49 protein-coding genes, 1 pseudogene and 1 riboswitch (2 of these 51 running past the window's edge) are annotated in these 55,741 nt (G+C 72.8%); of the genes and pseudogenes, 27 read left to right on the top strand and 23 right to left on the bottom strand.

Annotated features, from left to right (window positions below):
* On the top strand, positions 1-539 hold the 3' portion of the coding sequence (locus QMO56_RS12885) for a class I SAM-dependent methyltransferase (RefSeq protein WP_349362354.1). It extends 124 nt beyond the left edge of the window; only the last 539 of its 663 coding nucleotides appear in the window; the start codon falls outside the window, past its left edge; it ends in the stop codon at positions 537-539.
* Between the two features lie 109 nt (positions 540-648).
* Here QMO56_RS12885 and QMO56_RS12880 read toward each other — a convergent pair whose 3' ends face one another.
* Complete coding sequence (locus QMO56_RS12880) at positions 649-846, bottom strand: hypothetical protein (RefSeq protein ID WP_283526274.1); 198 nt, start codon at positions 844-846, stop codon at positions 649-651.
* Positions 847-878: 32 nt separating this feature from the next.
* Between QMO56_RS12880 and QMO56_RS12875 the strand changes: the two genes are divergently transcribed.
* The 5 genes from QMO56_RS12875 to QMO56_RS12855 all read left to right on the top strand — a co-directional run bounded on the left by QMO56_RS12875 (position 879) and on the right by QMO56_RS12855 (position 7,259).
* Entirely contained in the window at positions 879-2,399 is a 1,521-nt protein-coding gene (locus QMO56_RS12875) for an ABC transporter substrate-binding protein (protein ID WP_283526272.1), read from the top strand.
* Complete coding sequence (locus QMO56_RS12870) at positions 2,399-3,349, top strand: ABC transporter permease (RefSeq protein ID WP_283526271.1); 951 nt, start codon at positions 2,399-2,401, stop codon at positions 3,347-3,349. The genes QMO56_RS12875 and QMO56_RS12870 overlap by 1 nt, the downstream gene beginning before the upstream one ends.
* A gap of 103 nt (positions 3,350-3,452) precedes the next feature.
* Positions 3,453-5,303, top strand: a complete 1,851-nt coding sequence (locus QMO56_RS12865; protein ID WP_283526269.1) for a dipeptide/oligopeptide/nickel ABC transporter permease/ATP-binding protein — start codon at positions 3,453-3,455, stop codon at positions 5,301-5,303.
* Positions 5,300-6,274 (top strand): ABC transporter ATP-binding protein, encoded by a 975-nt coding sequence (locus QMO56_RS12860; protein WP_283526267.1) that lies wholly within the window; start codon positions 5,300-5,302, stop codon positions 6,272-6,274. The genes QMO56_RS12865 and QMO56_RS12860 overlap by 4 nt, the downstream gene beginning before the upstream one ends.
* A 160-nt stretch (positions 6,275-6,434) precedes the next feature.
* Entirely contained in the window at positions 6,435-7,259 is an 825-nt protein-coding gene (locus QMO56_RS12855) for a creatininase family protein (protein ID WP_283526265.1), read from the top strand.
* A 42-nt stretch (positions 7,260-7,301) separates the two neighbouring features.
* Here the strand turns inward: QMO56_RS12855 and QMO56_RS12850 are convergent, their stop codons facing one another.
* From QMO56_RS12850 to QMO56_RS12840, 3 genes are all read right to left on the bottom strand, one after another.
* Positions 7,302-8,318, bottom strand: coding sequence for an SDR family oxidoreductase (locus tag QMO56_RS12850; protein ID WP_283526263.1), 1,017 nt, complete (start codon positions 8,316-8,318; stop codon positions 7,302-7,304).
* 104 nt (positions 8,319-8,422) lie between these two features.
* Entirely contained in the window at positions 8,423-8,878 is a 456-nt protein-coding gene (locus QMO56_RS12845) for a pseudoazurin (RefSeq protein ID WP_283526261.1), read from the bottom strand.
* Positions 8,879-8,998: 120 nt separating this feature from the next.
* Positions 8,999-13,120, bottom strand: a complete 4,122-nt coding sequence (locus QMO56_RS12840; protein WP_283526259.1) for a hypothetical protein — start codon at positions 13,118-13,120, stop codon at positions 8,999-9,001.
* Positions 13,121-13,311: 191 nt separating this feature from the next.
* Here QMO56_RS12840 and QMO56_RS12835 point away from each other — a divergent pair, with 191 nt between their 5' ends.
* The 3 genes from QMO56_RS12835 to QMO56_RS12825 all read left to right on the top strand — a co-directional run bounded on the left by QMO56_RS12835 (position 13,312) and on the right by QMO56_RS12825 (position 18,201).
* Positions 13,312-14,535 (top strand): serine hydrolase, encoded by a 1,224-nt coding sequence (locus tag QMO56_RS12835; RefSeq protein ID WP_283526257.1) that lies wholly within the window; start codon positions 13,312-13,314, stop codon positions 14,533-14,535.
* Positions 14,536-14,620: 85 nt separating this feature from the next.
* Positions 14,621-15,361, top strand: coding sequence for an SDR family NAD(P)-dependent oxidoreductase (locus QMO56_RS12830; RefSeq protein WP_283526255.1), 741 nt, complete (start codon positions 14,621-14,623; stop codon positions 15,359-15,361).
* Positions 15,362-15,828: 467 nt separating this feature from the next.
* A complete protein-coding gene (locus QMO56_RS12825) occupies positions 15,829-18,201 on the top strand; it encodes a helicase-related protein (protein WP_283526253.1) in 2,373 nt (790 codons plus the stop codon).
* 188 nt (positions 18,202-18,389) lie between these two features.
* On the opposite strand, the gene QMO56_RS12820 is transcribed toward QMO56_RS12825, so the two are convergent.
* From QMO56_RS12820 to cobD, 3 genes are all read right to left on the bottom strand, one after another.
* Positions 18,390-19,739 (bottom strand): carbohydrate porin, encoded by a 1,350-nt coding sequence (locus QMO56_RS12820; protein ID WP_283526251.1) that lies wholly within the window; start codon positions 19,737-19,739, stop codon positions 18,390-18,392.
* A gap of 206 nt (positions 19,740-19,945) precedes the next feature.
* On the bottom strand, positions 19,946-20,149 hold the full coding sequence (locus QMO56_RS12815) for a hypothetical protein (RefSeq protein ID WP_283526250.1): 204 nt from the start codon (positions 20,147-20,149) through the stop codon (positions 19,946-19,948).
* A gap of 109 nt (positions 20,150-20,258) precedes the next feature.
* Positions 20,259-21,269 carry a threonine-phosphate decarboxylase CobD gene (cobD, locus tag QMO56_RS12810; RefSeq protein WP_283526248.1) on the bottom strand — a complete coding sequence of 337 codons (1,011 nt, stop codon included), beginning with the start codon at positions 21,267-21,269 and terminating at the stop codon, positions 20,259-20,261.
* Between the two features lie 194 nt (positions 21,270-21,463).
* On the opposite strand from cobD, the gene cbiB reads away from it, so the two are divergent.
* Positions 21,464-22,447, top strand: a complete 984-nt coding sequence (gene cbiB / locus QMO56_RS12805; RefSeq protein WP_408906528.1) for an adenosylcobinamide-phosphate synthase CbiB — start codon at positions 21,464-21,466, stop codon at positions 22,445-22,447.
* Between the two features lie 96 nt (positions 22,448-22,543).
* Here cbiB and QMO56_RS12800 read toward each other — a convergent pair whose 3' ends face one another.
* From QMO56_RS12800 to proV, 10 genes are all read right to left on the bottom strand, one after another.
* Positions 22,544-22,723, bottom strand: a complete 180-nt coding sequence (locus QMO56_RS12800) for a hypothetical protein (protein ID WP_283526247.1) — start codon at positions 22,721-22,723, stop codon at positions 22,544-22,546.
* Positions 22,724-22,803: 80 nt separating this feature from the next.
* Complete coding sequence (locus QMO56_RS12795; protein WP_283526246.1) at positions 22,804-24,282, bottom strand: cobyric acid synthase; 1,479 nt, start codon at positions 24,280-24,282, stop codon at positions 22,804-22,806.
* 160 nt (positions 24,283-24,442) lie between these two features.
* On the bottom strand, positions 24,443-25,051 hold the full coding sequence (gene cobO / locus QMO56_RS12790) for a cob(I)yrinic acid a,c-diamide adenosyltransferase (RefSeq protein WP_283526244.1): 609 nt from the start codon (positions 25,049-25,051) through the stop codon (positions 24,443-24,445).
* Complete coding sequence (cobU, locus tag QMO56_RS12785; RefSeq protein ID WP_283526242.1) at positions 25,048-25,557, bottom strand: bifunctional adenosylcobinamide kinase/adenosylcobinamide-phosphate guanylyltransferase; 510 nt, start codon at positions 25,555-25,557, stop codon at positions 25,048-25,050. Before cobU ends, cobO begins: the two co-directional genes overlap by 4 nt.
* A gap of 69 nt (positions 25,558-25,626) precedes the next feature.
* Positions 25,627-26,934, bottom strand: a complete 1,308-nt coding sequence (locus QMO56_RS12780; protein WP_283526240.1) for a methyl-accepting chemotaxis protein — start codon at positions 26,932-26,934, stop codon at positions 25,627-25,629.
* Positions 26,909-27,433: a PAS domain-containing protein gene (locus QMO56_RS12775; protein ID WP_283526239.1), complete on the bottom strand. Its 525-nt coding sequence runs from the start codon at positions 27,431-27,433 to the stop codon at positions 26,909-26,911. The genes QMO56_RS12780 and QMO56_RS12775 overlap by 26 nt, the downstream gene beginning before the upstream one ends.
* A 189-nt stretch (positions 27,434-27,622) precedes the next feature.
* Positions 27,623-28,498: a glycine betaine ABC transporter substrate-binding protein gene (locus QMO56_RS12770; RefSeq protein WP_283526238.1), complete on the bottom strand. Its 876-nt coding sequence runs from the start codon at positions 28,496-28,498 to the stop codon at positions 27,623-27,625.
* A gap of 268 nt (positions 28,499-28,766) precedes the next feature.
* Positions 28,767-29,642 (bottom strand): glycine betaine ABC transporter substrate-binding protein, encoded by an 876-nt coding sequence (locus QMO56_RS12765; RefSeq protein ID WP_283526237.1) that lies wholly within the window; start codon positions 29,640-29,642, stop codon positions 28,767-28,769.
* 195 nt (positions 29,643-29,837) lie between these two features.
* Positions 29,838-30,734 (bottom strand): proline/glycine betaine ABC transporter permease, encoded by an 897-nt coding sequence (locus QMO56_RS12760; RefSeq protein WP_283526236.1) that lies wholly within the window; start codon positions 30,732-30,734, stop codon positions 29,838-29,840.
* Positions 30,735-30,762: 28 nt separating this feature from the next.
* A complete protein-coding gene (gene proV / locus QMO56_RS12755) occupies positions 30,763-31,998 on the bottom strand; it encodes a glycine betaine/L-proline ABC transporter ATP-binding protein ProV (protein ID WP_283526235.1) in 1,236 nt (411 codons plus the stop codon).
* Positions 31,999-32,461: 463 nt separating this feature from the next.
* Positions 32,462-32,697, top strand: a riboswitch (cobalamin riboswitch).
* A 130-nt stretch (positions 32,698-32,827) separates the two neighbouring features.
* Here proV and QMO56_RS12750 point away from each other — a divergent pair.
* The 7 genes from QMO56_RS12750 (at position 32,828) to cobJ (ending at position 41,342) form a co-directional block, all read left to right on the top strand.
* On the top strand, positions 32,828-33,244 hold the full coding sequence (locus tag QMO56_RS12750; protein WP_283526234.1) for a DUF1636 domain-containing protein: 417 nt from the start codon (positions 32,828-32,830) through the stop codon (positions 33,242-33,244).
* Positions 33,241-34,272 (top strand): cobalamin biosynthesis protein CobW, encoded by a 1,032-nt coding sequence (gene cobW / locus QMO56_RS12745; RefSeq protein WP_283526232.1) that lies wholly within the window; start codon positions 33,241-33,243, stop codon positions 34,270-34,272. Before QMO56_RS12750 ends, cobW begins: the two co-directional genes overlap by 4 nt.
* Positions 34,273-34,424: 152 nt before the next feature.
* Positions 34,425-37,760 carry a cobaltochelatase subunit CobN gene (gene cobN, locus QMO56_RS12740; RefSeq protein WP_283526230.1) on the top strand — a complete coding sequence of 1,112 codons (3,336 nt, stop codon included), beginning with the start codon at positions 34,425-34,427 and terminating at the stop codon, positions 37,758-37,760.
* 133 nt (positions 37,761-37,893) lie between these two features.
* Positions 37,894-39,087: a precorrin-3B synthase gene (cobG, locus tag QMO56_RS12735; RefSeq protein ID WP_283526228.1), complete on the top strand. Its 1,194-nt coding sequence runs from the start codon at positions 37,894-37,896 to the stop codon at positions 39,085-39,087.
* Positions 39,084-39,716, top strand: a complete 633-nt coding sequence (locus QMO56_RS12730) for a precorrin-8X methylmutase (RefSeq protein ID WP_283526226.1) — start codon at positions 39,084-39,086, stop codon at positions 39,714-39,716. The genes cobG and QMO56_RS12730 overlap by 4 nt, the downstream gene beginning before the upstream one ends.
* A gap of 145 nt (positions 39,717-39,861) precedes the next feature.
* Positions 39,862-40,587, top strand: a complete 726-nt coding sequence (locus tag QMO56_RS12725; protein ID WP_283526224.1) for a precorrin-2 C(20)-methyltransferase — start codon at positions 39,862-39,864, stop codon at positions 40,585-40,587.
* A complete protein-coding gene (gene cobJ / locus QMO56_RS12720) occupies positions 40,584-41,342 on the top strand; it encodes a precorrin-3B C(17)-methyltransferase (protein WP_283526222.1) in 759 nt (252 codons plus the stop codon). Before QMO56_RS12725 ends, cobJ begins: the two co-directional genes overlap by 4 nt.
* Here cobJ and QMO56_RS12715 read toward each other — a convergent pair.
* Positions 41,312-42,067, bottom strand: a complete 756-nt coding sequence (locus QMO56_RS12715; protein WP_283526220.1) for a cobalt-precorrin-6A reductase — start codon at positions 42,065-42,067, stop codon at positions 41,312-41,314. The two genes, cobJ and QMO56_RS12715, sit on opposite strands and share 31 nt — an antisense overlap.
* A gap of 11 nt (positions 42,068-42,078) precedes the next feature.
* On the opposite strand from QMO56_RS12715, the pseudogene cbiE reads away from it, so the two are divergent.
* The 3 genes and pseudogenes from cbiE to cobM form a co-directional block, all read left to right on the top strand.
* A pseudogene (gene cbiE / locus QMO56_RS12710) lies at positions 42,079-43,290 on the top strand (precorrin-6y C5,15-methyltransferase (decarboxylating) subunit CbiE); the annotation flags it as partial.
* On the top strand, positions 43,273-43,710 hold the full coding sequence (locus tag QMO56_RS12705; protein WP_408906527.1) for a cobalamin biosynthesis protein: 438 nt from the start codon (positions 43,273-43,275) through the stop codon (positions 43,708-43,710). The pseudogene cbiE and the gene QMO56_RS12705, both read left to right, overlap by 18 nt.
* The gene (cobM, locus tag QMO56_RS12700; RefSeq protein ID WP_283526219.1) at positions 43,707-44,459 is read left to right on the top strand and encodes a precorrin-4 C(11)-methyltransferase; all 753 of its coding nucleotides are present in this window, start codon (positions 43,707-43,709) and stop codon (positions 44,457-44,459) included. The genes QMO56_RS12705 and cobM overlap by 4 nt, the downstream gene beginning before the upstream one ends.
* Before the next feature lie 80 nt (positions 44,460-44,539).
* Here the strand turns inward: cobM and QMO56_RS12695 are convergent, their stop codons facing one another.
* Complete coding sequence (locus QMO56_RS12695) at positions 44,540-45,613, bottom strand: cobalt-precorrin-5B (C(1))-methyltransferase (protein WP_408906526.1); 1,074 nt, start codon at positions 45,611-45,613, stop codon at positions 44,540-44,542.
* Positions 45,614-45,660: 47 nt separating this feature from the next.
* Here QMO56_RS12695 and cobA point away from each other — a divergent pair, with 47 nt between their 5' ends.
* Positions 45,661-46,452 carry a uroporphyrinogen-III C-methyltransferase gene (cobA, locus tag QMO56_RS12690; RefSeq protein WP_283526216.1) on the top strand — a complete coding sequence of 264 codons (792 nt, stop codon included), beginning with the start codon at positions 45,661-45,663 and terminating at the stop codon, positions 46,450-46,452.
* Between the two features lie 42 nt (positions 46,453-46,494).
* Here cobA and QMO56_RS12685 read toward each other — a convergent pair whose 3' ends face one another.
* Both QMO56_RS12685 and QMO56_RS12680 read right to left on the bottom strand, forming a co-directional pair.
* Entirely contained in the window at positions 46,495-47,040 is a 546-nt protein-coding gene (locus tag QMO56_RS12685) for an Ig-like domain-containing protein (protein ID WP_283526214.1), read from the bottom strand.
* Positions 47,040-47,624, bottom strand: a complete 585-nt coding sequence (locus QMO56_RS12680; protein WP_283526212.1) for a hypothetical protein — start codon at positions 47,622-47,624, stop codon at positions 47,040-47,042. Before QMO56_RS12680 ends, QMO56_RS12685 begins: the two co-directional genes overlap by 1 nt.
* A gap of 378 nt (positions 47,625-48,002) precedes the next feature.
* Between QMO56_RS12680 and QMO56_RS12675 the strand changes: the two genes are divergently transcribed.
* The 3 genes from QMO56_RS12675 to QMO56_RS12665 are packed head-to-tail and all read left to right on the top strand — an operon-like array spanning position 48,003 to position 51,090.
* Positions 48,003-49,325 carry a cobyrinate a,c-diamide synthase gene (locus tag QMO56_RS12675; protein WP_283526210.1) on the top strand — a complete coding sequence of 441 codons (1,323 nt, stop codon included), beginning with the start codon at positions 48,003-48,005 and terminating at the stop codon, positions 49,323-49,325.
* Positions 49,325-50,341 carry a nicotinate-nucleotide--dimethylbenzimidazole phosphoribosyltransferase gene (gene cobT / locus QMO56_RS12670; protein ID WP_283526208.1) on the top strand — a complete coding sequence of 339 codons (1,017 nt, stop codon included), beginning with the start codon at positions 49,325-49,327 and terminating at the stop codon, positions 50,339-50,341. The genes QMO56_RS12675 and cobT overlap by 1 nt, the downstream gene beginning before the upstream one ends.
* Entirely contained in the window at positions 50,341-51,090 is a 750-nt protein-coding gene (locus QMO56_RS12665) for an adenosylcobinamide-GDP ribazoletransferase (RefSeq protein ID WP_349362353.1), read from the top strand. Before cobT ends, QMO56_RS12665 begins: the two co-directional genes overlap by 1 nt.
* 53 nt (positions 51,091-51,143) lie before the next feature.
* Here QMO56_RS12665 and QMO56_RS12660 read toward each other — a convergent pair whose 3' ends face one another.
* Positions 51,144-51,632, bottom strand: a complete 489-nt coding sequence (locus QMO56_RS12660) for a histidine phosphatase family protein (RefSeq protein ID WP_283526207.1) — start codon at positions 51,630-51,632, stop codon at positions 51,144-51,146.
* A gap of 185 nt (positions 51,633-51,817) precedes the next feature.
* Here QMO56_RS12660 and QMO56_RS12655 point away from each other — a divergent pair, with 185 nt between their 5' ends.
* Positions 51,818-51,991: a hypothetical protein gene (locus QMO56_RS12655; protein WP_283526205.1), complete on the top strand. Its 174-nt coding sequence runs from the start codon at positions 51,818-51,820 to the stop codon at positions 51,989-51,991.
* A gap of 12 nt (positions 51,992-52,003) precedes the next feature.
* Here QMO56_RS12655 and QMO56_RS12650 read toward each other — a convergent pair whose 3' ends face one another.
* Positions 52,004-52,822 carry an IclR family transcriptional regulator gene (locus QMO56_RS12650; protein WP_283526204.1) on the bottom strand — a complete coding sequence of 273 codons (819 nt, stop codon included), beginning with the start codon at positions 52,820-52,822 and terminating at the stop codon, positions 52,004-52,006.
* A gap of 117 nt (positions 52,823-52,939) precedes the next feature.
* Here QMO56_RS12650 and QMO56_RS12645 point away from each other — a divergent pair, with 117 nt between their 5' ends.
* Both QMO56_RS12645 and QMO56_RS12640 read left to right on the top strand, forming a co-directional pair.
* A complete protein-coding gene (locus QMO56_RS12645; protein ID WP_283526203.1) occupies positions 52,940-55,042 on the top strand; it encodes a 3-hydroxyacyl-CoA dehydrogenase NAD-binding domain-containing protein in 2,103 nt (700 codons plus the stop codon).
* 5 nt (positions 55,043-55,047) lie between these two features.
* Positions 55,048-55,741, top strand: the 5' portion of a protein-coding gene (locus tag QMO56_RS12640; RefSeq protein WP_283526202.1) for an AMP-binding protein. It continues 968 nt past the right edge of the window; the window shows 694 of its 1,662 coding nt (coding positions 1-694); its start codon is at positions 55,048-55,050; its stop codon lies off the right edge, out of view.

Genomic DNA, 55,741 nt, shown 5'->3' with positions numbered 1-55,741 from the left:
GCGCATCCCATGTGCTTGGACTGGACCTGTCGGAAAACATGCTGGCCCGGGCGAAGGCGGGCGCCGTCGATCCTGCCGTGGAATATGCCAGGGCCGATCTCGAGACCCTGGAGTTGCCGGCGGGAGAGTTCGACCTCGCCTACAGTTCCCTGACTTTCCACTACATTGAGGATTTCGGCAGGCTTATCCGCATGGTGTTCCGTGCCCTCACCCCTGGGGCGCACCTCGTGTTCACCATCGAGCACCCGATCTACATGGCCTCCACGCGCCCGGGCTGGCTGGTGCGCGAGGACGGTCAGAAGACCTGGGCCGTGGACAACTACGCGGTCGAGGGCGCCCGCACGACGGATTGGCTGGCCAGGGGCGTGGTCAAGCAGCACCGGACCCTCGGGACGACGCTGAACACCCTGATCGCCTCCGGCTTTGCGGTCCGCGAGGTCCAGGAATGGCACCCCACGCAGGAGCAGGTTGCAGAACGCCCCGCGCTGGCGGAGGAGATGGAACGGCCGATGATGGTCCTCATCTCCGCCCAACGTTGAGCAGGGAAAAGGACCCCGGGTGCTGCCCGAATCTCCATCTTCGTCTGTCCGTGCAAAGCCGCAGGAAAATCCATAAATCCACGATCTTGAAAAGACTATTTCTTCCCAATCACTCCAGCAGAATCAGCAATTTTTCCGCCATCTCTCGCATGCGCAAAATCCAGGCGCTTCGTGGCAGCGGATAGGCGCCCGTGCTTCGCTTCGCGCCATTTTCCAGTCCGGCCAGGGCTTTTTTCCGGCCGGTTTCCGCGCACCCTTCCTTGACGCATGCCCGCTTCTCGCCGGACCCTCTGGCCTGCGCGTTCACGCGTGACGCTTCGCCAGGCTGGAGGCTTGCCCATGACCACCCTGCCCCGACGCTCGCTGCTCATGGCCGGCGCGACGCTTCCCTTTCTGCGTCGCAACGCACATGCGCAGGCCGCCGGGGGCGTGCTGCGCTTCGGCCTCTCCGCCTGGCCGCCCAACCTGCAGCCTTGGGCCAGCACCGGCGCCTCGGCCGGCACCGTCAAGCTGCTGATCCACCGCAGCCTCGTCTCCTACGACAGCAAGGGCGAGTTGCGCGGCGAACTCGCCGAATCCTGGTCGCGCGACGACGACGGCGCCTGGGTGTTCCGCCTGCGTCCCGATGCCGTCTTCCACAATGGCGAGCCCGTCACCGCCGATGACGTGAAGTGGACGCTGGAGCAGATCGCCGGTGAACGCTCCACCGCCTATATGCGCGCGCAGTTCCAGCGCGTGGAGCGCATCGAGACGCCGGACGCACGCACGGTGCGGCTGGTGACGAAGGAGCCGGCGGCGACGCTGCCGCACTGGTTCGGCGGCTACAACATGGCCATGGTCTGGCGGAAATCGGAGCCCAGCGACCCCGTCGGCGCAGGGCCATACCGCCTCACCGGCCAGGAACGCGGCAGCTCGCTGGAACTGACCGCCTTCGACCATTTCTACAAGCCGGGTCTGCCAAAGCTGAAACGCATCCGGTTCGTGGTCTATGCCGACGAGAACCTGCGCGCGGCCGCGCTGCAGTCGGGCGACGTGGACATGATCGAATACGTCCCCTGGCAGTCCATGGCCGCGGTGGAGAGTGACCCGGCGCTGAAGCTCGACGCGGTGGATGGCCCCTTCATGGACGTGCTGTTCAACGGCACGCGCGGCCCCTTCGCCGATGCGCGGGTGCGCCGCGCCGTCGCGCATGCCATCCGGCGCGAAGATATCGTCAAGACCGCCTTCTTCGGCCGCGGCAGCCCGATCGAGGGCGTGCCCATCCCGCCCGGCACGCCCTGGTACGACGAGCAGCTCGCGCGGGGCTGGAACTACGACCCGGCCCGCGCCAAGGCCCTGCTGGCCGAGGCCGGCCACCCCGACGGCTTCCAGACCACCCTGCTCGCCACCGCGCAATTCGGCATGCACAAGGATACCGCCGAGGTCGTGCAGCAGCACCTCGCCGCCATCGGCATCCGCTGCGAGCTGCGCCTGCCGGACTGGTCCACCCGCGTCAGCCTCGGCACACGTGGCCAGTACGAGATCGCCATCCACGGCACCACGGCCGAGAACAACGATCCGGACGGGCTGAGCTCGGTGCTCGACACCACGCTCTCGCCCTCGCACGGCCGCTCCTTCGGCGTACAGGCGCCGCGCACCGCCGCGCTGCTGGCGCAGGGCCGCGCCGAGTTCGACCCGCAGAAGCGCATCGCCCTCTACAAGGACATGCAGCGGGCCGCGCTGGAGGAGGTGCCGATGGTCGGCCTCGCCTGGCGCAGCCAGGGCTACGGCATGAAGCGCAACATCCAGGGCTTCACCAACCTGCCCGGCGCGCTGACCACGCTTTCCGGCACGCATCTCGAGACCACGGAGTTCGCCTGATGGCCTGGATCCTGCGCCGCATCGGCGTCTCCCTCATCCTCGCCTGGCTGGTGGCGACCATCGTCTTCATGACGCTGCACCTTGTCCCCGGCGATCCGGCCGAGCTGCTGCTCTCCACCGGCGGCATCATGCCGGACCCCGGCGCCGTGGCCGAACTGCGCGACCGGCTCGGTCTGAACGATCCGCTGCTCGTCCAGTACGGCGAGTTCCTGCGCGGCCTGACGCGCGGCGACCTCGGCAACTCCCTGATCGACGACTATCCCGTGCTCGCCGAGGTCGCACTGCGCCTGCCGCGGACGCTGGAGTTGATTTTCGCCGGCGCCATCCTCGCGGTCATCGTCGCGCTGCCGGCCGGCACCTATGCCGCGCTGCATCGTGGCGGCACCTTCGACCGCCTTGCCTCCGGCGTGGCGGCGCTGCTGCTGGCGGTTCCGGTCTTCGTGGTCGGCACGCTGCTGATCCTGATGCTGGCGCAGTGGCTGCGCGTGATGCCGGCCGGCGGCTATGTGCCCTTCGCCGACAATCCCGGCCGCCACCTCGCCCTGCTGGCCCTGCCGGCGCTGACCATCGCCAAGGGGCTGGCCGCCGTGCTGTTCCGGATGACGCGCGCCTCGGTGCTGGATGCCCTCTCACGCGACTATGTCCGCACCGCCCGCGCCAAGGGCCTGACGCCGCGCCGCGTGCTGGTGCGCCATGTCGTCCGCAATGCGCTCATCCCCGTGCTGACGGTGCTTGGCCTGCACATGGGCACGCTGCTCGGCGGCACGGTGCTGGTGGAGTATGTGTTCAACTGGCCCGGCCTCTCCACGCCGCTGCTGCGGGCGGTGGAGGCGCGCGACTACCCGATGGTGGTCGGCATCGTGCTGACCATCTCGGGCCTGTTCCTGCTGATCAACCTGATCATGGACCTGCTCTACGCGGCGCTGGACCCGAGGATCCGCGCGGCATGATGATGGCGCCCGCCCTGCCCCCAAGCACCAAACTGACAGAAAAAAGAAGGGGGTTCGGGGGAATTCATTCCCCCGGCCTTCCTGCCCAAGGAGGCTCAAGGCCATGAAGCGCCTGATCGTCCCTGGCACGCTGGTCGGCCTGATCCTGCTTGCCGCCCTGGCCGCGCCCCTGCTGCCCCTGCCGGACCCGATCCGCCAGGACATCGCCCACCGCCTGGCGGGGCCGCTCCCGGGCTCGCCGCTGGGCCGCGACGAATTCGGCCGCGACGTCTTCTCCCGCCTCATCTGGGGCGCGCGCACCAGCCTGAGCGTGGCCTTCGCCTCCGCGCTGATCGCCGGCGCCTTCGGCACGCTGCTCGGCCTGCTCGGCGGCTGGTTCCGCGGCCTGGGCGAGCTGCTGGCGGTGCGCAGCATGGACGTCATCCTCTGCTTCCCGCCCGTGCTGCTGGCGCTGCTGGTCGTCACGCTGATGGGGCCGGGCGCCGGCACGCTGATCCTGGTGCTCTCGGTGCTCTATCTGCCCGGCTTCGTCCGCGTCACCTATGCCGAGGTCCTCTCGGCCCGCAGCCATGACTATGTCGAGGCGGTGCGGGCGCTCGGCGCCCCGGCGCCGCGCATCCTGCTGCGCACCGTGCTGCCCAACGTGGCCGGGCCGGTGCTGGTGCAGCTCAGCCTGGCCGTGGCCTCGGCGGTGGTGCTGGAGAGCGGCCTCTCCTTCCTCGGCCTCGGCGTGGTGCCGCCCGCCCCCTCCTGGGGCCTGATGATCCGCGGGGCGCGGGCCACCATGGACCAGGCGCCGATGCTGCTGTTCTGGCCCTGCGCCGTGCTGACCCTGACCATCCTGGCGATGAACCTGCTGTGCGACGCGCTGCGCGACGCGGTGGACCCGCGCACCTCCGGCGCCCGGAGCCGCCTGCGCGCGGTCGATCGCCTGCTGCCCGGCCTGCTGCCCCGCCGGGAGCCCGCGCCCGAGACGGTGCTGGACGTGCAGGGCCTCACCGTCGAGATCGACACCCCGCGCGGCCCGATCCGCCCCGTGCAGGATGTTTCCTTCAGTGTCCGCGCCGGGGAGACGCTGGCGATCGTCGGCGAGAGCGGCTCCGGCAAGTCGGTCAGCACCACGGCGCTGATGGGGCTGCTGCCGCCGGTCGCGCGGGTGGTGAGCGGCGAGGCCTGGTTCGGCGAGACCGAGCTGTTCCGCCTCCCGGAGCCCGAGATGCGCAAGCTGCGCGGCGGCCGCATGGCGATGGTCTTCCAGGACCCGATGAGCAGCCTGAACCCGGTCTACCGCACCGGCGCCCAGGTGGCGGAAGCGATCCGCGCGCATCAGAAGATCTCGTCCGACGCCGCCTGGAAGCAGGCCGAGGCGCTGTTCCGCCGCGTCGGCATCGCTGATCCCGAGCGGCGGATGCGCGCCTACCCGCACGAGATGTCGGGCGGCATGCGGCAGCGCGTGATGATCGCCATGGCGCTGGCCAACCGCCCGCAGCTGCTGATCTGCGACGAGCCGACCACCGCGCTCGACGTCACGGTGCAGGCGCAGATCCTCGACCTGCTGGCCGAGTTGCAGCGCGAAACCGGCACCGCCATCGTCTTCATCACCCACAGCCTGGGCGTGGTGGCGGAGATCGCCCAGCGCGTCGCCGTCATGTATGCCGGGCAGGTGGTGGAGCAGGGCAGCGTGGCCGAGGTCTTCCGCGACCCGCTGCACCCCTATACCCGCGCCCTGCTGGCCGCCGTGCCGGAAGGCGACACCCAGCCCGCCGGCATTCCCGGCGTGGTGCCGCCGCCGCACGCCTTCCCCAAGGGCTGCCGCTTCGCACCGCGCTGCACCCATGCGGTGGCCGCCTGCTCGGCCGAGCCGCCCGTGCTTGATCTGGCCGCCCCCGGCCATACCGTGCGCTGCATCCGCTGGACCGAGCTGGCGCCCCGGAAGGAGGAGGTGCCGGCATGAGCGGCGCGCTGATCGAGGCCCGCGGCCTCTCCAAGACCTTCCCGGGCAAGGGCATGTTCCGCAAGGGCCGCCCTGTGCAGGCGGTGCGCGGCATCGACGCCGTGGTGGCGCGTGGCGAGGCGGTCGGCGTGGTCGGCGAGAGCGGCTCGGGCAAGAGCACGCTGGGCCGGCTGATGCTCGGCCTGATGCCGGCCAGCGGCGGCGAGGTGCTGGTGGAGGGCCGCCCCCTCGCCGGCGTCTCCGGCGCCGAGTGGCGGCGGCTGCGCCAGCGGCTGCAGATCGTCTTCCAGGACCCCTATGGCAGCCTGGACCCGCGCCGGAAGGTAGGCGCGCAGATCGCCGACGGCATCGTGCTGCACCACCGCGCCTCCCGCCGCGAGGTGGCCGACAAGGTCGCCGCCCTGCTCGTCCGCGTCGGCCTCGACCCCGCCCATGCGCAGCGCTTCCCGCACGAATTCTCCGGCGGCCAGCGGCAGCGCATCGGCATCGCCCGCGCCCTGGCGACCAACCCGGACTTCCTGGTGGCGGACGAGCCGGTCAGCGCGCTCGATGTCTCGATCCAGGCGCAGGTGGTGCAGCTGCTGGACGAGCTGCGGCGCGACCTCGGCCTTGCCCTGCTCTTCATCAGCCACGACCTGCCGGTCGTGGCGCATCTCTGCGACCGGGTGATCGTCATGTATCTCGGCCGCGTCATGGAGGAAGGCCCGGCCAGGGCCATCTTCACCGCGCCGGCGCATCCCTACACACGCGCCCTGCTCTCGGCGACGCCACGGCTCGACCCCGCCAGGCGCCTCACCCGCATCCTGCTGCCCGGCGATCCCCCCAGCCCGGCCAACCCGCCCTCCGGCTGCGTCTTCCGCACCCGCTGCGCCCATGCGGTGGAAGCCTGCGCCAGCACGGTACCGGAGCTGCTGCCCTTCGGCGAGGACGGGCACCGGGTGGCCTGCATCCGCGCGGCGGAAATCGCCTGAAAAGATCGGGGGAATGAATTCCCCCGAACCCCCATCTTCTTTCCATCAGTTTGGCGCTGCGCGGCGAACGGGCACGGGAACTAACAGGAAAAAGAGGGGGGGGGTCTGGGGGGAATTCATTCCCCCCAGACTTTCACCCCGGACAAGGAGACCGACAGTCGTGGCACATCTGACCGAGCCCAAGGTGCATATGGGCACCATCACCGGCGGCGAGGCGCGCGAGCTGCTGGCGCAGAAGCCGGTGATCCTGCTGCCGATGGGCAGCCATGAGGACCAGGGCCCGCATGCCCCGATGGGCGACTACCTGCTGGCCGAGAAGGTGGCCGAGCTGGCCGCGCTGCGTGCCACGGAGATGGGCACGCGCACCCTCGTCGCTCCGGTCCTCCCCTTCGGTGGCGCCGACCATTTCGGCCCGATGGTCGGCGGCATCGCCATCAGCCAGGCGACACTCACCCGCGTGCTGGAGGACATGCTCGGCTCGCTGTTCCGCAACGGCCTGACCCGCGTCATCGTCATCAACGGTCATGGCGGCAATGTCGGTCCGATCGCCGAGGTGACGCGCGAAATCTACCGGCGCGATGGCACGCTGATCCCGAGCCTCTATCTCTGGCGCATCGGCTACGGGCTGCTGCCCGGCATTCTGGGCGCCGAGAAGGCCAAGGCGGTCTCCGGACACGGCGCCGACCCGCTGACCAGCCTCGGCCTGCACCTCTTCCCCGAGATGATGCGCCCGGACATGATCCCCGCCGGCCAGCCGCTGAAGCGGAACGCGAAGCTCGATATTCCGCACATCACGCTCGGCGCCGGCAGCTTCGAGGGGGCCGAGGTGGGCCTGCCGATCGAGTATGACGAGGTCTATAACCAGGGCGTCGGCGGCGGTGACCCGAAGCTCTGCTCGGCCGAGACCGGCGCCGCGCTGGTGGAGAAGCTGACCGGTCTCTGCGCCCGCTTCATCCGCCATTACGACCAGCGCGTGCCGGCCTGAGAGAGCCGGCGGGGGCCGGTTCGCGGCCGGCCCCGCGCCGCCTCACCGCCCCTGCCGCCGCCCGATCAGCACGCCCAGGCCGCAGGCCAGCAGTGCCGTGGCCGCCGCCGCGCCATAGCGCGCCCAGGCACCATCGACCTGCACCTCGCTGTGCTTCGCTTCCCCCACGAAGGGGCCAAAGGCCCGCTCCACCCCGGTGACCGGCCGGAACAGATTGCCCTCGCGCGGCTTGTCGAGCGGCATGTCGCTCAGCTGCCCTTCCACCGCCGTGCGCGCGAGGTAGCGATCGCCGATGCCTGGCGCCATCAGCCCGCTCAGAATGGCGAGCGCGGTCGTGCTGCCCAGCCAGCTTTCCCGCGCCGGGCGCTCAAGCGCCGCCACGATGTCGCGCGCCACCACCTGAGGCGCCACCGGCGCCCCGACCGGACGCGGCGCGCGCGGCATGCGGGTGCGCGCCCAGGCGAATTGCGGCGTGTTCACCGAGGGCAGATGCACCATCGTCACCTTGATGTTGCTGTTGTCGTGCCGCAGCTCGGTGCGCAGGGAGTCGGTGAAGCCGACGATGGCATGCTTGGCGCCGCAATAGGCGCTCTGCAGGGGAATGCTGCGGTAGGCCAGCGCCGAGCCGACCTGCAGGATGGTGCCGCGGTCGCGCGGCCGCATGTAGCGCAGCGCCGCCATGGTGCCGTGCACGTAGCCGAGATAGGTGACCTCGGTGACGCGGCGGAACTCCTGCGGCGTGATGTCATGGACCGGGCCGAAGACGGTGGCCATGGCATTGTTGATCCAGGCATCGATCGGCCCGAGCTCCGTCTCCGCCCGCGCGGCCGCGGCGAAGACGGCATCGGCATCAGCGACGTCGCAGGGCAGCGGCAGCGCGGCGGCGGCGCCATTGGCGCGGAGCTGCCCGGCCAGTTCCTCCAGCGCAACGCCATCCCGCGCGATGAGGCCGATGCGCGCGCCGCGCCGGGCGAGCTCATGCGCCACCGCCCGGCCGACACCGGCCGAGGCGCCGGTCACCACCACGACACCGTTCCGCTGCTCCGCATGCCTGTGCACCAACGTCACCTCCCCGTGGGTTCGGACCCCAAGCCGGATGGGGCGCCACCGGGACTAAAGGCACAGGCGCGGGGAGGTTGCCGCAGCCCGAGGTGGTATTGCCGCTATTTCACGGCGGCGAGCTGGCCATCGAGCGTGCCGAAGAGCTGGCCGAAGACCTGCTTCGCCCGGCCCGGATGCGTCACGGCGCGGGCAGCGGCCTCGTTCTCCGGCGTGCCCACGGCCACCAGCGCCACCATCCCCATGCCGTAATGCGGCTTGCAGCGGATGCCATAGACGCCGGGCTTGTCGAAGGTGACGGTGACGGTCTCGTTCATCCGCCCCGTGAAGGGCTCAGCGCCCTGCGGCAGCATGCTGGGGACGGATTCGGCATTGTGCCCCTTGTCGGTGGCGACGAAGCGCACCGTGTCCCCGGGCTGGATGCGGACCAGAGCCGGCTCGAACACCATCATGGCACCGTTGCCGCCGCGGTTCAGGGCATGAACCTCCACTTCGGCCGCTGCCGCCGGCAGGGCGAGGATCAGCGGCAGGGCCAGGGCAGAGGCAATCAGGCGAGACATCGAAATGCTTCCCATGCGGGTGAACCAGAAGCCGCATTCTGCGCCCCGCGCCGCATCGCGTCCTTGATCCAGCGCAAGCGCGGCCTTCTTCCGCTGCTGGCGAGCGGCACCCTTCCCCGCCTACAGCCCGGCGAAATGCCAGGAGTAGAGATTGCTCACCCCGCTCAGTGCGATCTCGAAATCCGCCGCCAGATCGGCATTGATGTTGCCATATAGCACCCCGTTGACGAAGAGCAGCTGCCCCGCCCCAGTGAAGCTGGGGCCGCCGATCAGGACGAAGGCCTGGTCGCCGTCCACCGCCGTGTTGGCGTCGATGCCCGCGAGGTCGAGCAGGTCCGTATAGGCGGTGGCATTGAAGTCGGTGATCACGTCGCGCGCCGCGCCAGTGCCGACATCGCCATCGGCGAAGATGAAGCGGTCATTGCCCGCACCACCGGTCAGCGTGTCCGCGCCGGGGCCGCCGATCAGCGTATCATTGCCGTCGCCGCCCAGCAGAATGTCGTTCCCGATGCCGCCGTCGAGCCGGTCATCGCCGCCACCGCCCTGCAACGTGTCGTCACCGGCGAGACCGGAAAGGCTGTCCGCATTGCCCCGCCCGGTCAGCACGTCATTGCTGGCGCTGCCGACGAGCGTGAGCGGGGAGGACAGGGCCAGAACGCCGGAGTCCCGTTCGGCCTCCTCCAGCAGCCCGGTCAGGCCGGTGAGCTGAATCGAGCTGTCCGAGAAGCCGTCGCCATTGATGTCGAGATAGACGGCGGCGCCGACCTGGCGGATCTCGCTCATCCCGATGCCGGTGAAGGCGGCCGTGCCCAGGAAGCGGCCGAACAGCGCCGAGAGGTCCAGGCTGTCACCCGCAGCGAAATCGGTGACGGTGTCGTTGAAATAGGTGTTCAGCTCGTCGGGGCTCCAGACGAAGCGGTCATCCCCGGCGCCGCCGGTCAGCACGTCGTTGCCCAGGCCGCCATTCAGCACGTCATCGCCGGCGCCGCCGCTCAGCACGTCGTTGCCGGCGCCGCCGCTCAGCACGTCGTTGCCGTCGAGCCCCGTGAGCGTGTCATTGCCTTCCCGGCCGGACAGCGTGTCGCCCCCCGCGGTGCCGGTCAGCGTCAGGTCGGGCACGCAGCGGAACAGGCCGGAGCCCGCCGCGGTCTCCTCAAGCGCCACCAGCCCGCGCAGCGTGAGCAGCGTATCCATCAGCCCGTCGCCGTTGCTGTCCAGCGCGACGCCGGTGTTGGAGCCGGTGAAGACACGGATCTGCGCCGTGCCGTCAGCGATGAAGCTCGCGTTGCCGATGAAGCGGGCATGCAGCCCCGCCAGGTCGAGAGTGTCGCCGGCCGAGAAGTCGGCGATGACGTCGCCCGCCATCTCCGCCGCGCTGCTGATGCGGAAGGTGTCGTTGCCGGCGCCGCCGGTCATGTTGTCGGCGCCGAGGCCGCCGATCAGCAGGTCGTCCCCGTCATCGCCCATCAGGCGGTCGCTGCCATCCCCGCCCTCGAGGGCGTCGTTGCCTTCATGACCGTAGAGCCAGTCGTTGCCGGCGCCGCCCAGCAGGCGATCATCGCCCGCGCCGCCGCGCAGCCGGTCGTCTCCCCCCTTGCCATCCAGCACGTCGTTGCCGGCGCCGCCGCTGAGCACGTCATTCCCGGCGCCGCCGGCCACCGTGTCATTGCCGGCGCCGCCGTTCAGGACGCGATCGGGCGCGCGCACCAGCATGCGGGAGCCGTTGGCCGTCTCCTCCAGGGTGAAGTCGCCGTCCAGTTCCAGCACCGCCTCAGGCCTGCCGTCGCCGTCGGCGTCGAATACCAGGAAGGTCTTTCCAGTGCTGACGCCGCCGTAGCTGTCCCACACCGCGATCTGCCCGCCCGCCCCGGTCAGCCCCTCGGGCGAGAAGGTGAAGTCCTTCAAGGCGGCCAGGTCGATCCTGTCGCCGAAGTCGAAATCAGTGATGCGGTCGCCGCGCAGGCCGATCTCGTTCGGCGCGGCAAAGCGGAAGGTGTCGTTGCCGGCGCCGCCGGTCATGGCATCGTTGCCGAGGCCGCCGACCAGGATGTCGTCGCCGTCGCCGCCGAGCAGCGTGTCGTCGCCGTCCTGCCCGTTCAGCGTATCGTTGCCGGTGCCGCCGTCCAGCAGGTCGCCGCCGCCGCCGCCGTTCAGCGTGTCGTTGCCGGCGAGGCCACTCAGCCGGTCATCGCCCACACCACCGCTCAAGGTGTCGTTGCCCGCGGTGCCGGTGCGGTTGAGGGCGGCGGCAAGCTGCAGCAGCAGCGAGCCGGAGGCGCTTTCCTGCACCCCGACGGCGCCGCGCAGCAACACGGTCTGCTCGGCCACGCCATCCCCGTTGCCGTCGATCAGCAGCAGCGTGCCCTCCGCGACATGGCTCTGCCGCACCTCCGCACGCACGCCGCTGAAGGCATTGTCGCCGATCCAGGTCAACCCGTCCGGGCCGGTGAGCAGGACGCTGTCCTCGGCGCTGAAGTCGGTGATGACATCGGCCGCGGCGCTGCGCTGAGTGGCGTCGATGACGAAGATATCCGCGCCCGCGCCGCCGGTCATGATGTCGGAGCCGGTGCCGCCGTTCAGCACATCCTCGCCCGCGCCGCCATCGAGCAGGTCGTTGCCGGCGCCGCCAACCAGGATGTCGTTGCCGTCGCCACCGCCCATCGTGTCATTGCCGCTGCGGCCGTTCAGCGTGTCGTTGCCGGTGCCGCCCGCCAGGGCACGGTCCGTCGCCAGCACCAGCAGCATGTTCCCGGGCAGGCTCTCGTCCAGCATCCGGCCGCCGGTCTCCACCCGCATGCTGGCCTCGGCGATGCCGTCGCCATTCGCGTCGATCCAGAGCGTCGCGCCGTCGAAGCGGAACTCGCCGGCCCGGCCGGAGAAGGGCTGGTCGGCGATGTAGGTCAGGGTGCCGATGCTGCGCAGGCTGATGACGTCACTGGCGTCCATGTCGGTGATGACGTCGCCGTTCACCTCGTCGACGGTGAGATAGTTGAAGGTGTCGGTGCCCGGCCCGCCGGTGAGCGTGTCGCGGCCCGGCCCGCCGCGGATGAAGTCGTTGCCCGCACCACCCAGGATGACGTCGTCTCCGGAATCCCCGACGATCGTGTCGTTTCCGGTGCCGCCGTCGATGGTGTCGTTGCCGGTGCGGCCGGCCAGATAGTCGGCGCCCGCGCCGCCGAAGATGTGGTCGTCGCCGCCCTGGCCGAACATGATGTCGTCGCCGCCGCCGCCATCCAGCATGTCGTTCGCCGCACCGCCGGTCAGCCGGTCGGCGGCATCCGTGCCGGTCAGGACCATCGGCTGCGCCCGCATCAGGATGCCGGAGCCGCTGGCGGTCTCCTGCAGCATGCCGCCGCCTGGCAGGGAGAGCGCAATGTCGCCGATACGGTCGCCGTCCGTGTCGATCAGCAGCATTTCCCCACTCTGCCGCATCTCGCCAGGGGCGCCGCTGAAGTCGGCATCGGCGATGAAGCGCAAGGTCCGCAGCGTGGAGAAGTCAATGCGGTCGCCGGTCGAGAAGTCGTGGATGACGTCGCCGCTGAAGTCGAGGATGTCGAGATAGCGGAAGGTGTCGTTGCCGGCGCCGCCGGTCATGCGGTCGGCGCCCGTGCCACCGGTCAGCACATCATTGCCGTCGTCGCCGAACAGCACATCATTGCCGTCGCCGCCGGTCAGCGTGTCATTGCCCGCGTCACCCGAGAGGGTGTCGTCGGCCACGCCGCCGGTGAGTGCGTCGTTCCCGGTGCCGCCCGTGAGCACCTTCGCTGCCGCCAGGATGAGGATGCGCGAACCCGCATTGGTCTCTGTCAGGCGCAGCGTGCCGTTCAGCGTCAGCACCACATCGGCGGCTCCGTAGCCGCGCGTGTCGAACAGCAGCGTGGTGAGGCCGGCGCTGTAGCTGACGCGCACATCGCCCGCGGTTCCGGTGAAGGCCGCCTCGCCCAGGAAGCGCAGGCCGGCGATGGCCGAAAGATCGATCTGATCGCCCGCCTCGAAATCCACGATGCGGTCGAGGTGGATGTCTTCCAGGCTGGCATAGCGGAAGATATCGCTGCCGGCGCCGCCGATCAGCATATCTGCGCCACGGCCGCCGATCAGCACGTCATTGCCGTTGCCGCCCCAGAGGGTATCGGCGCCGGCACCGCCCTCCAGCGTGTCGTTGCCGTCCATGCCGTAGATCGTGTCGGCCAGGGTCGTCCCGGTGAGCCGCTCGCTCCCGGAGCCTCCAATAAGATTCGCCATCTTGACCTGCCGCCTGAAGGTTTTGTTCAGCGCGCGGCGAGCCTTCTGCCGGCCGTCAGGAATCCAAATAGCACGCGCCGCCGCCGCTGCCGTGACCGGGGTGCCTCAAATCGCTCCGGCCCTGCGCATCACCCCTCGACGCCGCCCGCCATGCAGCCCAGGATCACTCCTCTTGTGACGGAGCCTGACCCATGACCCTTCCCGCCCTGGTCCCGCCGGAGAGCGTCGGCCTCTGCTCCCGGCGCCTGAAGCGCATCGAGGACTGGTCGGCGCGGCTGGTGTCGGATGGCAAGCTGGCGGGCGTGACGACGCTGGTGGCGCGGCGCGGCGCGGTGGCGCAGCTGCACAGCACCGGCCTCGCCGACCTGGCGCGCGGCACGCCCATGGCGCCGGACACCATCGTCCGCATCTATTCGATGACCAAGCCGCTCACCAGCGTGGCCATCATGATGCTGTATGAGGAGGGCCGCTTCCAGCTCGATGACCCGATCACCCGCTTCCTGCCCTGTTTCCGCGACATGCGCGTGGCGACCGGCGGGGCGCGCGGCAAGATCGACACCGTCCCCGCCGAACGCGACATCACCTTCCGCGACCTGCTGACCCACACCTCGGGCCTCACCTACGGCTTCATGCAGGCCGGGCTGGTGGACGCGCAGTACCGCGAGACCGGTGTGGACTTCCAGACCGCCGAGACCTCGCTCGCCGAGGTGGTGGAGCGCGCCGCCGCCCTGCCGCTGATCGCCCAGCCCGGCCGCGCCTGGAACTACAGCATCGCCACCGACGTGCTCGGCCATCTCGTCGCGGTCATCTCCGGCCAGCCCTTCGAGGAGTTCCTGTGCCGGCGCGTCATCGTCCCGCTCGGCATGACGGATACCGACTTCTTCGTGCCGGCGGAGAAGCACCCCCGCCTCGCCGCCAACTACGCGCGCGGCGCGGATGGCGGGCTGGCGCTGATCGACGACCCCGCGACCAGCCGCTACCTGCGCCCGCGCAGCGTCTGCTCCGGCGGCGGCGGCCTGGTCTCCACGGCGGGCGACTACTGGCGCTTCTGCCGCTTCATGCTGAACAAGGGCGAGCTGGAAGGCACCCGCCTGCTCGGCCGCAAGACGGTGGAGCTGATGACCACCAACCACCTGAACGGCGACATGGCGGCCATGGGCCAACCGCGCTGGTCCGAATCCACCGCCGAGGGCATCGGCTTCGGCCTCGGCTTCTCCGTCACGCTCGACCCGGCGCGCGCGCAGATCCTCGGCACGCCAGGCGAGTATGCCTGGGGCGGTGCCGCCAGCACTGCCTTCTGGGTGGACCCGGCCGAGGAGATGGCGGTGGTCCTGCTCACCCAGCTCATGCCCTCCTCCACCTATCCGATCCGCCGCGAGCTGCGGGTGCTGAGCTACCAGGCCGTGCTGGACTGATCCCGCCGCCGGGGGTGCGCGGGACAGGCACCGCCCCGCGTGCTATCCTGGCCTCTCACGCAGCCCCCGACCGAGGTCGCCCCCCATGTCCGACGCGCCCCGCACCCTGCTCCTGACCGGAGCGAGCCGCGGCATCGGCCACGCCACGGTGAAGCTCTTTCAGGAACAGGGCTGGCGGGTGCTGACCGTCTCCCGCCAGGCCTTCTCCGAGGCCTGCCCCTGGGCCGGCGGCCGCATGGGCCATATCCAGGCCGACCTCGCCGACCTCGGCGCCATCCCCGCCCTCACCGCCGCGGTGCGGGAGCGGCTGATCGGCGGCAAGCTGCACGCCCTGGTCAACAATGCCGGCATCTCGCCGAAAGGCCCCGGCGGCCGGCGCCTCGGCGTGGTCGAGAGCGACGCCGACACCTGGACGCGCGTGCTGAACGTCAACCTCGTCTCCACCGCCCTGCTGGCGCGCGACCTGCTGCCGGAGCTGGAGGCGGCGAAGGGCGCCATCGTCAACGTCACCTCCATCGCCGGCTCGCGCGTGCATCCCTTCGCCGGCGTGGCCTATGCCGCCTCCAAGGCCGGCCTCGCGGCACTCACCCGCGAGTTCGCGCATGAGTTCGGCCCCCGCGGCGTGCGCGCCAACGCCATCGCGCCCGGCGAGATCCGCACCGCCATCCTCTCCCCCGGCACCGACGCGCTGGTGCAGGACATCGTGCCCCTGCGCCGCCTCGGCGACCCGCGCGAGGTGGCGGAAACCATCCACTTCCTCTGCACCAACCCCTCTTCGTACATCAACGGCGCCGAAATCCACATCAACGGCGGACAGCACGTCTGACGCCGCTCCGGGGAGGGCGCCGCCCTCCCCGAGCCCCTCCCGCTGGGGTGACAGTGTCACCCCAGACCCCGCCATTCGTTTCTCGCCTGCTGGCGTGAAGGCCTGGAACCCGGCCGCGCTCCGAAGGACGGTCAAGAGATCGAAGCGCCAGGCGCTGGAATACCTTTGAAATAAGGGAATTTATTCCGAGGCCTTAACCCCGCCAGTTTCCGAGGTGCGTCCGCTGTTGGGGAAGCCGCTTCTCCTCGCCAGATCCCGGCCATGACGCCGAGGGCCGGCGCGCCCGGCTGGCCCGTCCTCCCGTGCCAGGGCGAAAGGCCCACGGACGGCGGGGTCCGGGGTGGCACAGCCACCCCGGCGGGGGTTCCAAGGGGGCGGCGCCCCCTTGGCCGCGGCGCAACATTGGCGCCCGGGTGGAGTTTTCCGCTAAGCCATGCCCCACGTATCCCTGAAGGACGAGCCCGCGCATGAGTGATGACCCACACGCCCCCGCCCACCCGGCGGAGGCCGCCATCCTGGCGGCGGGCCTGCGGGTCGAGCCGCGTGAGATGCCGCAGCTGATCCGCCGTGTCGCCCGCCGCCTGCCCGCCGATGCCGAGGCGGTGCGGGAGGCGCTGGTCGAGGTGCGGCGGAAGTCCTGGTCCAAGGCGGCAATGGACCTGGCCAACCGCGCCGGCCAGCCCTGGGTGCGCCGCGCCGATGCCGAGGCCGCCGCCGAAAGCCTGAACGACCCCGAGGCCGACGAGCGCGCCCTGCGGGCGGCGCTGGACGAGGCCGTCGCCGCCCGCCTGCGCGGCACCGCCGCCACGCCCGAGGCCACGCTGGAGATCCTCGCCGGCGAGTTGCTGGAAAGCGGCAAGCCGCTCTCCGGCGAGCGCCATGCCGCGCTGGCCCAGGCCGTCGCCGCCGCGCATGGCCTGAACGCCGCCCAGACGTCCGACTTCGTCCTCGCCACCGGCCGCGTCGAGGAGCGCCGCCGGCAGGACCTGCGCACCGCCGAGAAGGCCGCCCGCGAGAAGCGGCGCGAGGAAGTCACCCGCCTGCGTGAATGGGAGCGCGGGCTGGTCGGCATCGAGGCCCTGCCCGCCCTGCTGCATGCCTCGGAGCGTGAGGTGCTGCGCTGGGTCGGCGCTGGGCTGGTCCCGGTGGCGCGCCGCCTGCGCGGCGCGAAAGGCGGGCGCGAGCGCTGGGAGTTCGACCCCGCCGAGGTGGCCGCGCTGCGGCGCGAGGTCTTCGCCTGGCGCGAGGCCGAGCGGACCCAGCAGCCGCCCCGCGCCCCCCGCCAGACCGGCCTGCGGCTGGACCGCGCCGCCGAGGTCGCCGGGCGCGGCAACAAGGTGGCCAATGCCGCCGTCGCCCGCGCCGCCGCGCTCGACCGCTACGCCGGGCATTTCGCCACCGCGCGGGCGCTGATCCGCCGCATCACCATCGTCACCGGCCCGACCAACAGCGGCAAGAGCCACCTGGCGCTGGACCGCCTCGCGGCGGCGGAGAGCGGCCTGGCCCTGGCGCCGCTCCGCCTGCTGGCGCACGAGTTCCGCGAGGCGCTGGCCACGCGCGGCATCGAGGCGGCGCTGGCCACCGGCGAGGAGCGCATCCCCGCCCCCGGCTCCCGCCACCTCGCCGCCACCGTGGAGATGTGCCCCTTCAGCAACCCGGTGGACGTGGCGATCATCGACGAGGCCCAGCTCCTGCACGACCGCGACCGCGGCGCCGCCTGGACCGCCGCCATCATGGGCGTGCCGGCGCGCGAGGTGCTGGTGCTCGGCGCGCCGGAATGCATCCCGATGGTGAAGCGCATCGCCCAGCTCTGCGGCGACGAGGTCGAGGAGATCTCGCTCCAGCGCAAAAGCCCGCTGAACGCCGCGCGCGGCCCGATCGGCCTCTCCGACCTGCGCGCCGGCGACGCGCTGGTCGCCTTCTCCCGCCGCGACGTGATGGAACTGCGCGAGCAGCTGGTGAAGCGCGGCCGCAAGGTGGCGGTGGTCTATGGCGCGCTCTCCCCCGAGGTGCGCCGCGCGGAGGCCGCCCGCTTCCGCAGCGGCGAGGCCGATATCCTGGTCGCCACCGATGCCATCGGCATGGGCCTCAACCTGCCGATCCGCCGCGTCATCTTCTCCACGCTCCGCAAGTATGACGGCGAGGAGCGGCGCGAGCTGAACGCGCAGGAGGTGAAGCAGATCGGCGGCCGCGCCGGGCGCTTCGGCCATCATGAGGGCGGCATCGTCGCCGTGCTGGCCGGCGCCGGCGATCCCGGCTTCATCAGCGCCATGCTGCACGCCCCGCCGCATCCGCCGGAGGAGCTGCGCCCGCAGGTGCAGCCGGATTCCGAGATCATCGCCGCCGTCGCCGCCGAGATCGGCTCGGACAGCCTCTTCGGCGTGCTGGCCCGCATCAAGCGCGCCGTGCTGCGCAAGGACGACCCCAACTACCGCCTGGCCGACCTGACGCAGCCGCTCGCCATCGCCTCCGCCATCGACGGCGTCGCCGGCCTCTCCCTGCTGGACCGCTGGACCTACGCCATGTGTCCGGTGGACGAGCGGGATGACGGCATCACCCGCCTCGCGCAATGGGCGGTGGAGCACGGCGCCGGCCGGCCGGTGCGCCCGCCGCTGGCCGGCCGCCTGCTGCCGCCCGACCGCGCCAGCAACGAGGAACTGCAGCGCGCCGAGAAGGTGCACAAGCGCCTCGTCGCCTGGCGCTGGATGGCGTTGCGCTTCCCCGTCGCCTATCCCGAACGCGAGCAGGCGGAGGCCGAGACGGCGCGGCTCAACGACTGGATCGAGGAGGTGCTGCGCCAGCAGCGTCGGGTGCGCGCGGCCAGCCATCGCGCGGCCTGAGGCCAGGGCCAGGGGAGGCGCCGCCTCCCCTGGAACCCCTCCGCCGGGGTGACAGTGCCACCCCGGGCCCCGCCGGCGACTGCGTGGCCCCCACGCCTGCCACGAGAAAGAACGGATGGCGGGGTCTGGGGGGATACCATCCCCCCAGCGGGAGGGGTCCGGGGAGGGCAGCGCCCTTCCCGGCCGCGTCAGAACTCCGCCTGCACGCGCATCCCGAGCAGCACGGCGTCCCGCAGCTTGCGGCCGGTCTCCTCGTCCGGCTCGCCCGCCGCGGGGTGGATGTACCACTGCGCCAGCGGCCGCAGATGCACCGGCCCGACCGGCAGGTCGTAGTTCACCTCCAGTACCGTCTCATGCCGCCGCACCGGCCGGAGCGGGTCGCTGAAGGCCTGCGTGTCCTCGTCCAGCCCGCGCCCGCCGCGCCCGATCCGCGCCTGCGAGGCGCCGAAGGAGAGCGTGTCCTGCCGCAGGCCGAAGGGGCCGGCCCAGGCGAAGCCGCCATCCACCTGCAGCGAGACGAGGTTGCGGTCCGAGGGCGCGGCGAAGAGGCGGGCGAAGGCGGCCAGGCTCTGCCCCTCGCCGCGCCAGAGCGTCGCCTCGCCGATGCCGTAGCCGCCATAGTTGTTGTGGAAGCGGCGCGGCTCGCCGCTGCTGGCCGGGTCGGCGAGGGAGCGGCCATCGGCGTCGTAGCGCGGGGAGTCGAAGCCGCCGCTGTGGTACCAGGCGCCCAGCTTGGCCACCCAGGGGCGCGGCCCCTCCTCGGGCGCACGGGCACCGAACACCGCCTCGCCGATCAGGAAGGCGCCGTCCGCCGTGCTGAAGTTGACGCCGTAGCGGTTGTGCCGCTGCCCCTCCGTATCCTGCCCGTACCGCCCGCCCGGATCGCCGGAGAACAGGCCGAGGCGGAAGCCGCTGGCCTCCTCCGGCTCACCCAGGGCCAGCCGCACGCCCGGCGCGGCGAAGGGATAGGCGATGCCGCCGGAAGGCAGCCCCTCGCCCAGCGCCACCGGCCAGCCGAAGGTGCCGTTCACCAGGTTGGCGGCGGTGTCGGCCACGGCGAACTCGGTATCCGCCGCCAGTTGCCCGACGCGCAGCGAGCCCCAGCCCTCGACCTCCCGCTGCACCCAGAGCTCCATCAGGCGCACCGTGGAAAGCGCCTCGATGTTGCTCGGCGGCGCCAGCGAGCCGGTCAGGCCGGCACCCGGCTGCTTGCCATAGATGCCGATGGCACTGGCGCCAAGGCTCCAGCCGCCGAGGCCGGCGATCCGGCCGAGATCGGCTTCCAGCCCGAGCCGGAGCTGACCGACCGCCGAGACATCCCGCCGCAGCCCACCCCGCAGGTTGCCGAAGGCATCGACGATGAAGCCGGTGCTGAGGCAGAGGCCTGGCGTGAGCACCGAGCCCGTCTCGCAGGCCTCCTCCGGCTCCGGCGTTTCCTGCGCCCTGGCAGGAGGCGGCAGCAGAAGCGCGCTCAGCGCGGCGAGCAGCGCGAGAGTCCGGCCGCGCGGCGCGCGGGGCGGCAAGTCACCATGTTTCATGAGCGGATCGGGTCCTGGAGACGGGGAACACCGCCATCAGTCCCGGCCCGCCATGGGCGCGGCCGGAAGGCCGGGGAGACGTTCCTACCGCCACCGACGTTACAACATAACATACCCCATGCAAATGCCCGGCGCCGGCCTCTTGTTCACGCCTCCCGAGGCCAGCGTGCCCGCTCCGGCCTCCGCGAGACGCGAGAAGCCCGCCGTCAGGAGGGCATCGCCACCCTTGCCGTCGCGGGGCGTGCAGCCTCCCCATGGCTGGCGGGCGCCTCCTCCTCCTCTTCCTCCAGCCTGTGCAGAAGCCGGGTGATGTCCTGCTGGCGCAGCGCGGTCACATCGCGCAGCGCGGCACGGTGGGCGGCCATCAGCGCCACGAGGTCAGCCGTGCCGCAGGATCGATGATGGAACATGGCGGGTATCCCTGCTGTCCGAAGCCGGGCCAAGCCTAACCGCAAATGAGAATGATTCGCAAGTTACTCCTGGCTTATCCGCCTCTGCCGGCGGAACGCCCCTCAGGCCTTACCCTTCCCCCACGCGGGACCCGAGCGCGGCGGCCAGCCGCGCCCATGCCGCCGCGTCGCCCGGCAGGCCGAAGCGCAGCCAGCGCGGCATGGCGGCGAAGCGCCGCGTCAGGATCCCGGCCCGCCCGAGCCGTTCATGCCAGAGCGCCGCGTCGCCCTCGGCCAGCCGGAACAGGCGCGTCCCACCCCGGACGCACAACCCGGCGGCGCCCAGCAGCGCGTCGAGCCGCATCGTGTCCTCCGCCAGCCGCGCGGCGGCGGCCTGCCGCCAAGCCGTATCGGCCAGCGCGGCCCGGCCGACCGCCAGCGCCGGGCCGGACACCGCCCATGGCCCCAGCGCCGCGCGAATCGCCGCCGCCCGCGCCGGCGCCGCCAGCGCGAAGCCGAGCCGCAGCCCCGCCAGCCCATAGCTCTTGCCGAAGGAGCGCAGCAGGATCAGCCCGGGATGCGGCAGCGCGGCCGCACAGCCCAGCGCTTCCGGCTCCAGGTCCGCGAAGGCCTCGTCCACCACCAGGAAGCCGCCGCGCGCCGCCAGCCGGTCCGCCAGCGCCAGCAGCGCGCCGGGCGGGTGGCGGCGCCCGTCCGGATTGTTCGGGTTGCACAGCAGGGCGCCGCCGTGGCCGTCCAGATCCTCCAGCCGCGCCACTTCGCGCACTGCGGTTCCTGCGGCGCGCCAGCAGGCGGCATGCTCGGCATAGGTCGGCCCGAGAATGCGGAGTTCCCGCAGCGGGAACAGGCGCGGCAGCAACTGGATCAGCAGCTGCGTGCCCGGCGCCGCCGCCAGGCAGGCCGCATCGGCCACGCCATAGGCCGCTGCGGCCGTCTGCAGCAGCGCCGTCTCCTCCTCCGGCTCCGGCAGCCGGGTGAAGGCCGCGGGCGGCAGCGGCGGCACCGGCCAGGGCACCGGGTTGATGCCGGTGGAGAGATCCAGGAACGGCTCCGGCGCCCCCGCGAAGCGGCGCCGTGCCTCCGCGAGCCGTCCGCCATGTTCCAGGCCGTCCAGCCCCATGCTACCCCCGTCGCTGACCCGATCCGGGCAAAGGCTGGGGGAAAGAATTCCCCCAGACCCCCATCCTTCCTCTGCCACTTCCAGCGCCACCTGCACGCCAGTGCCTGAACAGACAAAAAAGAAGGGGGTTCGGGGGAATTCATTCCCCCGACCTCGCCCCGGACAACCACCTCAAGGCCCCGCGCTAACAGGCGATTCCTCCCCTGTCCACGTCCCTCCTGATCCTGTCCGGCGCGCTGCTCATCGAGGCGGCCCTCGGCTATCCCGCCGCGCTTTTCGCCACCATCCGCCATCCCGTGGTCTGGATCGGCGCGCTGATCGCTGCGCTCGATGCGCGGCTGAACCGCCCGGCCCTCCCCTCCGCACGGCGACGCCGCAACGGCGTGCTGGCGGTCATGCTCCTGCTGCTGGCCGGCATCGGCCCGGCGGCACTGCTGCAAACGGCGCTGCTCGCCCTCCTGCCGGCCGCCCCGGCATTGGCCCTGCTGGCCCTGCTGGCCGCCAGCCTTCCGGCGCAGCGCAGCCTGCACGACCATGTCCGCGCCGTGGCGGTGGGGCTGGAGCAGCGTGGCCTGGAAGGTGGCCGCGCCGCCGTCGCCATGATTGTCGGCCGCAACCCGCAGACGCTGGACGAGGCCGGCGTCGCCCGCGCCGCCATCGAGAGCCTGGCGGAAAACTTCTCGGACGGCGTCGTCGCCCCCGCCTTCTGGTGCGGCGTGGCGGGATTGCCAGGAATCGCCGGCTACAAGGCCATCAACACCGCCGACAGCATGATCGGCCACCGCACGCCGCGCCACGAGGCCTTCGGCTGGGCCGCCGCCCGGCTGGACGACCTGGTCAACCTTCCGGCCTCGCGCCTCGCCGCGCTCTGGCTCATCCTGGCGGCGGCGCTGACGCGCGGCGCCGATCCGCGCGGCGCCTGGCGCGCGGTGCGGCGCGACGCCCGCCGCCACCGCTCGCCCAATGCCGGCTGGCCGGAAGCCGCCATGGCCGGCGCGCTCGGCCTGCGCCTCGCCGGCCCGCGCACCTATGGCGATACCCGTGTCGAGGACGCCTGGATGGGTGATGGCCGCTCCGGCGCCACCGCTGCCGACCTCCGCCGCGCCCTGACGCTCTATCGCCGTGCCTGCGCACTGCAACTGGCGGCGGTGCTCGCCCTGGCGCTGCTGGCGTGGTGAGGAACGATGGCGCTCAGGCCAGGTGGCGCCGCGTCATCCGCATAGACGCCCGCACTTCCCCACGGGCGAACCAGACGCCGGAGGCAGCGCCTCCCCTCAGCGCGGCTGGCGGGGCATCATCGCCGCGGCGGCGCGCACGCAGCGCGACAACTCGGCGGCAGCGCCCAGTTCTTTCCGCTCGGCACGGTACAGCGCGGCGGCGAGGCTGGCGACGTTGGCCGGCCGCACGGAGGGCCGGGTCCAGGGGCGCGTGATCAGGGCTCGGATGCGGTCCATTTTTGTGGCTTCCGTTCTGGCGCACCAACGCGCCTCGGCAGTCTGGATGCCATTGTCCCGCTTTCGGTGACCAATCTCATTTAGCGGAGCAGCTGAAGCAGAACATCAACTTCCAGATACCGCTCCAGATGCGCCGCCAGCCCGTCCAACGCGGACTCCACCGCGGCGTCATGCCCGGCCGGCGCGGCGGCGGCGCCGAGCCGTGCCAGCCAAGCCCCTCGTTGCGCATCCCCCGCGAAGAAGCCGTGCACATAGGTCCCGGCCACGCGCCCATCCGCCGAGACGGCACCATCCACCCGTCCATCGGCGAAGCGCAGCAACGGCCGGGCAGTGTCCGCCCCGCTGCTGCGGCCGATATGCATTTCGTAGCCCGTGAAGGGTGCCGCATCGGCCAGCGTCTCGCCGGCGACCCGTGCCAACCGCTTGTCGCCCTGCAGCACCGTCTCCACCGCCAGCAGCCCGAGCCCCGGCACCGCGCCCGCCGGCCCCTCCACCCCGTCCGGATCGGCGATCCGCCGCCCCAGCATCTGGTATCCCCCGCAGAGGCCGAGCACCCGCCCGCCGCGCCGGTGATGCGCCAGGATGTCGGTATCCCACCCCTCCGCCCGCAGCGCCGCGAGATCGGCGATGGTGGCCTTGGAGCCGGGCAGGATGACGAGGTCCACATCGCCCGGCAGCGCCATGCCCGGGCGCAGCATCATCAGCTCCACCTCCGGCTCGGCGGCGAGCGGATCGAGGTCGTCGAAATTGGCGATGCGCGGCAGCACCGGCACGGCGATGCGGCACTTGCCGCCCGCACACTTGTCCTCCCTCTGGCGCGGCAGGTGCTCGGCGAGGTCCATCGCGTCCTCCGCCGGCAGCCGGCGCGCGCCCTCGAAATGCGGCACCAGCCCGAGCGGCGCCCAGCCCGTGCGGGCCGCGATCTGCGCCATCCCCTCGGCGAAGAGCGAGAGGTCGCCCCGCATCCGGTTGACGATGAAGCCGCGCACCAGCGCCGCATCCTCCGGCGCCAGCACCGCATGGGTGCCGACCAGCGCCGCGATCACCCCGCCCCGGTCGATGTCCCCCACCAGCACCACCGGCGTTCCCGTCGCGCGGGCGAAACCCATATTGGCGATGTCGCCCGCCCGCAGGTTGATCTCCGAGGCCGAGCCGGCGCCCTCCACCAGCACGATATCCGCCTCGGCGCGCAGCCGCGCGAAGCTGTCGAGCACAAAAGGCAACAGCGCGGGCTTCATCGCCTGGTATTCGCGCGCCCGCGCCGTGGCATGCACGCGCCCCTGCACCACCACCTGCGCCCCCACCTCGCTCTGCGGCTTCAGCAGCACGGGGTTCATGTGCACGCTCGGCTCCACCAGGGCCGCGCGCGCCTGCAGCGCCTGCGCCCGGCCGATCTCGCCGCCATCGGCGGTTACCGCCGCGTTGTTCGACATGTTCTGCGGCTTGAAGGGCCGCACCCGCAATCCGCGCCGCACCAGCGCCCGCGCCAGCCCCGCCACCAGCAGCGACTTGCCGACCGATGAGCCGGTTCCCTGGAGCATCAAGGCGACTGCGGGCATGGCTTTCCCCTGCGGGTGGGCGGAAAAAGGCCGGGGGAAGGAATTCCCCCGGACCCCCATCTTCTTTCTGCCAGTTCCGGCGCACAGCCCGCCAGAACTGGAACTCGAAGAAAAAAGAAGGGGGGCCTGGGGGGAATTCATTCCCCCCGGACTTTTTCTCTCAGAACTCGATCCCCGCCTGCGCCTTCACGCCCGCGGCGAAATGGTGCTTCACCGGCTTCATCTCGGTGACCATGTCGGCCGCCTCCAGCAGGGCCGCCGGCGCATTGCGCCCGGTGACCACCACATGCAGCCCCGCCGGGCGGGCGGCCAGTTCCGACAGGACTTCATCCAGCGGCAGGTAATCGTAGCGCAGCGCGATGCACAGCTCGTCCAGCACCAGCAGGCCGAGATCGCCCGCGGCCATCATCCGCTTCGCCTGTTCCCAGGCGCGGCGGCAGGCGGCGATATCGCGCGCGCGGTCCTGCGTCTCCCAGGTGAAGCCCTCGCCCATGCTGTGCCATTCCAGCATGGCATAGGCCTCCAGTACGCCACGCTCCCCGGTGGACCAGGCGCCCTTGATGAACTGCACCACGCCGACGCGCCGCCCATTCCCCAGCATCCGCAGCGCCAGGCCGAAGGCGGCGGTGGACTTGCCCTTCCCCGCCCCGGTGTGGACCATCAGCAGGCCCTTCTCGACGGTCTTGGAAGCCACCTCGGCATCCTGCACCGCCTTGCGCTTCGCCATCTTCTCCTGGTGGCGCGCGGACTCGTCGCGATCCTCGCTCATGACTTCCCCTTCAGCACCAGCGGCAGGCCGGCGGCGACGAAATGCACCGATGCGGCGCGCGCCGCCAGCCGCTGGTTCAACACGCCGGCGGCATCGCGGAAGCGCCGCGCCAGCGCGTTCTCCGGTACGATGCCCAGCCCCACTTCATTGGCCACCAGCACGGTCGGCGCCTCGCGCGCCGCCAGCGCCGCCTCCAGCGCCGTCGAGGCGGCCTCGATGTCGTGGTCGCCGAGCATCAGGTTGGTCAGCCAGAGCGTCAGGCAGTCCACCAGCGCCGGGCGGCCGCCCGCCCCGGCCAGGGCGCCGGCGAGGTCGAGCGGCGCGGCGATGGTGTGCCATTCCGTGCCGCGCCGGGCCTGATGGGCGGCGATGCGCACGCGCATCTCGTCATCCCACGCTTCCGCCGTGGCAATATAGGCCCAGGGCGCCGGATGGCGGGCGATCAGCGCCTCGGCATGGCGCGACTTGCCCGAGCGGGCGCCGCCAAGGACAAGGGTGAAGGTCATGGCCCGCCGGGGTTAGCCGATTTCCCCTCGCCGCCAAAGCCCGGAGGCATGAATTCCCCCGGCCTTGCCTCAGACCGCCTGCCGTGCCCGCGCCAGGAACTCCGCCACCTCGCGCCGCAGCCGCTCCGCCTGGATGGAGAGGCCGCCGGCGGCGTCGCGCATGGCAGTGGCGGCGGTGTCGGTCTCCCCCGCGGCCGCGCGCACCGCCTCGATGTTGCGTGCCACGGCCGCCGTACCCTGCGCCGTCTGCGCGACGCTGCGGGCGATCTCGGCGGTGGCCGCGCTCTGCTCCTCCACGGCGGCGGCGATGGCGGTGGCCACCTCGTCGGTCTCCCGCACCGTGCTGCCGATATGCTCGATGGCTCCCACCGCCTGGGCCAGCGCCTGCTGCATGGCCCCGATCTGGCGGGTGATCTGGTCGGTCGCGCGCGCCGTCTGCGTGGCCAGCCCCTTCACCTCGCCCGCCACCACGGCGAAGCCCTTGCCCGCCTCGCCCGCGCGCGCCGCCTCGATCGTCGCGTTCAGCGCCAGCAGGTTGGTCTGCGCGGCGATCTCGGTGATCATCTGCACCACCTCGCCCACCTGCCGCGCCGCATCGTCCAGCCCGGCGACGGTGGTGTTGGCCTGCTCCACCGCCGCCACCGCCGAGCGGGCGATCTGCGAGGCGCGCCCGACCTGGCGGGTGATCTCGCCAACCGCCGAGGAAAGCTGCCGCGCCGCCACCGCCACGTTCTGCGAACTGGCCTCGCTCGCATGCGTCGCCGTCGCGGCGGCGGCGGCACCCTCGCTGGTCTGCCCGGCGGCGTTCAGCATGCCCTCGGCATTGCCGCGCAGCGCCACGGCGGCGGCGGCGACATTCTCCACAACGCCCCCCACGCCGCGCTCGAAGCCGTCGGCGAAGCAGGCGAACTCCCGCGCCTTGCCCTCCATCTGCGCGATGCCGGCATTGAGGTCCTCCGCGGCCTTGCGGAAGCGGCCGGGCAGGCCGCGCAGCAGCACCTTGCGATAGTATCGCCCGGCACTGGCGGCCTGCATGGCGCCGGCCGCCTCCCGCACGAAGGCATCGGCGATGTCGAGCATGCGGTTGGCGGAGGCCTCGAACTGCCCGACCGCGCCGGGGTTGAAGGGCTGCGGCATGCGGGCCTCAAGATCTCCCTTCGCCGCCGCCTCGCAGACCGCCGCGGCCCGGCGCAGCATCGCGTCCTGGCGCAGCACCGCCGCGAGCGCCGCCCCGGCGCCGAGCGCCGGCAGCAGCGCCGCCAGGGCCGCCGCCCAGGAGGGCCCCGCCGCCAGCACCCAGGCCGCGTTGCCACCGGCCAGCATGGCGGTCAGCCCCAGCGGCAGGCGCGGATCAGAGAGAAAAGACGAAGCGTTCATAGCTGACCCCCTGCTTCGCCAGCATTTCGTTCAGCGCGGCGGCACCCTGCTGCATGCCCTGCTTGCGGTCGGGCGCTGCCGCCTCGGCACGCAGCAGCTGCTCATAGATCGGGCGCACGCGCGCCACCTGCGCCGGATCGGGCCGGCGGCGGTTCGAGTGGTAGCCGATCACATGACCCTGCGCGTCCCGCGTCGGCGTGGCATGGGCGAAGACCCAGTAGTGGCTGCCATCGGCCGCGAGGTTCAGCACATAGCCGAAGAACTCGCTCCCCTCCTCCAGCGTCTCCCAGAACAGCCGGAACACGCTGCGTGGCATGTCCGGGTGGCGGACCAGGCTGTGCGGCTGGCCCAGCACGTCGCTCACCGCGTATTTGGAAACCCGCAGGAAGACGTCGTTGGCGTAGAGGATGCGCCCCTTCCGGTCGGTCTTGGTGACGATCAGCTCCTCCTCTCCGAAGGGCGATTCCCGTCCCGTGGGCATGATCCGGTGTCTAGGCATGCGCTGTCACTGCTTCCTGCGGCGTCCATCCGCGGCCGAGCATAGGCAGGCCTGCCTAATCAATCCTTATTGCCCGGCGCCGCGGACAGCGGGGCTGAAACGCGCAGCGGAGGCGGCTCGCGGCCGCCCCCGCCCCTCTCACCGCTCCGCGGAGAGCGTGGCGGTGCCTGGCAGCGTCGCGCGGGCGCCTCAGCCGGCGGCCTTGCCCAGCCAGCCGGCAATGCGCTCCTGGTGGCTGGCGATGTAGTCCGCCACCGCCGCCTCAGCGTTCTCCTCCTGCATCTTCGTCATCGCCTTCTCCAGCTCCTCGAGCGGCAGGCTGAGGCGGGAGAGGAAGGCCGCCACCTCCGGGCGCTCCTCGCGCAGGCCGAGGCGCCCGGCGCCGACGATCTTCTCCTCCTCGCCCATGCTCAGCTTCGGGTCGTCGAGGTAGCGGAGGTCGAACTTGTTGAACATCCAGTGCGGATTCCAGCCGGAGAAGACGATCCAGTCCTTGCCGCGGATCGCCCGCTGCAGCATGGCCAGCATGCCGGCCTCGCCGGATTCCTGCACGGTGTAGTCCAGCCCATAGGCCTTCACGGTCTCATGCACGAGCCGCGTCATGCCCGCGCCGGGCTCGATGGTCTGGATGCGGCCCTCCACCTTGCCGCGCACCCCGGGCTTCGCGAGGTCGGCGATGGAGGAGACCTCGCCTTCCGGCACATAGGCCGGCACCGCCAGCCCCATCTTGCCGGTGTAGATCTGGCCGAGGCGCTCCACATTGCCCTCGGCGCGCTTCCAGTAGTCCCGGTGGGTCTTGGGCAGCCAGCACATCAGCACGGCATCCAGGTCCCCGCGCATAACGCCCTGGTAGAGCGGCGCCACATCGGTCTGCACCAGCTTCACCGGCGTCCCCAAATGGTCCTCGATCAGCTTCGCGGCCAGCCTGGTGATGAACTCGGCATCGGTCCAGGGCGCATAGCCGAGCCGGATGGGCCTGCCGGATTGCGCCTGCACGGAACCGGTGGCGAGGCCGGCGGCCAGGCCGGCGGAGAGGCTGAGGAACTGGCGCTTCTTGAGCAGCATGGGTGACTCCCGGGGTGGTGTGGTTGGGCCTGGGGCAGCCTGATCGGAAGGCATGCGGCCCCGCGGCCGCGCGACGGCATGCCGGAACGGCTGGGGAAACGGGTGCGGTCCTGGGACCGCCATGGCCTGTGGCCCGAGAAGGGCGAGAAGCGCGCGAGGCGAAGGATTGGAGGCCTCGGAGTGGCGCATGCGCTTCAGGCGACAGCCGGAGGCCGTCGCAACGGGGCCGGGGAGGAATGCGCCCCGGCCCAGGCCTGAACTGCCAGGCTCAGCTCTTGGCGAACCAGCCGTTCACGCGGTCCTTGTGGCTGGCGATGTAGTCCGCCACCGCCGCGTCGGCGCTCTCCTGCTGCGCCTTCAGCATCGCCTTCTCCAGCTCGTTGAGCGGCATGTTGAGGCGGGAGAGGAAGCCGGCGACCTCCGGCCGCTCCTCCTTCAGCTTGGGGCGGCCGAGCGCGATGACCTCCTCCTCGCCGCCCAGCGCGCCCTTCGGGTCGGCCAGGTAGCGCAGGTCGTACTTGCCGAACATCCAGTGCGGGCTCCAGGAGGTCGCCACCACCCACTTGTCCTGCCGCATGGCGCGGTCCACCACGCTGAGCATGGCGGCCTCGCTGGCCTCCTGCAGCGTGTATTCGTCGAGGCCATAGGCCTCCAGCGCCTTGTGCGAGAGCCGCGTCAGCCCGGCGCCCGGCTCGATGCCCTGGATGCGGCCGTTCAGCTTCTTGCGGACCTCGGGCTTCGCCAGGTCGGCGATCGAGGCGACCTCGGATTCCGGCACATACTTCGGCACCACCCAGCCCAGGCGCGCGCCGCTGTAGAGCACGCCGAGGCGCTCCACCTTGCCCTGCACGCGCTTCCAGTAGTCGGCATGGGTCTGCGGCAGCCAGCACATCAGCATGGCGTCCACGTCGCCGCGGGTGAGGCCCTGGTAGAGCGGCGCCACATCGGTCTGCACCAGCTCGACCTTGGTCTCGAGGCGGTCCTCGATCAGCTTCGCGGCGAGGCGGGTGATGAACTCGGCATCGGCCCAGGCGGCGAAGCCCAGCTTGATCGGCTGGCCGGACTGCGCGCGCGCGGCACCGGCGGTGAGGCCCATCGCCAGGCCGGCGGTGAGACCGAAGAGTTCGCGCTTCTTCAGCAACATGGGGTTTCCTTTCCTTGGTTGCCTGGAACGGACCGGACGAAAAAGGTCGGGGGAAGGAATTCCCCCGAACCCCCATCTTCTTTCTGTCAGTTTGGCGCTGCGCTTTCCGCCCGCGCGGGGAACCGACAGAAAAAGGAAGGGGGGCCTGGGGGGAATTCATTCCCCCCAGCCTTCAGCCCGGCTTGAGTGAAAAGATCAGGCCTTGGCCGGCTGCGCCGCGGCCTCGCCGTTGCGCCGGGCGAACAGCGCCCGCAGCCCCGAGGGCTCCCGCTTCTGGCCGAAGCTCTGGGTGATGCGGTCCAGCAGCACCGCCAGCACCACCACGGCGAGCCCGCCCTCGAAGCCGGTGCCGACGTCGAGCCGCTGGATGCCGGTCAGCACGGTGTTGCCGAGCCCGCCGGCGCCGATCATCGAGGCGATCACCACCATCGAGAGCGACAGCATGATGGTCTGGTTGATGCCGGCCATGATGGAGGGCAGCGCGTTCGGCACCTGTACCTTCAGCAGCAGCTGCATGGGCGTGCAGCCGAAGGCCTGGCCCGCCTCGATGAACTCGGAATGCACCTGGCGGATGCCGAGATTGGTCAGGCGCACAACCGGCGGCATGGCGAAGATCACCGTGGCGATGGTGCCCGGCACCGCGCCGAGGCCGAAGAACATGGCCGCCGGGATCAGGTAGACGAAGGCCGGCATGGTCTGCATCAGGTCGAGCGCCGGACGCGCGACGAGCTGCACGCCGTTGCTGCGCGCCATGGCGATGCCGAGCGGCACGCCGATGACGATGGCGATGGCGGTCGCGGCGAGCACGAGGGAGAGCGTCTCCATCATGCGCTCCCACAGGCCCATGCCGCCGATCAGCAGCAGCGCGGCGACGGCGAAGACGGCGAACTTCCAGCCCACGCGCCACAGCGCCAGCAGCGCGATGACGGCGATGGCGGCCGGCGCCGGCACGCCGGTCAGCGCCGCGCGGATGCCATCCGTGACGAAGCCGATGCCGGTCGCGATAGTGTCCAGCGCCGGGGTGAAGTGGTCGAGCACATAGTTGACGACGGCATCGGCGCCCTCGCCGATGCCCAGGTTCCAGTCCTGCATGGGGCGTGTTCCTTCGGCGGGGAGGCGCTCAGTTGCCCGAGCGGTCGAGCGTCCGCAGCAGCGTGGACTTGCTGATCGCACCGACATAGCGGTGGTCCGCGTCCACCACCGGCACCGGGTGCGGGCTCTCCGCCACCTTGCCCATCACGTCGGAGAGCGTGTCGTCGGCGGCGATCGGCTCCACCTCGGGCAGCAGCGCCTTGCGGTAGGGGTCCTCGGAGCCGCTGCGCGCGGCCTGCGCCAGTGAATCCGCGCTGACCATGCCATGGTAGGTCTTGTCCCGCCCGACGACGATGGCGATGTCCCGGTCGTGCCGCCGCATCCGCTCCAGCGCGGCGGGCACCGCGAGGCCGCGCCGCTCGATCAGCGTCACCTGCGACTCGCGGGCGATGTCGCCGGCGCGGAACACCTGGCTGACATCCACGTTGCGGAAGAAGGAGCGCACATAGTCGTTCGCCGGGCTGGTGACGATCTCGTCCGGCGTGCCGACCTGCACCACCTCGCCATGCTGCATGATGGCGATGCGGTCGCCGATGCGCATGGCCTCGTCGAGGTCATGGCTGACGAAGATGATCGTGCGGCTGTGCTCGGCCTGCAGCCGCAGCAGCTCGTCCTGCATCTCGGCGCGGATCAGCGGGTCGAGCGCCGAGAAGGCCTCGTCCATCAGCAGCACGGTGGGCTCGCTCGCCAGGGCACGGGCGAGGCCGACGCGCTGCTTCATGCCGCCCGAGAGCTGGTCCGGCCGGCTGTCGGCATAAGCGCCGAGACCCACGCCCTGCAGCGCCGCGCGCGCCTTCTCATGCCGCTCCCGCTCGCCCACGCCGGCCACTTCGAGGCCGAAGGCGGCATTGTCCAGCACCGTGCGGTTGGGCAGCAGGGCGAAGGACTGGAACACCATGCTCATGTCCCGCCGGCGCAGCGCGATCAGCTCGCGCTTGGACATCCTGGTGATGTCCTGCCCATCCACCAGGATCTCGCCCGCGGAAGGCTCGATCAGCCGGTTGATCAGCCGCAGCAGGGTGGACTTGCCGGAGCCCGAAAGCCCCATGATGACGAAGATCTCGCCGGCGCGGATGTCGAAGCTGGCGTCCTTGACGCCCACCGTGCAGCCGGTGGCGGCGTGGATCTCCTCCTTGCCGCGGCCCTCATGGACCATGCGGATGGCCGCCTCGGGCCGGTCGCCGAACACCTTGAAGACGTTGCGGAGCGCGATCTTCACCGGCGGCGGGGCGTCCTCGCCCGTCGTCTGGGTTGCTGTTTCCATCGTCCTCTGCCTGCCGCGCGCCGGGTGGGGCGGCTTCACCTCCGTGGGTTTTTGGGAACGGCGGACACGGGGACGGGCCGGAGGAGGCCCTGCATTCACTGCCCTGAAAGGGCCATAATTCTGTGTCGCCGCCACTAGGTTGGGTTGGGTCTAGACCAGTCGCATGGAATTGTCCACCCCTTCGGCAAGTCGATCCCGATCCTCATCCGATGCGGTGAAATGAATCCGCGATTCCGACAATGGTTTCCTGCCTTGCCACCGCAAATCCTCGAATAGGTATGAACATTTCAGCCTCGGGGTTTCGGAGGATTCTGGATGTTGCTGTCCTTCCCGCAGGCGGAATTGTTCAAGCAGGCGAAAACTTCTCTCCAATTCCTTGATTGCCCCGGCGCTGCTGCAACCGGCGGCGGAATTGCACCCGGGCCCGGAAGCAGGCGGGGGTTTGACTCCCCGCCCCGTGCCCGCCTAGGAACGCCCCGATGGTCCTTCCCGCGCGGAAGGTGAAAAGGGAATGCGGTGCCGGGTTGGAGGGCTTGCCCTCACGCCCCATGCCGCGGCTGCCCCCGCAACTGTGGGCGGAGAGCGACCCGCCGCCACGGCCACTGGAGCACCGCCCCCCCCGGGGGAGCGCTTTGGGAAGGCCGGCGGGCCGCGCTGGATCCGCGAGCCAGGAGACCTGCCATCACCATCGGATCGTGCCACCGGGCGGGGTGCCCCGGCGGGCGGCGATGCGGCCGGGCATCCACCCTCGGCGCCTCGGTTCCGCGCGGCGACGCGCGGGCGGTCGGCACCTCGTCTCTATCCGCGCCGCAGGGCGCAGGGAGCGTGCATGGAGCCGCCGCCGGAGAACGAGCCTGCGCCGAAGCCGCGCCTGGTGGTCTGCACCAGTTGCCGCGCCAGCCGCCCCCTCGCCGAGGACGAAATCCCGCCCGGCCGCCTGCTGCATGATGCCCTGGCCGAGGCCCTCGCCGCCCATCCCGCGCCGCCGGTGGAACTGCACGCCGTCACCTGCCTCGCCGCCTGCGAGCGCGGCTGCACGGCGGCCATCACCGCGCCGGGCAAGTGGACCTACCTGCTCGGCCATCTGACACCCGCGCTGGCCGGCGACCTCCTGGCCTATGGCGCCACCTATGCCGCCCATGCCTCCGGTGCCGTGCTGCCCTCGCGCCGCCCGGACTCGCTGCGCAAGGTCGTGCTGGGCCGCCTCCCCGCGCTCCAACCGCCCGTGAAGGACTCCGCCGCATGACCACGCTCGACAAGGTGCCCGCCACCATCGTCACCGGCTTTCTCGGCGCCGGAAAGACCACGCTGGTGCGCCATCTGATGCAGCACGCCAACGGGCGGCGCATCGCCATCATCGTCAACGAGTTCGGCGCGCTCGGCGTGGATGGCGAGACGCTGAAGGACTGCGGCATTCCGGGCTGCGAGGCCGAGAACATCGTCGAGCTGGCCAATGGCTGCCTCTGCTGCACCGTGGCGGACGACTTCATCCCCACCATGCAGGCGCTGCTCGACCGCCCGGAGCCGCCCGAGCACATCCTGATCGAGACCTCCGGCCTCGCGCTGCCGAAGCCGCTGATCAAGGCCTTCAACTGGCCCGCCATCCGCTCCCGCGTGACGGTGGATGGCGTGGTGACCGTGGTGGACGCCCCCGCCGTCGCCGAGGGCCGCTTCGCCGACGATCCGGAGGCCGTCGCCGCCCAGCGTGCCGCCGACCCGTCGCTCGACCACGACAACCCCCTGGCCGAAGTCTATGAGGACCAGCTCAACGCCGCCGACCTGGTGGTGCTGAACAAGGCCGACCTGCTGGACGAGGCCACCCTCGCCGCCCTGCGCGCCGAGGTCGCCGCCCGTCTGCCGCGCGCCGTGAAGGTGGTGCCGGCGCGCGAGGGCGCGCTGGAGCCGGCCGTGCTGCTCGGCCTGGACGCCGCCGCCGAAGACGACCTCGCCGCCCGCCCCTCGCACCACGATGCCGAGGATGGCGCGCACGAGCACGACGACTTCGACAGTTTCGTCCTTCCCCTGCCGGACTACGACACGCCCGACGCCCTGCTGGCCCGCCTGCCGGAGGTGGCGGCGGCGCATGACGTGCTGCGCATCAAGGGCTTCGTGCGGCTGAAGGGCAAGCCGATGCGGCTGGCGGTGCAGGGCGTCGGCCGCCGCTTCCGGCACCACTTCGACCGTCCCTGGAGCGATGACCGCCAGGGACACCTCGTGGTGATCGGACAGCAAGGGATGGACCGCGAGGCCATTGCGCGCGCCATCCTGGGGTAGGACAGGCCAGGGGGCGCCGCCCCCTGGACCCCCGCCGGGGGGATAGTATCCCCCCGGACCCCGCCATCAGAGGGGAGGTCCAGGAACCTCAGGTTCTTGGTGGGGAGAGTTTGAGAGGGGCAAAGCCCCTCTCAACAACCGGGAGACAGACCTTGCATCTGCTGCGGCAGGAAACGCGAAGCCTGGAGGAGGATGCGGCGGCGGTCGATCTCGGCCATGCCCCGGCCGACCTCGTGCTGCTGTCCTTCACCGACAGCGACCTCGGTGCCGCCGCCACCGCCTGGGAGGTCCTGCCGCTTCCCCGCCCCTCCCTGCGCCTGGCCAACCTGTCCCAGCTCCGCCACCCCCTGTCGGTGGACCTCTATGCCGAGGAGGTGCTGGCCCACGCCCGCTGCGTGGTCATCCGCCTGCTCGGCGGGCTGGAATACTGGCGCTACGGCGCCGAGGAAGTGGCCGCCCTCTGCCGCCGGGAGGGCATCCCGCTCGCCCTCCTTCCCGGCGACGGCCGCGCCGACCCGCAGTTGGCCGCCCTCTCCACCATCCCGCCCGAGGCTTACGCCCGCCTCGACGCCTGCATGTGCGAAGGCGGCCCGGAGAACCTGGGCAGCGCCCTGCGCCTCGCCGCGCATCTCGCCGGCCTCGCCCCCGACGACGCCCCGCCGCCCCGCCCCCTCCCCGCCTGCGGCGAGCACGCACTGGGCGCCGAGCAAGCCCACCCGCAGGCGGTGCTGGTCTTCTACCGCTCGCACCTGCTGGCCGGCGACACCGCCCCGATGCTCGCCATGGCCGAGGCGCTGCGGGCGCGCGGCCTGCGCGTGCGCGGCCTTTTCGCCGCCAGCCTGAAGGACGCCGCCTGCGCCCGCTTCGTCGCGGAACGCCTCGCCGCCTGGCGTCCCGCCGTGGTGCTGAACGCCACCGCCTTCTCCGCCCGGCAGGCCGACGCCTCGCCGCTGGATGCCGCCGGGGCGCCGGTGCTGCAACTCCTCCTCTCCGGCAACCCGCGCACGGCCTGGGTCGCCTCGACGCGCGGCCTCTCCCAGAGCGACCTCGCCATGCAGGTGGTGCTGCCCGAACTGGATGGCCGCCTGCTCACCGCCGCCATCGGCTTCAAGCAGGAGGCGGCGCCGATCCCCGGCCTGGACTTCGCCCGCACCATCCTGGCACCCGATGCGGAGGGCACCGCACTGGCCGCCGACCACACCGCCGGATGGGCACGCCTCGCCGCCACCCCGGCGGTGGAGCGGCACATTGCCGTGCTGCTCTCCGACTACCCCGCCGCCGGGGGGCAGGCCGGCCACGCCGTCGGTCTCGACAGTTTCGCCAGCCTTGCCGCGCTGCTGGAGGACCTCGCCGGTGCCGGCTACCAACTCGATGCGCCGCTGCCCGACGCGGCGGCGCTCGCCCGCGCCCTGACCCAAGGCCCGGCGACACCTTTCCTGCCGCTGGCGGAGTACCGCACCCGCTTCGCCGCCCTCCCGACGCCGCTCCGCGAGGCCGTCACCGCCGCCTGGGGTGCCCCGGAGCAGGACCCGGCCTGCCAGGGGGGCGCCTTCACCCTGCGCCATCTTCGCTTCGGCAACATCCTCCTCGCCGTGCAGCCCGATCGCGGCAGCGCACTCGACCGCCGCGCCGGCTACCACGACCCCGACACGCCGCCGCGCCACGCCTATCTCGCCTTCTATCTCTGGCTGCGCGAGGGCTTCGGCGCCCATGCCCTGGTCCATCTCGGCACGCATGGCACGCTGGAATGGCTGCCCGGCAAGGCGACCGCTCTCGCCGCTGCCTGCGCCCCGGCGGCGCTGCTGCGCGGTTTGCCCGTGGTCTATCCCTTCATCGCCAACAACCCCGGCGAGGCGGCCGTGGCCAAGCGACGGCTCGGCGCCGTCACCCTCGGCCACCTGACGCCGCCGCTGAAGTCCGCCGGCCAGCACGGCGCCGCGCTCGAACTGGAGCGCCTGATCGACGAATACGCCGCCGCCGACGGGCTGGACCGCCGCCGCACCGCCCTGCTCCGCCGTGCCATCCTCGACCGCGCCGAGGAGACCGGCCTGCTCGCCGAGGGCCATATCCCGCGCGACCTGCCGGAGGAGGACGCCCTCGCCCGCCTCGATGCCTGGCTCTGCGACGTCAAGGAGATGCAGATCCGCGACGGGCTGCATGTCTTCGGCCGCGCCCCCGCACCGGAGCGCCGTGCCGCCCTGCTCGCCGCCCTCACCCGCGCCGCGCCGCACTTCGACGCCGGCCGGCTCGACGCCGCCGCCCCCGCCGAGCGCGCCGCGCTGCTGGCCGCGCTGGACGGCCGCTTCATCCAGCCCGGCCCGGCGGGCGCCCCCACGCGCGGCCGCGCCGACGTGCTGCCCACCGGCCGCAACCTCTACAGCATCGACCCGCGCGGCGTGCCCACCCGCTCCGCCCTCACTTTGGCCGAGAAGGCCGCCGAGGAACTGCTCCGCCGCCACCGCCAGGAGCAGGGCGACTGGCCGCGATCCCTGGTGCTCGACCTCTGGGGCAGCGCCACCATGCGCACCGGCGGCGAGGACCTGGCCCTCGCCCTGGTCCTGCTCGGCGCGCGCCCGGTCTGGGACGAAGGCTCCGCCCGCGTCACGGGTGTGGAAATCCTCCCCCTCGCGCTGCTCGACCGCCCGCGCGTGGACGTCACCCTGCGCATCTCCGGCCTGTTCCGTGACGCCTTCCCGGCGCAGATCGCCCTGTTCGACAGCGCCGTGCGCGCCATCGCCGCCCGCGATGACGAAGCGCCCAACTGGAACCCCCTCGCCGCCGCCGCGCAGAACCTCACTGGGGATGCCCTGCGCCGCGCCACCGCCCGCATCTTCGGCGCGGCCCCCGGCAGCTACGGCACCGGCCTTGAGGACCGCATCGGCCGCGGCGCCTGGAACAATCGCGACGAACTCGGCGCCGCCTGGCTCGACGCCTCCGCCGCCGCCTATGGGCACGGCCTCGAAGGCACGCCGGACCGCGACGCCCTGGCCGCCCGCGTCACCGCCGCCGAGGCCTTCCTGCACAGCCAGGACCACGCCGAGACCGATCTGCTCGACAGCCCCGACTACGCCGCGCACGAAGGCGGCTTCGCGGCCGCCGCCGCGGCGCTCGGCGCCACTCCCGCCCTCTACCACGCCGACACCACCACCCCCGACGCCCCCCGCCTGCGCGGCCTCGCCGAGGAGGTCGCCCGCGTGGTGCGGGCCCGCGCCGCCAACCCGGCCTGGATCGCCGGCATGATGCGCCACGGCCATCGCGGCGCCGGCGAGATCGCCCGCGCCCTGGAGGGCCTGCACGCCTTCGCCGCCACCCTGCCCGAACGGCTCGACCCGCAGTTCGATCTCCTGTTCGACGCCACGCTGGGCGACCCCGCCGTATGCGCCTTTCTCCAGGTCAACAATCCCGCCGCCCTGGAGGCCATGCGCGCCCGCTTCGCCGAGGCGCGCGCGCGCGGCCTCTGGCGGCCCCGCCGGAACGACACGCCATGAAGGCCCGGCCTCGGACACTGGGGAGAAAGAATTCTCCCCATCGAACGTACACGTTCGATCCTCTTCTTTCTTTTTATCAGACAGAAAAAAGATGGGGGTCCGGGGGAATTCCTTCCCCCGGCCTTTTCGCGCCATGAGCATTCGCGGCTGGTGCCCCACCCTCTTCGAGCCCATGGCCTCCGGCGACGGGTTGCTGCTGCGCGTGAAGCCGCATGCCGCGTGCCTTTCCGCCGCCCAGGCCCGCGCCCTGGCCGAAGCCGCTCTCCGCCACGGCAACGGCTGGCTCGACCTGACCAACCGCGCCAACATCCAGATCCGCGGCCTGCGCCCGGAGACGGTCGTGCCCTTCGCGGAGGCCATGCTGGATGCCGGCCTCGCCGACCCGGACCCTGGCGCGGAGCGTCGCCGCAGCATCATCGCCCCGCCCCTGCTCGGCGCCGACCCCGCCATCCCGGACACGGCCACCGCCTGGCTCGCTGCCCTGGAAAGCCTCCTGGCCGACGAAGCCCTTGCTGTCCTGCCCCCGAAATTCGGCCTGCTGCTGGACGGCGGCGGCGCCCTGCCGCTGCACGGCGTCGAGGCCGACCTGACCCTCCGCCTCACCCTCTCCGGGGCCGCGCTCCACCTTTCCGGCGCCGACCTCCACGCGCCCGGCGCCACGCCCGCCGCCATCGGCGCGCTGTTGCGCAGCTTCCTGGCCGTCCCCGGCGCCCGCCGGATGCGTGATGCGGTGAAAGCAACGGGTGCCGCCGCCCTCTTCGCGGCGGCGGGCCTGCGCGCCGGACCCGCGCCCGCCCTCCCCCCCTCGCCGCAGCCCATCGGCCTGCATCCGCTGGGCGGGAGCGCCGCCCTCGGCCTCGGCATCCCCTTCGGCGCGCTTCCCGCCGCGATGCTGGCGCATCTGGCCGACCTCGCCGAACGCCATGGCGACGCCACCCTCCGCCTCACCCCCTGGCGCGCCCTCCTGCTGCCCGGCGTGACGGATCCCGCGCCCCTCCTCGCCGCCGCCACCGGCCTGATCGCCGATCCCGCCGACCCGCGCCTGCGCCTGCGCGCCTGCCCCGGCGCCCAGGGCTGCGGCAGCGGCCTGGCCGATACCCGCGCCGACGCCGCCGCGCTGCTCGGCAGGGGCGCGCTGCCATCCACGGGCTTGCTGCATCTCTCCGGTTGCGCCAAAGGCTGCGCGCATCCGGCCCCGGCGGCCGTCACCCTCGTGGCCGAGGCGGAGGGGCGCTACGCCCTCATCCGCCAGGGCCGCGCCGGCGACCCGCCCGCCCGCGCCGGGCTGACCCTGGCCGAGGCAGCGGCGGAACTGGAAGAAGCATGAGCGGCCCCTACGACTACATCCGCGACGGCGCGGCGATCTACGAGAAGTCCTTCGCCACCATCCGGGCGGAGGCCGACCTTGCGCGCTTCACCCCCGCCGAGGCGCGCGTCGCCGTCCGCGTCATCCATGCCTGCGGGCTGGTGGAGGTGGCCCGCCATATCCGCTTCGCCCCCGGCTTCACCGCCGCCGCCGAGGCGGCCCTGAAGCGCGGCGCCCCCATCCTCTGCGATTCCAAGATGGTCGCGCACGGCATCACCCGCGCCCGCCTGCCCGCGGAGAACGAAGTCCTCTGCACCCTCGATGCCCCTGGCGTGCCGGAACGCGCCCGCGCCATCGGCAATACCCGCTCCGCCGCCGCGCTCGACCTCTGGGGCGAGAAGCTCGGCGGCGCCCTGGTCGCCATCGGCAACGCGCCCACCGCACTGTTCCACCTGCTCGAACTGCTCGACGCCGGCGCCCCGCCCCCCGCCGCCGTCATCGGCATGCCCGTGGGCTTCGTCGGCGCGGCTGAATCCAAGGAAACCCTCGCCGCCGACAACCGTGTGCCCTGGATGATCGTCGAAGGCCGCCAGGGCGGCAGCGCCATGGCCGTGGCCGCCGTCAACGCCCTTGCCACGGAGCGCGAGTGATGCAGAAGAAAGGCTGGGGGAATGAATTCCCCCAGACCCCCATCTTCTTTTTGTCAGTTGGAGATGGCCCCGACCGGCAGCGCGGCAAACTCGAAGAAAGAAGAAGGGGGTTTGGGGGAATTCATTCCCCCGACCTTTTCCCGGCATGACCGGCATGCTGCACATCCTCGGCGTCGGGCCGGGCGATCCGGAACTGATCACCCTCCGCGCCGCCCGAATCCTCGCCGCCGCCCCGGTCTTCGCCTGCTTCGCCAAGCGCGGCCGCACGGGCAATGCCCGCAGCATCGCCACGCCGCACCTCAACCCGGCCGCCGAGGAACTGCGCTTCGAATATCCCTTCACCACCGATCTCCCGGTGGAGGACCCGCGCTACCCCGCCGGGATGGGCGCCTTCTACGACACCTGCGCCAGCCGCATCGCCGATCACCTCACCGCCGGCCGCGACGTCGCCCTGCTCTGCGAGGGCGACCCCTTCCTCTACGGCTCGGCCATGTACCTTTTCGACCGGCTGCGCGCGGCGCACCCCGTCGAGATCACGCCCGGCATCACCGCCATGGCCGGCTGCTGGTCCCGCGCCGGCCTGCCGATGGTCCACGGCGACGACATCCTCGCCGTCCTCCCCGCCACCATGCCGGCCGAGGATCTCGCCGAGGCCCTGCGCCGCTGCGACGCCGCCGTGGTGATGAAGCTCGGCCGCAACCTGCCCAAGCTGCGCGCCGTGCTGGCCGAGCTCGGCCTCACCGACCGCGCCGTCTATGCCGAGCGCGGCACCATGCCCGGCGAGGTCATCCTCCCCCTGGCCGAGCGCGACGACAGCCCCGCCCCCTACTTTTCCCTGGTGCTGATCCAGGGCCGGCAGGGGCAGCGATGAGCGGCTGGCTGCGCATCGTCGGCCTTGGCCCGGGTGACGCCGACCTGCGCACCCCCGAGGCCGAGACGGCCCTCGCCGCCGCCACCGACCTCGTCGGCTATGGCCCCTATGTCGCCCGCGTCGCCGCCCGCCCGGAGCAGCGCCGCCACGCCACCGACAACCGCCAGGAGCTGGAGCGCGCCCGCCACGCGCTGGCGATGGCTGAGGCCGGCGCCCGCGTCGCGGTGGTCTCCTCCGGCGATGCCGGCGTCTTCGCCATGGCCAGCGCCATTTTCGAGGCGCTGGAACACGGCCCCACGCAGTGGCGCGCGCTGGACATCGCCGTGCTGCCCGGCATTTCCGCCATGTTCGCCGCCGCCGCACGCCTCGGCGCGCCGCTCGGCCACGACTTCTGCGCCATCTCGCTCTCCGACAACCTGAAGCCCTGGCCGCTGGTCGAGCAGCGCCTGGCCGCCGCCGCCGGCGCCGGTTTCGTCATCGCGCTCTACAACCCGATCTCGCGCGCCCGTCCCTGGCAGCTCGGCCGCGCCTTCGAACTGCTGCGCACCCTCCTGCCCGGCGAAACCCCCGTGGCCTTCGCCACCGCCGTCAGCCGTCCGGAGGAGCGCATCGAACTCCGCCCCCTCGCCGGGGCCGACCCGGCGCTCGCCGACATGCGCACCCTGGTCCTGATCGGCTCCGCCGCCACCCGCACCCTCGCGCGGGAGGGCACATGCCCCTGGCTCTACACGCCTCGTTCGGCGAGCAGCGCATGAAGCCAGCCGAGCGCCCCGGCGACATCCGGCACGCGCGCCAGCCCCTCCGGCGCCGGCGGCCGCGCCAGCAGCCGCACGGGCAAGCCCATCTCCCGTGCCGCGGTCAGCTTGGCGGCCGTCGCCGCGCCGCCCGAATTCTTCGTCACCAGCAGCCCGATGCGGTGGCGCCGCAGCAGCGCGCGCTCGTCCTCCAGCGCGAAGGGGCCGGTGGCGGTCAGCACCTCGGCGTCCGGCGGCAGGACATCGGCAGCGGGCGGATCCACGCTGCGGATGACGTAATGGTGCCAGGGCGCGGCGCGGAACGGCGCCAGCTCCTTCTGCCCCACCGTCAGCAGCACCCGGCGCGGCGCGGCGCCCAGCGCCGCCGCGAGCGAGGTCATGTCGGGGAATTCGGCCCAGTTGTCGCCTGGCTGCGGCAGCCAGGCCGGCCGGTCCACCCGCAGCAGGGGCAGGCCACATCGCCCGGCGGCCTCGGCGGCGTGGCGCGTCATCTGCGCGGCGAAGGGATGCGTCGCGTCCACCACCGCGCCGATGCACTCCGCCCGCAGGTACTCCACCAGCCCCGCCACCCCGCCGAAGCCGCCGATCCGCGTCGGCAGCGGCTGCGGGCGCGGCGCGCGGGTGGCCCCGGCGAGGGACAGCCTCGCCCGGACGCGGGAATTCCCCGCCAGGGCGCGGGCCAGCGCGGCGCCTTCCGTTGTTCCCCCGAGCAGCAGAACCCGCATATTCCCCCACGATGAGCGCTCCCTGGCTTTCCATCCTGGGCATCGGCGAGGACGGCGTCGAGGGCCTCTCCCCCGCCGCCGCCACGCTGCTCGCGGCCGCCGGGACGGTGTTCGGCGGCCAGCGGCACCTGGCGCTCGCCGCGCCGCTGATCCGCGGCACCGCGCTTCCCTGGCCCAGCCCGATGCTGGACGGTCTCCCCGCCCTGCTCGCCCGGCGCGGCCAGCCGACGGCGGTGCTGGCCTCGGGCGACCCCTTCTGCTTCGGCATCGGCGCCACCCTGGCCCGGCACATCCCGCCCGGGGAGCTGCTCTGCCTCCCTGCGCCCTCCGCCTTCGCCCTGGCCTGCGCCCGGCTGGGCTGGGCGATGCAGGATTGCACCACGCTCTCCTTCTGCGGCCGCCCGCTGGAGCCGCTTCTCCCGCTGCTGCAGCCCGGCGCGCGCCTGCTGGCCCTTTCCGCGGATGCCACCACCCCCGCCGCTGTCGCCGCGCTGCTCACGCGGTACGGTTTCGGCCCGACGCGGCTCCATCTGCTGGAAGCCCTGGGCGGTCCCCGCGCCCGCCACCGCACGACCACCGCCGAGGCCTTCGGCCTCGCCCCTGACCCGCTGAACCTGCTGGCGCTGGAGGTCATCCCCGGCCCCGGCGCCAGGGCCATCCCGCTCACCCCGGGCCTGCCCGAGGATTGCTTCGAGCAGGACGGCCAGATCACCAAGCGGGAAGTGCGGGCCATCACGCTGGCGGCGCTCGCCCCGCGCCAGGGCGAACTGCTCTGGGACATCGGCTGCGGCAGCGGTTCGGTGGCGGTCGAGTGGATGCTGCGTCACCCCGCCAACCGCGCCATCGGCCTGGAACCGCGGGCGGATCGTGCCGCCCGCGCCGCCCGCAACGCGCTGGCGCTGGGGGTGCCCGGGCTGCGGGTGGTGCCGTCGGCCGCACCGGAGGGCCTTGCCGGCCTTCCCGCGCCGGACGCGGTGTTTCTCGGCGGCGGCGCCAGCGGCGAGGGCGTGCTGGACGCCGCCTGGACGGCGCTGCGCCCCGGCGGCCGCCTCGTGGCCAATGCCGTGACCCTGGAGACCGAGGCCGCCCTCATCGCCGCCCAGTCCCGCTGGGGTGGCAGCCTGACGCGGATCGGCATCGAGCGCCTGGACCGCATCGGCGGCTTCCACGGCTATCGCCCCGCGATGACGGTGACGCAATACGCCGTGGAAAAGCCGGTGGCGGGGTCCGGGGAGACCCTGTCTCCCCGGCGGGGGGTCCAGGGGGGCGGCGCTCCCCTGGCCACGGCGGGCATCGGCCTGCGCCCTTCGGCCTCCGCGGAAGCGATCGCCGCCCTGGTCCGCCGCGCCGAGACGCTGTCCGGCCTGCGCGTCGGCCGCCTCGCCGCCCCCGCCTTCCGCCGTGACCTTCCCGCCCTTGCCGAGGCGGCATCCGCCCTCGGCGTGGAGCTCGTCTTCCTCGACCACGCCGCGCTGCTTGCCGTGCAGGACCGCTGCCCCACCCGCTCCGAAGCGGCCCTGCGCACCACCGGCATCGCCTCCGTCGCCGAGGGCTGCGCCCTGGCGGCGGGCGGTGCGCTGGTGCTGCCGCGCATCACCGCCGAGGGCGTCACCTGCGCCCTCTCGGCAGGACCAAACGCATGACCGTGCATTTCATCGGCGCCGGCCCCGGCGCGCCGGACCTCATCACCCTGCGCGGGCGGGACCTGCTGGCCGCCTGCCCGGTCTGCCTCTATGCCGGCTCCATCGTGCCGCCCGCCCTGCTGGCGCACTGCCCGCCCGGCGCCCGGCTGGTGGACACCGCCCCGCTCGACCTCGACGCCATCGAGGCCGAATACCTCCACGCCCATCGGGCCGGGCAGGACGTGGCGCGGCTGCATTCCGGCGACCTCTCCGTCTGGTCGGCCGTTGCCGAGCAGATCCGGCGCCTGGAGCGCCACGGCATCCCCTATACCCTGACGCCGGGCGTCCCCTCCTTCGCCGCCGCCGCCGCCGCGCTCGGGCGCGAGCTGACGGTGCCGGGAGTGGCGCAGAGCGTGGTGCTGACGCGCGTCTCCGGCCGCGCCTCGGCCATGCCGCCGGGCGAGACGCTGGAGGCCTTCGGCGCCACCGGCGCCACCCTCGCCATCCATCTGGCGGTCCACGCCCTGGGGCGGATCGTCGAAAGCCTCACCCCGCTCTATGGCGCCGGCTGCCCCGTGGCCATCGTGGTGCGCGCCTCCTGGCCGGATGAGCGCATCCTGCGCGGCACGCTCGGGGATATCGTGGCGAAGCTCGCCGCCGAGCCGGCGGAACGCACGGCGCTGATCCTGGTCGGGCCGGCACTGACGGCGGGGGAGTTCCGGGACAGCGCCCTCTACAGCGCGGCGTATCAGCGGCGGTTCCGGCCATGAGGGAAAAGATCGGGGGAATGGATTCCCCCGGTCAAGCCTATAGGTTTGACCCTTCTTTTTTCCGTCTGCCGGGGAGCCGTTCAGGCGCGTGCCAGCAGCGTACCGTCACGGCCGAACAGCGCCACATCCACCGCCACGGGCGACCCCTCGACCACGCCCTGCGCCACCGCCCGGGCACGCCGCGCCACCGCATCGGGCAGCGCAATCCCCGCCTGCGCCGCGAGGGTGAAGGCCTCCAGCGCCGTATTGGCCCCGGCGATCTCCCCGGCCAGCGCCTCGCCCGCCCCGAGGTCGCGCGCCAGCTCAGCGAGCGCCGGCAGGTCCACCCCGCCCCGGCGGGAATGCAGGTCCAGCCGCCCCTGCGCCAGCTTGGTCAGCTTGGCCAGCCCGCCGGCGACGGTCACGCGCGGCACCGGATGCGCCCGCAGATACTTCAGCATGCCGCCGACGAAGTCGCCCATGTCGATCAGCGCCTGCTCCGGCAGCCCGTCCAGCCGGGCGATCGCGGCCTCCGAGGTGCTGCCGGTGGCGCCCGCCACATGCACCAGCCCCAGCGCCCGCGCCACGTCGATGCCGCGCTGGATCGAGTGGATCCAGGCCGCGCAGGAATAGGGCACCACCACCCCCGTGGTGCCGAGGATGGACAGCCCGCCCAGGATGCCGAGCCGCGGGTTCATGGTGCGCTGCGCGATCCGCTCGCCGCCGGGGATGCTGACCTCCACCCGCGCATCGGGCTCCCCGCCGGCGACCTCCGCCAGCGCGGCGCGGATCATCGCGCGCGGCGCCGGGTTGATGGCCGGCTCGCCCGGCGGCAGCGGCAGGCCGGGGAGCGTGACGGTGCCCACCCCCTCCCCGGCGGCGAAGGCAACGCCGCTGCCCCGCGGCAAAAGCCGCACCGCCACGCGGATCAGCGCCCCATGCGTCACGTCCGGGTCGTCCCCGGCATCCTTCACGATGGCCGCCATCGCCGCCCCATCCGGCAGCAGCGCGTGCTCGGCCAGCGCGAAGGCCGGCTGCTCGCCGCGCGGCAGGGTGATGGTCACGGGATCGGGGAAGGCGCCCGTCCGCAGCGCGGCATAGGCGGCCTTCGCCGCCGCCGTGGCGCAGGCGCCGGTGGTCCAGCCCCGGCGAAGCGGTTCATCCTGTCGCGACACGCCCTCCTCACTAGCGCCGGCGCCACGCTCTGTCATGCGGGGGCGCGATGAACCGGCTGGCCGCCCTGGAGGCCCTGCTCGGCCGCCCCGCCCCGGTGCTGGAGGCCGGGCATGTGTGGCTGGTCGGCGCCGGGCCGGGCGACCCGGGCCAGCTCACGCTGGATGCCGTCGCCGGCCTCGCCCAGGCCGAGACGCTGGTGCATGACGAGCTGGTGGACCCGCGCATCCTCGCCCTCGCCCCCGAGGGCGCCGAGCGGCTCGACATGGGCAAGCGCGGCGGCCGCCCCTCGGCACGGCAGGCCGACATCACCGCCGCGCTGATCGCGCAGGCCCGCGCCGGCCGCCGCGTGGTCCGCCTGAAGGGCGGCGACCCCTATGTCTTCGGCCGCGGCGGCGAGGAGGCGCTGGCGCTGGCCGAGGCCCGCATTCCCTTCCGCGTGGTGCCCGGGCTGACCGCCGGCCTGGCCGGGCTGGCGGCCGCCGGCATCCCCGCGACCCAGCGCGGCGTGAACCAGGCCGTGGTGCTGGCCACCGGCCATGCGGCGGAGGGCGCGGCCGAGGCGCTGGACTGGGCGGCGCTGGCGCGGCTCGGCCAGCCGCTGGTGCTCTACATGGCGATGCGCCGCCTGGAGGCGATCACCGCCGCCCTGCTCGCCGGCGGCCTCGCGGCGGAGACGCCGGTCGCCGTGGTGGCGGAGGCGACGACGCCACGCCAGCGGGTGCTGGTCTCGACGCTCGCGGAGGTGGCGGAGGCGGTACGCCGCGCCGGGCTGGAGGCTCCGGCGGTGGTGGCGATCGGCGGCGTGGTGCCGGTGCGGCGGCGCCTGATGCCCGAGTGATGCCGGGGTCCGGGGGAAGGCTTCCTCCCCCGGACCTGTCGCTCAGCGCTTGCGCTGCGTCGTCGTCTTGCTCGCGGCCGGCTTGCTGCTGGTGCTGGCCGGCGTCGGCGCGGTCACCCGCGGCGTCACCACCGGCGCGGCCGCCGCCACCGGCTGCGCCACGCCCTGCACCGTGGCGTTGACGCGCAGGGTGGTGGAGCCCGGCAGCAGGCGCACGGTGAAGGCATCCGTGCCGACGAAGCCCGGGTCCGGCGTATAGTCCACGCGGGTCCAGTCGCCGACCGCGTGCACCTGCACGCGGCCATGCTCCGGGCGACCGACCAGCAGGCCGGCGTCGAAGGGCGCCGGGCCTGGGCGGGAGACCTTCACGCCGCACCAGCCGCCGTCATTGCCGACGGTCATCGCCACTTCGGTCTGCTGCGCGTCCACCAGCTTCGGGTCGTCGGGGACGGTGCAGAGCTTGGCGGCGCCCATCATGTCGATGGCATAGACCGGGCGGGTGGACTGCACGACCGGCGTTTCAGGCTTAGCGCAGGCGGCGAGCAGCGCCGGCACGGCCAGCGACGCCCAGAGCAAGGCATGACGCATCAACGGGAAGCCTTGCGGATGGGGGTGCGCGCCGCCTTGGCAGGGGCGGCGGGAGCGGCGGCGGGGACACAGCTGCCCATCGAGGCAGGCAGCAGATCCTTCGCGGCCGCGTAGGGAGCCAGCTCAGTGGCGCTGGGAAGGGACATCACTTCCTTGAAGAGCTGGGCGTTGCGCGCGCAATAGTCGGCGCCGACTCGGTTCGCCTCCTGCGCGCGGGCATTGGCCAGGTTGGTGATGAAGGTGTCGTTCGCCTTCTGCCCGGCGCGGCGGTCGCGGCTGGTGAAGTGCTGGATCACCGAGTGGTCGTTGCTGCTGAGCACCGGCCGGTAGCGGGTGATGAAGGCGTTGTAGGCGTCTTCATTCCGGCAGGTGGTGGCGACCACCATCAGCTCGGTCTTCAGCGCCGACAGCTCGAACATCTTCTGCTGCTCCTCGGAGGTGCAGCGGAAGGGCGCGGCAAAGGCGCCGGTGGACGCGCAGAGCGTGCTGAGCATCAGCAGCCCGGCGAGCCCGCGGCGGGCGCCACGGGCAAGGCGGCTGGGTTGGGCGGAACGCGTCTCAGGAAGCAGGTGGCGCTGAACCATGCCCCTCTCTCCGATCGTGTACTGCGCGCGGTGGTGCCGCGGACTGGCTGCGGAAATGCGGATTCTGCTGGTCGGGCAGGAAGGCGCCGACGCCTCTGGCCGTATGGCCCCTTGGCTACCGGCGCGTTAATGCCCGCCGCTGAATACCGTGCCGCCCCGGCGCAGAGCAAGGGTAACGATCAACCTCGGCGCAGTTTGCATCCGCAGCAAATCAGCCCCTTATCCCGGATTGCTCAGGCGTCATCTTCGTTCCGCCTCGGGCCCTCCGCCTCCCCCTCCGCCTCCCCCTGCGCCTCCCCCTGCGCGCCAACTGTGCTAACGCATCCCGGGCGAGGCAGATGGGGAGGGCGGCGGCGGATGCCCGGAGCGGAGGGAAGCATGGCGGGCCGCGGGCTGATGATCGGCGCGCCGCGCTCCGGCGCCGGCAAGAGCACGGTGACGCTGGCCCTGCTGGCCGCGCTGCGCCGGCGCGGCCTGGCCGTGGCCGCCGCCAAGTCCGGCCCCGACTACATCGATCCCGCCTTCCACGCCGCGGCCTGCGGCCGGCCGAGTCCGAATCTCGACAGCTGGGCGATGCCCGGCGCCCTGCTCGGCGCCGTCGCCGCCGGGGCGGCGGCCGGGCAGGACGTCCTGCTCGTCGAATCCGCCATGGGCCTGTTCGACGGCGCCGGGCCCGTCCCGGGCCGCCAGGGCAGCGCCGCCGACCTCGCCGCCCGCTTCGGCTGGCCGGTGCTGCTGGTGCTGGACGTCTCGGGCCAGTCGCAATCGGCGGCGGCGGTGGCGCGCGGCTTCGCCACCCACCACCCGGCGGTGCGGGTGGCGGGGGTGGTGCTGAACCGGGTGGGCAGCGAGCGCCACCGGCGCGGCGCGGCGGAAGCCATCGCCGCCACCGGCCTGCCCGTGCTCGGCGCCCTGCCGCGCGACTCCGGCGTCACGCTGCCGGAGCGGCATCTCGGGCTGGTGCAGGCCCGTGAGCTGGGCAGGCTGCCCGCCCTGCTGGAGCGGCTGGCCGACCTCGCCGAGGCGCATCTCGACCTGGACGCCGTCCTCGCCCATGCCGCCGGCGCACCTCCCGCCGAGCCACCGGGACGCGGTCTCGCCCTGCCACCGCCGGGCCAGCGCATCGCGGTCGCCGAGGATGCCGCCTTCAGCTTCCTCTATCCGCATGTGGTGGCGGGCTGGCGGCACGCCGGGGCCACGCTGCACCCCTTCTCGCCGCTCGCCGACGAGCCGCCACCGCCCGCCTGCGACGCCTGCTGGCTGCCCGGCGGCTATCCCGAGCTGCATGCCGGTCCCCTCGCCGCCGCCAGCCGCTTCCTCGGCGGGCTGCGCCGCTTCGCCGCGCGCGCGCCGGTGCATGGCGAGTGCGGCGGCTACATGGTGCTGGGCGAAGGGCTGGAGGACGCCCAGGGCACCCGCCACGCCATGGCCGGGCTGCTCGGCCACGCCACCAGCTTCGCCAAGCGGAAGATGCATCTCGGCTACCGCGAGGCCCGGTTGCTGGCCGATGGGGTGCTCGGCCCGGCGGGCGCCGTGCTGCGCGGCCACGAGTTCCACTATGCCCGCGTGACCGAGCCCGGCACCGACGCGCCGCTGGCCGAGCTCGCCGACGCCAACGGCCAGCCGCTCGGACCGTCCGGCGGGCGGCGCGGCTTGGTCAGCGGCAGCTTCTTCCATGCCATCGCCCTGCAGGATCGCTGATGCCTGACTTCTCCAGCCTCGCCGCCGTCCGCGCCGCCGCCCTCGCCCCGCCGGCCGGCGACGCGGCCGCCGCCGCCGCGGCCGAGGCGCGGCAGGTGCTGCTCACCAAGCCCCCCGGCAGCCTCGGCCGGCTGGAGGCGCTGGTGGCCTGGCTGGCGCGCTGGCAGCGGCGGGCGATGCCGCGGCTGGAGCGGGTGCAGGTGCTGGTCTTCGCCGGCAACCACGGCGTCGCGGCGCGCGGCGTCTCGCCCTATCCGGCGGAGGTCACGGCCCAGATGGTGGCCAACTTCGCCGCCGGGGGCGCGGCCATCAACCAGCTCGCCGCGCTCGCCGGGGCCACGCTGCGCGTCGTGCCGCTGGCGCTCGACCGCCCCACCGCCGACTTCACCGAGGCCGCCGCCATGACGGAAGCCGAGTTCCTCGATGCCCTCGCCACCGGCGCGGCGGCGGTGACGCCGGAGGCCGACCTGCTCTGCCTGGGCGAGATGGGCATCGCCAACACCACCGCCGGCGCCGCCCTGGCCGCCGCGCTGTTCGGCGGCGGCGGCGCCGACTGGGCCGGGCGCGGCACCGGCGTGGACGGCGCCGGGCTCTCCCGCAAGCAGGCGGCGGTGGATGCCGCCCTCGCCCGCCACCCCGAGGCGCGGCAGGACCCGCTGGAGGCCGCGCGCCGCCTCGGCGGGCGCGAGCTGGCGGCCATCCTCGGCGCCACGCTGGAGGCCCGCCGGTGCGGCATTCCCGTGCTGCTCGACGGCTTCACCGGCACCGCCGCCGCCGCCCCGCTGGCGCGCCTCGCCCCCGGCGGGCTGGAGCATGCCCGGGTCGGCCATGTCTCCGCCGAGGCGGGGCATCGGCGCCTGCTCGCCGCCCTGGAGCAGGAGGCGCTGCTCGACCTCGGCCTGCGCCTCGGCGAGGCCTCCGGCGCCACGCTGGCGGTGCCGCTGCTGCGGGCGGCGCTGGCCTGCCACGCGGGGATGGCCACCTTCGCCGAGGCCGGCGTGGCGGACCGCACCTGATGCTGCGCGCCCGGCTGGCCGAGCTGGCCGCCGCCTTCGGCCTGCTCACCCGCCTGCCGGTCGGCTTCCTGCCGCAGCCCGCCGACGCCGCCGGCCATGCCCGCGCCGCCTGGGCCTGGCCGCTCGCGGGCGCCGTGGTGGGCGCGCTCGGCGGCGGCACGCAGGCCCTGCTCACCGCCACCGGCCTGCCGCCCGGCCTCGCCGCCCCATGGGCACTGGCCGTGATGCTGCTGGCCAGCGGCGCCCTGCACGAGGACGGGCTGGCCGACACCGCCGACGGCTTCGGCGGCGGCCGCGACCGCCCCCGCAAGCTGGAGATCATGCGCGACAGCCGCATCGGCAGCTTCGGCGCCCTCGCCCTGGTGCTTGCGCTTACCCTGCGCGGCGGTGCGCTGGCCGAACTCGCGGCCCCCCTGCCGGCGATGATCGCCACTGGCGCCCTGGCCCGCGCGGCGATGCTCCTGCCGCTGCTGACCCTTCCCCCGGCGCGACGCGACGGCCTCGCCGCCGGGCTGGGCCGGCCGCCCCTGGGCGCCGCCCTGGCCGCACCCGTCCTCGCCGCGGTGCTGGCGGGCCTGCTGCTGCCGGCCGGAGCGGCCCTGCTGGCCCTGGCCTCGGCCCTGGCCGGCGCAGCGGGGCTCACGGCGCTGGCGCGGGCGCAGATCGGCGGCCAGACCGGCGACGTGCTCGGCGCCTGCGCCGTCATCGCGGAATGCGCCGCGCTCAGCGCCCTGGTGGCATGGCGCTGAAGAACAAAGGCCGGGGGAAGGAATTCCCCGAACCCCCATCTTCTTCCGTTCGTTCAGGGACTCGCCGCCCTCACCACATGAACCGAGCCCATCGGCTGCGCGGGCGCCAGCAGATCCACGGCCCGCTCTTCCAGCAGCGCCGCCAGCACCTTCAGGGGGCCGCCATGCGCCACGACCACCGTTCCGGTGCCGATCTCCGCATGGACGGCCCGCACCCGCGCCACCAGCGCGGCACCGCTCTCGCCCTCCGGCGGCGCGAAGCCCCAGGGATCGGCCGCCCAGGCATCCAGAGCGGCACGCGGCACGGTTTCCCAGGCCAGCCCCTCCCAGGCGCCGAAATCCAGCTCCCGCAGGCGCGCGTCGAGCACCACCGGCAGGCTCCGCGCGGCGCCGATCGCCTCCGCCAGCGCCCGGCAGCGCCGGGCCGGACTGCTGATCAGCCGTGCCGCCGGGAAGCCCCCCAGCGCTGCCAGCACGGGTGCAGGATCGGCCCCGCGGCCGGGCGGCAGGTCCAGCCGGCCGTAGCAGTGGCCCGGCGGCATGTCGGTCGGCAGGTGCCGGACCAGGGCAACGGCAGGCTCCGTGCTTCCCCGCCCCGCTCCCGGGCGGCGCGCATTCGTCCCATCTCGCACACGTGATGGTGGAATCATCAAACCATCACTGACGTGAAGTGCTTCTCAAGGCGCGGTCGGCCAGAGGCTGATCGCTCTGCTGGAGGAGACTTCGCTTGCCTGTCATATCCCTCATCCCAAGCCGTGGAACCGACAATGCCGCCGCCATGCGCCTGGGCGCGGCGGAGACAGCCCGCCAGCAGAAGCTGCTGGAGGTGCCGGGAGCGGTGAGCCAGCGTGAGCCCGGCGGCCGCGCCCTGCCGCCGAAGCCGCCCTCCCCTGCCCGGTGACCGCAGGGCAGCCTAGGAAGCCGGCGCCATGCCGGCCAGGCCCAGGCTGTGCTCCAGCCGCCGCACCACGGCGGCCAGGCGCGGCCGGACCTCCTGCAGCAGGTATTCCGGGCTGACCAGGAAGGAGGGCGCGCCGCAGTTGACGACCATCGGCGGCAGCCCGCCGCCGGGATCGAAGCCGAGCGCGATGGCGTTCACGTCCGGCTGCCAGTCGCCGAACGAGCAGCAGCAGCCGTAGTCGCGCTGCTCGGCCAGGGCGCGCTCCGCCACCGCCGCGGCGCGCTCCGCCTGCGCCCCCGCCCATTGCCGCAGCACCGCCGCCCGCATCTCCGGGGCGCAGGTCGCCAGCCAGGCCCGCCCCATGGCGCTGCTGAGCAGGGAGATGCGCGAGCCCGTCTCCAGGTTCACCGCGATCGCGGCATTGCCCCGCGCCACCTCCAGATAGACCATCCGCATCCGGTCCCGCGTGCCCAGCGCGACGACGCTGTGCGTCTCCACCGCGAGTTGCTCCAGCAGCGGCCGCGCGACACGTCGGATATCGAGCCCGCCCAGCATGGCACGGCCGAGCGACAGCACCGCCATGCCCAGCCGATAGCGGCCGAGATCCGGAACGTAGTGCAGGTAGCCCAGTTCGGTCAGCGTGTGGGTGAGGCGGGAGACGGTGGATTTCGGCAGCCCGGTGCGCGCGGCGATCTCCTGGTTGCCGAGCAGCGGCTCGCCCTGGCGGAAGCAGCCGAGAACCTGCAGGCCGCGCGCCAGGGCGGTGACGAAGTGACGGTCCTGCGGTGCCTCGGCTTCGGGCGGGGGCGTGGCGGCACGGCGGCGTGACATGGAAGATCCTCTCGCGGCGCTTGACGGCGCGGGCGGTTTGCGCGACCAACCCAGCACAATTCTGCGGAATTTAATTCCGCATTGCAGAATTTGCAAAGTGTGGGAGGGGTAAGCGCCATGCCAGAGGTCGTGTCCTACCGGATCCAGGACGGCATCGCCGTCGCCACGGTGGAGAACCCGCCGGTCAACGCCCTCTCCGCCGCGGTGCGCGCCGGCCTGCTCGCCGCGGCCGAGCGCGCGGCGCAGGACCCGGAAGCCGCCGGGCTGGTGCTCGCCGGCGCCGGCAGCGCCTTTATCGCCGGCGCCGACATCAGCGAGTTCGGCAAGCCGCCGGTTCCGCCCGCCCTGGCCGAGGTGGTGGCCGCGCTGGAGGCCTGCCCGAAGCCGGTGGTCGCCGTCATCCAGGGCGTGGCGCTCGGCGGCGGGCTGGAGGTGGCGCTGGGCTGCGATGCCCGCATCCTCGGCCCGAAGGCGCAGCTCGGCCTGCCCGAGGTGAAGCTCGGGCTGCTGCCCGGCGCCGGCGGCACCCAGCGCACGCCGCGCCTGATCGGCCCCGCCGCCGCCCTGCCGATGATCGCCTCGGGCGACAAGATCCCCGCCGCAAAGGCGGTCGGGATGGGCCTCGCCGATGCCGTGGCCGAGGGCGACCTGCTGCAGGCCGCCTTCGCCAAGGTCCGCGCGCTCGCCGCCGCTCCCCTCCCCGCGCGCCTGAACACCCGCACCGACCGCCTGACCGCCCCCGGCGCCCGCGAGGCCTTCGAGGAGGCCGCCAAGGCCCTCGCGAAGCGGGCGGCGGACGAGCCGCAGATCGCCGCCATCGTCGAGGCCGTGCGCAACAGCTTCGACATGTCGCTGGAGCAGGGCATGAAGCGCGAGCGCGAGCTGTTCGTCGCCCTCCGCGACGACCCGCGCTCCAAGGCGCTGCGCCATGTCTTCTTCGCCGAGCGTCAGGCCGCGCATATCCCCGGCCTGCCGAAGGAGACCAAGCCGCGCACGGTGAACCAGGCCGCCGTGCTCGGCGCCGGCACCATGGGCACCGGCATCGCCATGAGCTTCGCCAATGCCGGCATCCCCGTGCGCATCATCGAGACCGACCAGGCCGGGCTGGAGCGCGGGCAGAAGCGCATCGCCGACACCTATGCCACCTCCGTCAAGCGCGGCAGCCTGTCGCCGGAGGCGCGCGACGCCCGCCTCGCGCTGATCGAGGGCGCGGTGGGGCTGGAGGCCGCCGCCGGGGCCGACCTCGTGGTCGAGGCGGTGTTCGAGGAACTCGGGCTGAAGAAGGAGATCTTCGGCAAGCTGGACAGCATCGCCCCCGGCGCGATCCTCGCCAGCAACACCTCCTATCTCGACATCAATGCCATGGCGGCCGCGACCTCCCGCCCGCAGGACGTGCTGGGGATGCACTTCTTCTCCCCCGCCAACGTGATGAAGCTGCTGGAGGTGGTGCGCGCCGAGAAGACCTCGCCCGAGGCGCTGGCCACCGCCGTCGCCATCGGCAAGAAGCTGGCCAAGGTGCCGGTCGTGGTCGGCGTCTGCCATGGCTTCGTCGGCAACCGCATGCTCTCCCGCCGCACCCAGCAGGCCGAGCGCCTGCTGCAGGAGGGCGCGACGCCCGCGCAGGTGGACAAGGCGCTGACCGATTTCGGCTTCCGCATGGGCCCCTTCGCCATGGCCGACCTCGCCGGGCTCGACATCGGCTGGCGCGTCCGCAAGGCGACCGGCGCGACCGCACCCGTGGCCGACGCGCTCTGCGAGGCCGGCCGCATCGGCCAGAAGGCCGGCCGCGGCTACTACGCCTACCCCGAGGGCGCCCGCGCCGGCGTGCCGGACCCCGAGGTGCAGAGCCTCATCGAGGGTGTCTCGCAGAAACTCGGCATCACCCGACGCGCCATCAGCCAGGAAGAGATCACCGAGCGGCTGATCTACCCGATGATCAACGAGGGCGCGCGCATCCTGGAGGAAGGCATCGCCGCCCGCCCCGGCGACATCGATGTCGTCTGGCTCTACGGCTACAACTGGCCGGCCTGGCGCGGCGGCCCGATGCACCATGCCGATGCCGTCGGCCTGAAGCGCATCGTCGAGCGCCTCGCCGCCTATGCCGAGCAGACCGGCGACGAGAGCCTCCGTCCCACCGCCCTGCTGCGGCAGCTCGCCGCCGAGGGCGCCGGCTTCGGCTCCCTGAAGCCCCAGGGCAACAACAACACCAAGGCCGCCTAGCCGCCATGCCGCGCCCTTATCCCTGGGAGGCCTCCTACCCTCCCGGCGCGCGCTGGGACACGCCGATCGCCAGCGGCACCATCCCGGCGCTGCTGGACCGCGTCGCGGCCGAGTGGGGCGAGCGCCCCGCCCTGGTCTATCGCGACCATCCCGTCAGCTTCGCCGCCCTGCGCGACACCGCCGACCGCGTCGCCGCCGGGCTGATGGAGGCCGGGCTGCGGCCGGGCGAGGCCGTGGCGCTCTACCTGCCGAACTCCCCCTGGCATCCGGCCTGCTTCTTCGGCGTGCTGCGGGCGGGCGGGCGCGTCGTGCACCTCTCGCCGCTCGATGCCCCGCGCGAGCTGCTGCACAAGGTTGCGGACAGCGGCGCCCGCTGGCTGATCACCACCGACTTCCCGACCCTGCTGCCCAACGCGCTGCGCCTGCTGCGCGAGGGCGGCGTGGAAGCGGCCTTCGTCGCGCCCGACGCCGCCTGGGGCGGCACCCCCGCCCCCGCGCAGCCCGACTTCCAGCCGCTGCCGCTCGCCGACGCCCTTCCGGCCTCGTGGCCGGCGCTCGACGAGACGAATATCGCCCTGCTGCAATACACCGGCGGCACCACCGGCCGGCCCAAGGGCGCGATGCTGACGCACCGCAACCTGACCTCGGCGGTCTCGATCTACCAGGCCTGGAAGGACAGCGACACGTTGCCGCGCGGGG

Source organism: Roseomonas sp. E05, assembly GCF_030063475.1.
In the GTDB taxonomy this organism is placed as follows: Bacteria; Pseudomonadota; Alphaproteobacteria; order Acetobacterales; family Acetobacteraceae; genus Pseudoroseomonas.
This window is presented reverse-complemented; position numbering and strand designations above follow the sequence as displayed.

Bases quoted from the DNA above. Each gene is read 5' to 3' on its own strand.
- QMO56_RS12875 (WP_283526272.1), top strand. From the start codon at position 879: ATGACCACCCTGCCCCGACGCTCGCTGCTCATGGCCGGCGCGACGCTT.
- QMO56_RS12870 (WP_283526271.1), top strand. From the start codon at position 2,399: ATGGCCTGGATCCTGCGCCGCATCGGCGTCTCCCTCATCCTCGCCTGG.
- QMO56_RS12865 (WP_283526269.1), top strand. From the start codon at position 3,453: ATGAAGCGCCTGATCGTCCCTGGCACGCTGGTCGGCCTGATCCTGCTT.
- QMO56_RS12860 (WP_283526267.1), top strand. From the start codon at position 5,300: ATGAGCGGCGCGCTGATCGAGGCCCGCGGCCTCTCCAAGACCTTCCCG.
- QMO56_RS12845 (WP_283526261.1), bottom strand. From the start codon at position 8,878: ATGTCTCGCCTGATTGCCTCTGCCCTGGCCCTGCCGCTGATCCTCGCC.
- QMO56_RS12840 (WP_283526259.1), bottom strand. From the start codon at position 13,120: ATGGCGAATCTTATTGGAGGCTCCGGGAGCGAGCGGCTCACCGGGACG.
- QMO56_RS12835 (WP_283526257.1), top strand. From the start codon at position 13,312: ATGACCCTTCCCGCCCTGGTCCCGCCGGAGAGCGTCGGCCTCTGCTCC.
- QMO56_RS12830 (WP_283526255.1), top strand. From the start codon at position 14,621: ATGTCCGACGCGCCCCGCACCCTGCTCCTGACCGGAGCGAGCCGCGGC.
- QMO56_RS12825 (WP_283526253.1), top strand. From the start codon at position 15,829: ATGAGTGATGACCCACACGCCCCCGCCCACCCGGCGGAGGCCGCCATC.
- QMO56_RS12820 (WP_283526251.1), bottom strand. From the start codon at position 19,739: ATGAAACATGGTGACTTGCCGCCCCGCGCGCCGCGCGGCCGGACTCTC.
- QMO56_RS12815 (WP_283526250.1), bottom strand. From the start codon at position 20,149: ATGTTCCATCATCGATCCTGCGGCACGGCTGACCTCGTGGCGCTGATG.
- cobD (WP_283526248.1), bottom strand. From the start codon at position 21,269: ATGGGGCTGGACGGCCTGGAACATGGCGGACGGCTCGCGGAGGCACGG.
- QMO56_RS12800 (WP_283526247.1), bottom strand. From the start codon at position 22,723: ATGGACCGCATCCGAGCCCTGATCACGCGCCCCTGGACCCGGCCCTCC.
- QMO56_RS12795 (WP_283526246.1), bottom strand. From the start codon at position 24,282: ATGCCCGCAGTCGCCTTGATGCTCCAGGGAACCGGCTCATCGGTCGGC.
- cobO (WP_283526244.1), bottom strand. From the start codon at position 25,051: ATGAGCGAGGATCGCGACGAGTCCGCGCGCCACCAGGAGAAGATGGCG.
- cobU (WP_283526242.1), bottom strand. From the start codon at position 25,557: ATGACCTTCACCCTTGTCCTTGGCGGCGCCCGCTCGGGCAAGTCGCGC.
- QMO56_RS12780 (WP_283526240.1), bottom strand. From the start codon at position 26,934: ATGAACGCTTCGTCTTTTCTCTCTGATCCGCGCCTGCCGCTGGGGCTG.
- QMO56_RS12775 (WP_283526239.1), bottom strand. From the start codon at position 27,433: ATGCCTAGACACCGGATCATGCCCACGGGACGGGAATCGCCCTTCGGA.
- QMO56_RS12770 (WP_283526238.1), bottom strand. From the start codon at position 28,498: ATGCTGCTCAAGAAGCGCCAGTTCCTCAGCCTCTCCGCCGGCCTGGCC.
- QMO56_RS12765 (WP_283526237.1), bottom strand. From the start codon at position 29,642: ATGTTGCTGAAGAAGCGCGAACTCTTCGGTCTCACCGCCGGCCTGGCG.
- QMO56_RS12760 (WP_283526236.1), bottom strand. From the start codon at position 30,734: ATGCAGGACTGGAACCTGGGCATCGGCGAGGGCGCCGATGCCGTCGTC.
- proV (WP_283526235.1), bottom strand. From the start codon at position 31,998: ATGGAAACAGCAACCCAGACGACGGGCGAGGACGCCCCGCCGCCGGTG.
- QMO56_RS12750 (WP_283526234.1), top strand. From the start codon at position 32,828: ATGGAGCCGCCGCCGGAGAACGAGCCTGCGCCGAAGCCGCGCCTGGTG.
- cobW (WP_283526232.1), top strand. From the start codon at position 33,241: ATGACCACGCTCGACAAGGTGCCCGCCACCATCGTCACCGGCTTTCTC.
- cobG (WP_283526228.1), top strand. From the start codon at position 37,894: ATGAGCATTCGCGGCTGGTGCCCCACCCTCTTCGAGCCCATGGCCTCC.
- QMO56_RS12730 (WP_283526226.1), top strand. From the start codon at position 39,084: ATGAGCGGCCCCTACGACTACATCCGCGACGGCGCGGCGATCTACGAG.
- QMO56_RS12725 (WP_283526224.1), top strand. From the start codon at position 39,862: ATGACCGGCATGCTGCACATCCTCGGCGTCGGGCCGGGCGATCCGGAA.
- cobJ (WP_283526222.1), top strand. From the start codon at position 40,584: ATGAGCGGCTGGCTGCGCATCGTCGGCCTTGGCCCGGGTGACGCCGAC.
- QMO56_RS12715 (WP_283526220.1), bottom strand. From the start codon at position 42,067: ATGCGGGTTCTGCTGCTCGGGGGAACAACGGAAGGCGCCGCGCTGGCC.
- cobM (WP_283526219.1), top strand. From the start codon at position 43,707: ATGACCGTGCATTTCATCGGCGCCGGCCCCGGCGCGCCGGACCTCATC.
- cobA (WP_283526216.1), top strand. From the start codon at position 45,661: ATGAACCGGCTGGCCGCCCTGGAGGCCCTGCTCGGCCGCCCCGCCCCG.
- QMO56_RS12685 (WP_283526214.1), bottom strand. From the start codon at position 47,040: ATGCGTCATGCCTTGCTCTGGGCGTCGCTGGCCGTGCCGGCGCTGCTC.
- QMO56_RS12680 (WP_283526212.1), bottom strand. From the start codon at position 47,624: ATGGTTCAGCGCCACCTGCTTCCTGAGACGCGTTCCGCCCAACCCAGC.
- QMO56_RS12675 (WP_283526210.1), top strand. From the start codon at position 48,003: ATGGCGGGCCGCGGGCTGATGATCGGCGCGCCGCGCTCCGGCGCCGGC.
- cobT (WP_283526208.1), top strand. From the start codon at position 49,325: ATGCCTGACTTCTCCAGCCTCGCCGCCGTCCGCGCCGCCGCCCTCGCC.
- QMO56_RS12665 (WP_349362353.1), top strand. From the start codon at position 50,341: ATGCTGCGCGCCCGGCTGGCCGAGCTGGCCGCCGCCTTCGGCCTGCTC.
- QMO56_RS12660 (WP_283526207.1), bottom strand. From the start codon at position 51,632: ATGCCGCCGGGCCACTGCTACGGCCGGCTGGACCTGCCGCCCGGCCGC.
- QMO56_RS12650 (WP_283526204.1), bottom strand. From the start codon at position 52,822: ATGTCACGCCGCCGTGCCGCCACGCCCCCGCCCGAAGCCGAGGCACCG.
- QMO56_RS12645 (WP_283526203.1), top strand. From the start codon at position 52,940: ATGCCAGAGGTCGTGTCCTACCGGATCCAGGACGGCATCGCCGTCGCC.